The 42,919-nt window shown below is 52.9% G+C and carries 39 protein-coding genes; 19 read left to right on the forward strand and 20 right to left on the reverse strand.

The annotated features are described in order from the left end of the window. Positions 1-154 precede the first annotated feature (154 nt). Positions 155-661, reverse strand: coding sequence for a molybdopterin-guanine dinucleotide biosynthesis protein MobB (gene mobB, locus AC3Y5R_RS22305; protein ID WP_489923159.1), 507 nt, complete (start codon positions 659-661; stop codon positions 155-157). A 9-nt stretch (positions 662-670) separates the two neighbouring features. Then, entirely contained in the window at positions 671-1,255 is a 585-nt protein-coding gene (mobA, locus tag AC3Y5R_RS22310) for a molybdenum cofactor guanylyltransferase MobA (protein WP_489923160.1), read from the reverse strand. A 76-nt stretch (positions 1,256-1,331) separates the two neighbouring features. Here mobA and AC3Y5R_RS22315 point away from each other — a divergent pair, with 76 nt between their 5' ends. From AC3Y5R_RS22315 to spfP, 5 genes are all read left to right on the forward strand, one after another. Beyond that, positions 1,332-1,601, forward strand: coding sequence for a YihD family protein (locus AC3Y5R_RS22315; protein WP_158782322.1), 270 nt, complete (start codon positions 1,332-1,334; stop codon positions 1,599-1,601). 82 nt (positions 1,602-1,683) lie between these two features. Next, entirely contained in the window at positions 1,684-2,676 is a 993-nt protein-coding gene (locus AC3Y5R_RS22320) for a serine/threonine protein kinase (protein ID WP_489923161.1), read from the forward strand. A gap of 47 nt (positions 2,677-2,723) precedes the next feature. After that, positions 2,724-3,353, forward strand: a complete 630-nt coding sequence (gene dsbA, locus AC3Y5R_RS22325) for a thiol:disulfide interchange protein DsbA (protein ID WP_158782320.1) — start codon at positions 2,724-2,726, stop codon at positions 3,351-3,353. Between the two features lie 418 nt (positions 3,354-3,771). Continuing rightward, positions 3,772-6,558 carry a DNA polymerase I gene (polA, locus tag AC3Y5R_RS22330; RefSeq protein ID WP_489923162.1) on the forward strand — a complete coding sequence of 929 codons (2,787 nt, stop codon included), beginning with the start codon at positions 3,772-3,774 and terminating at the stop codon, positions 6,556-6,558. Positions 6,559-6,853: 295 nt separating this feature from the next. Further along, a complete protein-coding gene (gene spfP, locus AC3Y5R_RS22335) occupies positions 6,854-6,901 on the forward strand; it encodes a small protein SpfP (protein WP_071892919.1) in 48 nt (15 codons plus the stop codon). Positions 6,902-6,973: 72 nt separating this feature from the next. Here the strand turns inward: spfP and yihA are convergent, their stop codons facing one another. After that, positions 6,974-7,609 carry a ribosome biogenesis GTP-binding protein YihA/YsxC gene (gene yihA, locus AC3Y5R_RS22340; RefSeq protein WP_158782318.1) on the reverse strand — a complete coding sequence of 212 codons (636 nt, stop codon included), beginning with the start codon at positions 7,607-7,609 and terminating at the stop codon, positions 6,974-6,976. 556 nt (positions 7,610-8,165) lie between these two features. Here yihA and yihI point away from each other — a divergent pair. Beyond that, positions 8,166-8,690 carry a Der GTPase-activating protein YihI gene (yihI, locus tag AC3Y5R_RS22345; RefSeq protein ID WP_489923163.1) on the forward strand — a complete coding sequence of 175 codons (525 nt, stop codon included), beginning with the start codon at positions 8,166-8,168 and terminating at the stop codon, positions 8,688-8,690. Between the two features lie 270 nt (positions 8,691-8,960). Continuing rightward, on the forward strand, positions 8,961-10,319 hold the full coding sequence (gene hemN, locus AC3Y5R_RS22350) for an oxygen-independent coproporphyrinogen III oxidase (protein ID WP_489923184.1): 1,359 nt from the start codon (positions 8,961-8,963) through the stop codon (positions 10,317-10,319). A 76-nt stretch (positions 10,320-10,395) separates the two neighbouring features. Here hemN and glnG read toward each other — a convergent pair whose 3' ends face one another. The 3 genes from glnG to glnA form a co-directional block, all read right to left on the reverse strand. Continuing rightward, positions 10,396-11,805 carry a nitrogen regulation protein NR(I) gene (gene glnG / locus AC3Y5R_RS22355; RefSeq protein WP_489923164.1) on the reverse strand — a complete coding sequence of 470 codons (1,410 nt, stop codon included), beginning with the start codon at positions 11,803-11,805 and terminating at the stop codon, positions 10,396-10,398. A 7-nt stretch (positions 11,806-11,812) separates the two neighbouring features. Beyond that, the gene (gene glnL, locus AC3Y5R_RS22360) at positions 11,813-12,862 is read right to left on the reverse strand and encodes a nitrogen regulation protein NR(II) (protein ID WP_158782315.1); all 1,050 of its coding nucleotides are present in this window, start codon (positions 12,860-12,862) and stop codon (positions 11,813-11,815) included. A 138-nt stretch (positions 12,863-13,000) separates the two neighbouring features. Continuing rightward, complete coding sequence (glnA, locus tag AC3Y5R_RS22365; protein ID WP_489923165.1) at positions 13,001-14,410, reverse strand: glutamate--ammonia ligase; 1,410 nt, start codon at positions 14,408-14,410, stop codon at positions 13,001-13,003. Positions 14,411-14,848: 438 nt separating this feature from the next. On the opposite strand from glnA, the gene typA reads away from it, so the two are divergent. From typA to fabY, 5 genes are all read left to right on the forward strand, one after another. After that, positions 14,849-16,672, forward strand: a complete 1,824-nt coding sequence (typA, locus tag AC3Y5R_RS22370) for a ribosome-dependent GTPase TypA (RefSeq protein ID WP_158782313.1) — start codon at positions 14,849-14,851, stop codon at positions 16,670-16,672. Positions 16,673-16,826: 154 nt separating this feature from the next. Continuing rightward, a complete protein-coding gene (gene yihX, locus AC3Y5R_RS22375; protein WP_489923166.1) occupies positions 16,827-17,423 on the forward strand; it encodes a glucose-1-phosphatase in 597 nt (198 codons plus the stop codon). Positions 17,424-17,425: 2 nt separating this feature from the next. Next, the gene (locus AC3Y5R_RS22380; protein WP_489923167.1) at positions 17,426-18,298 is read left to right on the forward strand and encodes a virulence factor BrkB family protein; all 873 of its coding nucleotides are present in this window, start codon (positions 17,426-17,428) and stop codon (positions 18,296-18,298) included. Next, positions 18,295-18,732, forward strand: a complete 438-nt coding sequence (gene dtd / locus AC3Y5R_RS22385) for a D-aminoacyl-tRNA deacylase (protein WP_158782310.1) — start codon at positions 18,295-18,297, stop codon at positions 18,730-18,732. The genes AC3Y5R_RS22380 and dtd overlap by 4 nt, the downstream gene beginning before the upstream one ends. 53 nt (positions 18,733-18,785) lie before the next feature. Next, positions 18,786-19,724: a fatty acid biosynthesis protein FabY gene (fabY, locus tag AC3Y5R_RS22390; protein WP_158782309.1), complete on the forward strand. Its 939-nt coding sequence runs from the start codon at positions 18,786-18,788 to the stop codon at positions 19,722-19,724. Positions 19,725-19,753: 29 nt separating this feature from the next. Here the strand turns inward: fabY and rluF are convergent, their stop codons facing one another. From rluF to AC3Y5R_RS22405, 3 genes are all read right to left on the reverse strand, one after another. Then, a complete protein-coding gene (rluF, locus tag AC3Y5R_RS22395) occupies positions 19,754-20,623 on the reverse strand; it encodes a 23S rRNA pseudouridine(2604) synthase RluF (protein ID WP_489923168.1) in 870 nt (289 codons plus the stop codon). 38 nt (positions 20,624-20,661) lie between these two features. After that, the gene (locus tag AC3Y5R_RS22400; RefSeq protein WP_489923169.1) at positions 20,662-22,344 is read right to left on the reverse strand and encodes an AsmA family protein; all 1,683 of its coding nucleotides are present in this window, start codon (positions 22,342-22,344) and stop codon (positions 20,662-20,664) included. Between the two features lie 119 nt (positions 22,345-22,463). After that, positions 22,464-23,852 carry a nucleobase:cation symporter-2 family protein gene (locus tag AC3Y5R_RS22405; RefSeq protein WP_489923170.1) on the reverse strand — a complete coding sequence of 463 codons (1,389 nt, stop codon included), beginning with the start codon at positions 23,850-23,852 and terminating at the stop codon, positions 22,464-22,466. 162 nt (positions 23,853-24,014) lie between these two features. Here AC3Y5R_RS22405 and AC3Y5R_RS22410 point away from each other — a divergent pair, with 162 nt between their 5' ends. Beyond that, positions 24,015-24,683 (forward strand): SDR family oxidoreductase, encoded by a 669-nt coding sequence (locus tag AC3Y5R_RS22410; protein ID WP_489923171.1) that lies wholly within the window; start codon positions 24,015-24,017, stop codon positions 24,681-24,683. 105 nt (positions 24,684-24,788) lie between these two features. Here the strand turns inward: AC3Y5R_RS22410 and recG are convergent, their stop codons facing one another. Genes recG through gmk form a run of 5 tightly spaced genes read right to left on the reverse strand, consistent with a single transcriptional unit; the run spans position 24,789 to position 30,664 of the window. Then, positions 24,789-26,867: an ATP-dependent DNA helicase RecG gene (gene recG / locus AC3Y5R_RS22415; protein ID WP_489923185.1), complete on the reverse strand. Its 2,079-nt coding sequence runs from the start codon at positions 26,865-26,867 to the stop codon at positions 24,789-24,791. Beyond that, a complete protein-coding gene (gene trmH / locus AC3Y5R_RS22420) occupies positions 26,864-27,562 on the reverse strand; it encodes a tRNA (guanosine(18)-2'-O)-methyltransferase TrmH (protein WP_489923172.1) in 699 nt (232 codons plus the stop codon). Before trmH ends, recG begins: the two co-directional genes overlap by 4 nt. Positions 27,563-27,565: 3 nt before the next feature. After that, on the reverse strand, positions 27,566-29,689 hold the full coding sequence (gene spoT, locus AC3Y5R_RS22425) for a bifunctional GTP diphosphokinase/guanosine-3',5'-bis pyrophosphate 3'-pyrophosphohydrolase (protein WP_489923173.1): 2,124 nt from the start codon (positions 29,687-29,689) through the stop codon (positions 27,566-27,568). A 22-nt stretch (positions 29,690-29,711) separates the two neighbouring features. Further along, positions 29,712-29,987, reverse strand: coding sequence for a DNA-directed RNA polymerase subunit omega (gene rpoZ, locus AC3Y5R_RS22430; protein ID WP_016191359.1), 276 nt, complete (start codon positions 29,985-29,987; stop codon positions 29,712-29,714). A gap of 53 nt (positions 29,988-30,040) precedes the next feature. After that, entirely contained in the window at positions 30,041-30,664 is a 624-nt protein-coding gene (gene gmk / locus AC3Y5R_RS22435; RefSeq protein WP_158782302.1) for a guanylate kinase, read from the reverse strand. 250 nt (positions 30,665-30,914) lie between these two features. Between gmk and ligB the strand changes: the two genes are divergently transcribed. After that, positions 30,915-32,606, forward strand: a complete 1,692-nt coding sequence (ligB, locus tag AC3Y5R_RS22440) for an NAD-dependent DNA ligase LigB (protein WP_489923174.1) — start codon at positions 30,915-30,917, stop codon at positions 32,604-32,606. On the opposite strand, the gene AC3Y5R_RS22445 is transcribed toward ligB, so the two are convergent. After that, positions 32,581-33,198 carry a trimeric intracellular cation channel family protein gene (locus tag AC3Y5R_RS22445; protein WP_158782300.1) on the reverse strand — a complete coding sequence of 206 codons (618 nt, stop codon included), beginning with the start codon at positions 33,196-33,198 and terminating at the stop codon, positions 32,581-32,583. The genes ligB and AC3Y5R_RS22445 overlap by 26 nt on opposite strands. Before the next feature lie 184 nt (positions 33,199-33,382). On the opposite strand from AC3Y5R_RS22445, the gene AC3Y5R_RS22450 reads away from it, so the two are divergent. Then, positions 33,383-33,757: a hypothetical protein gene (locus tag AC3Y5R_RS22450; protein ID WP_489923175.1), complete on the forward strand. Its 375-nt coding sequence runs from the start codon at positions 33,383-33,385 to the stop codon at positions 33,755-33,757. Positions 33,758-33,816: 59 nt separating this feature from the next. On the opposite strand, the gene AC3Y5R_RS22455 is transcribed toward AC3Y5R_RS22450, so the two are convergent. Further along, positions 33,817-34,965 (reverse strand): MFS transporter, encoded by a 1,149-nt coding sequence (locus AC3Y5R_RS22455; RefSeq protein WP_489923176.1) that lies wholly within the window; start codon positions 34,963-34,965, stop codon positions 33,817-33,819. Between the two features lie 66 nt (positions 34,966-35,031). After that, entirely contained in the window at positions 35,032-35,370 is a 339-nt protein-coding gene (locus AC3Y5R_RS22460) for a zinc ribbon domain-containing protein YjdM (RefSeq protein ID WP_489923177.1), read from the reverse strand. A gap of 199 nt (positions 35,371-35,569) precedes the next feature. Between AC3Y5R_RS22460 and AC3Y5R_RS22465 the strand changes: the two genes are divergently transcribed. Genes AC3Y5R_RS22465 through AC3Y5R_RS22480 form a run of 4 tightly spaced genes read left to right on the forward strand, consistent with a single transcriptional unit; the run spans position 35,570 to position 38,849 of the window. Next, complete coding sequence (locus AC3Y5R_RS22465) at positions 35,570-37,546, forward strand: helix-turn-helix domain-containing protein (RefSeq protein ID WP_489923178.1); 1,977 nt, start codon at positions 35,570-35,572, stop codon at positions 37,544-37,546. A gap of 5 nt (positions 37,547-37,551) precedes the next feature. Then, entirely contained in the window at positions 37,552-38,247 is a 696-nt protein-coding gene (locus AC3Y5R_RS22470; RefSeq protein WP_489923179.1) for an AzlC family ABC transporter permease, read from the forward strand. Beyond that, complete coding sequence (locus AC3Y5R_RS22475; protein ID WP_489923180.1) at positions 38,231-38,584, forward strand: AzlD domain-containing protein; 354 nt, start codon at positions 38,231-38,233, stop codon at positions 38,582-38,584. Before AC3Y5R_RS22470 ends, AC3Y5R_RS22475 begins: the two co-directional genes overlap by 17 nt. 52 nt (positions 38,585-38,636) lie before the next feature. Continuing rightward, positions 38,637-38,849, forward strand: a complete 213-nt coding sequence (locus AC3Y5R_RS22480) for a hypothetical protein (RefSeq protein ID WP_158782294.1) — start codon at positions 38,637-38,639, stop codon at positions 38,847-38,849. Between the two features lie 326 nt (positions 38,850-39,175). On the opposite strand, the gene drt3b is transcribed toward AC3Y5R_RS22480, so the two are convergent. The 3 genes from drt3b to AC3Y5R_RS22495 all read right to left on the reverse strand — a co-directional run. Then, entirely contained in the window at positions 39,176-41,128 is a 1,953-nt protein-coding gene (gene drt3b / locus AC3Y5R_RS22485) for an antiviral reverse transcriptase Drt3b (RefSeq protein ID WP_489923181.1), read from the reverse strand. Between the two features lie 2 nt (positions 41,129-41,130). Next, positions 41,131-42,399: an antiviral reverse transcriptase Drt3a gene (drt3a, locus tag AC3Y5R_RS22490; protein WP_489923182.1), complete on the reverse strand. Its 1,269-nt coding sequence runs from the start codon at positions 42,397-42,399 to the stop codon at positions 41,131-41,133. 260 nt (positions 42,400-42,659) lie between these two features. Then, positions 42,660-42,919: hypothetical protein (locus AC3Y5R_RS22495; protein WP_489923183.1), on the reverse strand; the 260-nt coding region annotated here is incomplete at its 5' end.

Here is a 42,919-nt window from a genome sequence, read left to right on the forward strand (position 1 = left end):
TTTTGCTTTCAGACAGGAACCCCGGCCTGACGGCCGGGGTTTTTTGCGTTTACGATCCGGAAATCTTTTCCAGCAGCCCGCCTCTTAAATAGCCTTTTAGTCAGGTTTACCTGTACCGACAACTTAAAAAGGTCTCCGTTGCGCGGTACCCGTTTTAGCGCTGATCCAGCAACCAGGCAGCAATAAAATCAGCAATCTGCTGTGGGTTATTCAGATCCAGCAGCGGAAGTTTCATGGGAATAACACGATCGCTGGCTACCGCAATAACGTATTTATCCAGTAACTGGGCCAAAGCTTGCTCCTCTCCTCCTCGCCACAGTGCGATCTTCGGAACCGGCTCATGCTTAAATCCTTCCAGCAGAATGATATCCAGCGAAGAGGGATCCATCCGACCGATCAGAAACTGCAAATCCGGTTCGGGCTGTTGCGGCGTTTCAGTGATTAACGCCCAGCGCTGCTGGTTAAAGACCATGACCTGGTCAGCTCCGGCTTTACGCAGCTCAAAGCTGTCTTTGCCTGGCGTATCAATATCCATATTGTGATGGGTATGTTTGATCAAACCGGGACGGATACCCCGGGCTTTCATAATGGTAATTAGCTGTTTTAAAAGCGTTGTTTTACCCGTGCCGCTGAAAGCGGTAATTGCTAAAAGAGGGAGCATCAGAGTTCCTCAGAACAAAAGATCTTCAGGGCGGTTAATATTGGCGAAGGCGCCGGGGCAGTCATCAAAAGGGACGCTGTGGCCACCAGCCTGATCAAGAAATAGCATCACCTTCCTCTCACCTTTTGCCAGATAAGCCGCCAGCGGTTCAGCCAGGCTGACATGCAGCAGAGCCAGCGTCGGGTGATCCCGACCGGCTGAGCGAGCCCAGACAGCCGGAGCTGCCTGCTTTGCCTGCCACAGACGTGACACAATATCTGCCGGCAGAGCTGGCGTATCACAGGATGAAAAGATCGCCCATTCAGTGTCGATATAGCCCAGTGCGGTAAGCATTCCTGCTAACGGGCCAGGAAAGTCTGGCAGAGAATCCCCAATTACCGGCAGGCCGCTCTGCTGATAAACAGCCATATTCCGGTTAGCGCTGATGCACATTTTGCCTGTCTGAGGGCGTAGCCGCTCCAGAACGTGCTGATAAAGCGGTTTCCCGTGATAATCAATCAGCCCCTTATCTTCACCGCCCATGCGGCTGCCGCGCCCACCGGCAAGGATTACTCCCGTCACGGCGGCAGGTAGGAACTGGTAGTTGATGATCATCACTTTTACACCCTCTTTTAATGTGGGTTTAACCCTGCTACCGTAGCAGCATCGGGAATGGAACAGGAAGCAACCCATGAAATGTCATCGCCTCAATGAACTGCTGTCGCTGCTACAGCCAGCCTGGCAGCAGGAACCAGATCTGAATTTAATGCAATTTATACAGAAACTCGCCGCTGAAGCCGGTTTTACTCAGCCCATCGATGAGTTAACGGATGATGTTTTGATCTACCATCTTAAAATGCGTGGCACCGATAAGCATGAAGAGATCCCGGGCCTGAAAAAAGATTATGAAGAGGATTTTAAAACCGCTCTTCTTCGTGCTCGCGGCGTAATCAAAGATTAAATCCCCTCCCTTCATCCGTCGTACCCGCGTTTAATGATATTCTTGATCGTTCAATGATTGCGATTATCTGCGAGTATGCCGGATGAAAGAACCTGCCTTTAACTTTCAAAATTTAAACCCTGACACCATTCTGGATGCGCTCTGGGATACCGGGATCCGCGTGGAGTCCGGGCTGACCGCGCTGAACAGCTTTGAGAATCGGGTCTATCAGTTTGCCGACGAAGATAAAAAGCGCTATGTGGTGAAGTTCTATCGTCCCCAGCGCTGGTCACAGCAGCAGATTGAAGAAGAGCACCAGTTTACCGCCGAACTGCTGGCCGACGAGGTTCCTGTGGCCGCTCCTCTGGCCCTGCAGGGCAAAACTTTGCACCAGCATCAGGGTTACCTGTTCACGGTGTTCCCAAGCCTTGGGGGCCGCCAGTATGAGACGGATAATTACGATCATCTGGAGTGGGTCGGGCGCTATCTTGGTCGGATGCATCAGACCGGACGGAAGAAAATGTTTGCTGCCCGTCCTGCTATTGGTCTGCAGGAATATATCACCGAACCTCTGCAGGTACTTGAGGCCAGTAGCCTAATCCCCGGTAAGCTGAAGGACAGATTATTAACCAGCGTGCGGCTGATCGGCACAACTTTACAAAATTACTGGCATACTCAATGGCAGCCGCTGCGCCTGCATGGAGACTGCCATCCCGGCAACATTCTCTGGCGCGACGGTCCTTTATTTGTTGACCTGGATGATGCCCGCACCGGCCCGGCCGTGCAGGATCTGTGGATGCTGATTAACGGCGACAGCCAGGAACAGCGAATTCAGTGGGACATTTTGCTGGAAGCTTACAGTGAATTCAGTGAGTTCGACGCACATGAATTGTCACTGATTGAGCCTTTACGCGCCATGAGGATGGTTTATTATCTGGCGTGGGTTGTTCGCCGCTGGCAGGATCCGGCGTTTCCGGCAAATTTCCCGTGGATGACGGATGAGGATTTCTGGCTCCGGCAGATCTCCACTTTTAACGAGCAGGCCAGACTGTTGCAGGAGCCACCGTTGCAGCTGATGCCCGCATTTCAGGGCTGATCGCCTTTTCCGATCCGCCCCCTTTGTTGTCAGGAGAGAGTTTTTAAATGAAAAAGATTTTATTTGCGCTGGTTGGAATGGTTCTGGCTTTCAGCGCCTCGGCAGCCCAGTTTACCGATGGTCAGCAGTACGTCACCCTGCAGAAGCCCGTTTCTGGTGAACCTCATGTCATGGAGTTCTTCTCTTTCTACTGCCCGCACTGCTATGAGTTTGAGCGCGTCTGGCACGTCAGCGATACCGTGAAGAAAAACTTACCGGCTGACACCAAAATCACCAAATACCACGTTGAATTCCTCGGCGGTGACATGGGGAAAACCGTGACTCAGGCCTGGGCTGTGGCCATGGCGCTGGGCGTGGAAGATAAAGTGACTGCGCCAATCTTTGATGGCATCCAGAAAACCCAGACCATCACCGATCCGGCCAGCCTGAAAGAAGTCTTCGTTAAGGCTGCTGCTATTACCCCGGAACAATATGACGCAGCATGGAACAGCTTCGTGGTGAAATCACTGGTCGCTCAGCAGGAAAAAGCGGCAGAAGACGTTGATTTGCGCGGCGTTCCTGCGATGTTTGTTAACGGAAAATATATGGTTAACAACGGCGGTCTGGATACCAGCTCAATGGATAACTATGTTCAGCAATATGCTAACGTGGTGAAATTCCTGCTGACTCAGAAGTAAACTTGGTTTTATCCGACGCCGGCTGCTGACCGGCGTTATTGTTTCCCTTCTTTTTGTTGTCAGTTCCCGGAATAAACTGCCAGTCCCAGGCGGTTTTTTCAGTAAGAGATCCTGTTCGTTCACGCCGCTTAATAATTAATATCCACACAGAATCAATTCCGCAAAACCTGAAGTTTATCCTGGAGAAAAACATTAACTACATGATTTTAAATATGTTTTGTTGATGTTGTTCGCTCATTCCCTGCATATAACAATACGTTAGCAAATTTACGCACAAAGTTATCCACAACTTATTATTGCGCGCCGAGCCACAAATGCCGCTTGACGTACAAGTTAATACGCGGAGTTATTTCATTTTTGGGGCTTAGCTGTGGCATCCTAACCTCATTGATAAAACCAACGAAGAACGTGACGACTAATGGCACAAATTGCAGAAAACCCGCTTATTCTGGTAGATGGCTCTTCCTATCTTTACCGCGCTTATCATGCGTTTCCTCCGCTGACTAACAGCTCAGGAGAACCAACCGGTGCCATGTACGGCGTGTTGAATATGCTGCGCAGCCTGCTGTTGCAATATAAGCCCAGCCACGTCGCGGTGGTTTTTGATGCCAAAGGCAAAACGTTCCGTGATGAACTTTTTGAACATTACAAATCTCACCGTCCACCGATGCCGGACGATCTGCGGGCGCAGATTGAACCGTTGCACAATATGGTCAGAGCTATGGGGCTGCCTTTGCTGGCGGTTTCCGGCGTGGAGGCGGATGACGTCATTGGAACGCTGGCACTCGAAGCAGGCAAGCTCGGCAGGCCAGTGCTGATCAGCACCGGTGATAAAGATATGGCGCAACTGGTGACGCCGGGTATCACGCTGATTAACACCATGAATAACGCCATTCTCGGCCCGGATGAAGTGGTGGAGAAATACGGTATCCCTCCGGCATTGATTATCGACTTCCTCGCCCTGATGGGTGACTCCTCGGATAATATCCCGGGCGTGCCAGGCGTGGGTGAGAAAACCGCTCAGGCGCTGCTGCAGGGCCTGGGCGGCATTAAAGATATCTATGAGAATCTGGACAAAGTCGCTGACCTCTCTTTCCGCGGAGCGAAGACGATGGCAGCCAAACTGGAGCAGAACAGGGAACTCGCTTTCCTCTCCTACCAGCTGGCGACCATTAAAACCGACGTTGAACTTGAGCTTACCTGCGATCAGCTGACGGTCAGCGAACCGGCAGTGGAAGAGCTGCTCGGTCAGTTCCGCCATTACGAATTTAAGCGCTGGATCACCGACCTGGAAGAAGGTAAATGGCTGCAGGGGAAAAAGAGCAACCCTCAGGCACAGAAAGCGCTGGCTGAAAAAGTGGAAGAGCAGTCTGAGGCAACCAGTGTTCTTTCTGCGGATGGTTACGTTACCATCCTCGATGAAGAGACTTTTGCCGGTTGGCTGAAAAAGCTCAAGGCCAGCAAGCTGTTCGCCGTCGATCTGGAAACAGACTCCCTGGATACTCTCACCGCTACTATTGTCGGTCTCTCCTTTGCTGTTGCGCCAGGAGAAGCGGCTTATCTGCCGGTGGCTCATGATTATCTCGATGCGCCAGCCCAGTTGGAGCGCGACAGCGTGCTGGAACGTCTCAAGCCGCTGCTGGAAGACAGCAAGCTGTTGAAGGTCGGTCAGAACCTGAAGTATGACCGTGGCGTGCTAAAGAATTACGGCATCGAGCTGCAGGGTATCAAATTCGACACCATGCTGGAGTCCTACGCGCTGAACAGCGTCTCAGGACGCCATGATATGGATACTCTTGCCTCGCGCTGGCTGCACCACAAGACGGTAAGCTTTGAAGATATTGCGGGTAAAGGCAAAAAACAGCTGACCTTTAACCAGATAGCACTGGAACAGGCGGCACACTATGCAGCCGAAGACGCCGATGTCACGCTGCAGCTGCACCTTAAAATGTGGCCAGAGCTGGAAAAGGAGCAGGGGCCAAAGCTGGTCTTCGAAACGATTGAGATGCCGCTGGTTACCGTTATATCGCGTATCGAACGTAATGGCGTGCTGATCGATCAGGGTATCCTGGCTCAGCATTCTCAGGAGCTGACCACGCGGTTGGGAGAACTGGAGCTGAAAGCGCATGAGCTGGCTGGCGAGCCGTTCAACCTCTCTTCTCCCAGGCAGCTGCAAACCATCCTGTTTGAAAAACAGGGGATCAAGCCAACTAAAAAAACCCCGGGTGGCGCACCTTCCACCAGTGAAGAAGTGCTGGCCGAGCTGGCGCTGGATTACCCGCTACCCAAAGTGATTCTGGAGCACCGTGGCCTGTCCAAGCTGAAGTCGACCTATACCGACAAGCTACCGCAGATGATCAATCCGCTGACCGGACGGGTCCACACCTCTTATCATCAGGCGGTGACGGCAACGGGCAGGCTCTCCTCCACCGATCCTAACCTGCAAAACATCCCGGTGCGCAATGATGAAGGACGGCGGATTCGGCAGGCCTTTATTGCTTCGAAGGGGCATCAGATCCTCGCGGCCGATTATTCACAAATCGAACTGCGGATCATGGCCCATCTCTCCCAGGATAAGGGGCTGCTGACGGCTTTCTCGGAAGGACAGGATATTCACCGTGCCACTGCCGCTGAGGTGTTTGGTATGGCGCTGGAAAAAGTCACCGGCGAGCAGCGCCGCAGCGCCAAGGCCATTAACTTTGGTCTGATCTACGGCATGAGCGCGTTTGGCCTGTCCCGCCAGTTGAATATCGGCGCTGGTGAAGCGAAGAAATACATGGATCTCTACTTCGAGCGCTATCCTGGCGTGTTGGAGTATATGGAAAGCACTCGTGAACAGGCTGCGCAGAAGGGCTATGTCTCCACGCTTGATGGTCGTCGCCTCTACCTGCCAGATATTAAGGCCAGCAATGTGATGCGTCGTAAAGCCGCCGAGCGTGCGGCCATCAACGCCCCAATGCAGGGCACGGCAGCCGACATTATCAAGAAAGCGATGATTGCCGTTGATGGCTGGCTGACGCCACAGGCCAACCCTGACGTGAAGATGATTATGCAGGTACACGATGAACTGGTGTTTGAAGTGAAAACCTCAGAGGTGGAAGCGGCAACGGCGAAAATCCGCGACCTGATGGAGAACAGCATGAAGCTTGATGTGCCGCTGCAGGTTGATGTCGGGGTAGGCGATAACTGGGATCAGGCGCACTGATAACTCGCTGGTACTGACAAACGAGGCTGATTTCTTAATGAATTCAGCTTTTTTTTTCGCCATAAGAAATCGCTTTGGTTAATCGGTTCAGCTTTGACTGGTTTTTAATCGCGCTTAGCTCTTCACCTAAGCGGTTATGGTGAAAGCATTTTTTTTGTAATTTAGCTACAGGCAACGCTTTTTTCTGTGAGCTGAGTTGGATAACGCAGGGTGTTTTATGAAAATTAACTACAAAAAACCCTTTTGAGGGCCGAAAAAATCATGTAGAGTTTAAGGCGTAGGGTACAGAGGTAAGATGTTCTATCTTTCAGACCTTTTACTTCACGTAATCGGATTTGGCTGAATATTTAGCCGCCCCAGTTGTTATGACTGGGGCGTTTTTTATTGGGCGCTATTCAGGCCCGCAGGCCTGATTTTACTCTTCTGCGAACTCTTCTTCAGTTGCCGGCGGCAGCTCGCTGTACCAGCTGTCCAGTTTGGCGCTCAGCTTATCGATGCCGATTTTCTTCAGTGAAGAAAACATCTCAACCTGAACATCACCGACAAAGCTCTTCGCCGCTTCACGCACCATGTTCAGCTGCGCTTTACGCGCGCCGGAAGCCAGCTTATCGGCTTTGGTCAACAGCACCAGCACTTCAATACCGCTCTGCACCGCCCAGTTGATCATTTGCTGATCCAGATCTTTCAGTGGATGACGGATGTCCATCAGCACCACCAGGCCTTTCAGGCACTGGCGCTCACGCAGATATTCCGCCAGCGCGCGTTGCCACTTCAGCTTCATCTCTTCCGGGACTTCGGCATAGCCATAGCCCGGTAAATCCACCAGACGATAGCCTTCAGCGACCTGGAACAGATTGATAAGCTGCGTGCGTCCCGGAGTTTTACTGGTCCGCGCCAGGCTTTTCTGATTGGTCAGCGTGTTCAGCGCGCTGGATTTGCCCGCATTGGAACGGCCGGCAAACGCCACTTCAATACCGGTATCGGCCGGCAGGTGACGGATGTCAGGAGCGCTGGTAACAAAATGGGTAACGTGATAATTCCAGCCAGACAAAATAGAAACTCCAGATATAAGGTCAGTTGCGCAGAGTATACCCTGTATGGATTGAAAGCGCTCAGTCGGCCGCGAGTCGCCCGAAGATTTGTAAGAGATCGGCCATTGTTTCTGCCAGCCCTTGCCCCTAATTTTTTGTTGTCATAAATGCAATATCATTAAAAAACAATTTATTACATTTAACCCACTATAAGTGTGCGTGAAATTTTTATTAAGCTGCCTTGTGAGTTTGACCATTTAGTCTAAAGTATTTACCAGAACCCGGATGGTTCACTTCAGGATGAAGAGCTCAGGGGGCGTCAGGATGACGCAGAGCAGGGATGGAACGTGTTGAGGATGCAACACACTCAGGGAAAGGATAGCGTCCAGGATGGACGATACGGCAAGGGAAAACCGGGAAGTTGTGTGCTAAAAAGGATGCTGACTAAAGTCAGTCCTTCTGCGGAAGGTGCGAAAAAAGGCGACAGGGTGACCTGGCGCCTTTTTTCTTTGTCTGCTTTCTGCTAGATTCCGCCGCAATTCTATACTGAAGATAAATCGTCTGAGAGCAGAAATCATGAAGCAACCTGCACGCGCGCCCCAGAACAAGAAACCTGCAGCAAAAAATAAACGTAAATCGCGCGATGAAATAAATACCGAAGCGCGCGATCGCAAGCGTGACAAGAAACATCGCGGTAATGCTTCCGGCAGCCGTGCGAATCCTGTGATGCCTGGTAAAAAGGGTGGTAACGCTGGTCAGGAAAAAGACCCACGCATTGGCAGCAAAAAGCCGATTGCGCTGGGCAGTGATGTTCAGCCGGTGAAAAAGGCGGCTAAACCAGTAAAACCCGCGCCAGAGAAAAAGCCGCTTCTGACGCCGGAAGAAGAGCTGGCGAAGCTGGAAAATGATGAACGTCTGGATGCGCTGCTGGATCGGCTGGAAAGTGGTGAAACGCTGAAAGCAGAAGATCAGGCATGGCTGGATCAGACTCTTGACCGCATCGATGTGCTGATGGAACAGCTGGGCATTGCTCTGGATGATGACGCCGATGACGAAGAAGCAGAAGAGGATATGTACCGTCTGCTCAAGGGTGGCAACTGATCCCACGGCAGGTATTTCTGACTGGAAATTAAGATGGCGCAAAAAGAGCGCCATCTCTGCAAAAGGTTTCTCTGCTGATGAATTGGCCTGGATCAATTTACCTGCTGATTCTGCTCTGTGGCCTGCTGTGGATGTTGGTTAAACTACGACGTCTGTCCAGTCGTCGATCCCGGCTACGCAGAACGATCGACCGTCCGCCGCTCAGGCAACCTCCTCTCACCCGACGGTCGGCATCCAGACGCCAACGAAGGAGTGAATACCGTGACGCAGATGATTGAATGGGATCAGGCCCTGATTCAGAAGTACAACATCTCGGGTCCCCGCTACACTTCCTATCCCACCGCGCTGGAATTTCACCAGGATTACGACGAGGCGGCTTTTCTGCAGGCCAGCCAGCGTTATCCCGATCGCCCCCTGTCGTTGTATGTCCATATCCCGTTCTGCCACCGGCTGTGTTATTTCTGTGGCTGCAACAAGATAGTGACCCGCCAGCAGCATAAAGCCGATGAGTATCTTCAGGCGCTGGCCATTGAAATTGCCGCACGCGCCAGACTGTTCAGTAACCGCACCGTCACCCAAATGCACTGGGGCGGTGGGACGCCGACCTATCTGAATAAAACTCAGATCAGCCGCCTGATGGATCTGCTGCGTGAGCATTTTAACTTCAGCGCAGAAGCCGAGTTGTCGATTGAGGTCGACCCCCGTGAGATTGAGCTGGACGTGCTGGATCACCTGCGGGCCGAGGGCTTTAATCGTCTGAGCATGGGCGTGCAGGATTTCAATAAAGAGGTGCAGGAGAAGGTCAACCGCATTCAGGACGAAGCGATGATCGTTGCCCTGATGGAGCGTGCCCGGAAGCTGGGCTTCACTTCCACCAATCTAGATCTGATCTACGGCCTGCCAAAGCAAACGCCAGAAAGCTTTACTTTCACCCTTAAGAAAGTGGCCGCCCTCAACCCGGATCGGCTTAGCGTGTTCAACTATGGACACATGCCGAACTTGTTCGCAGCCCAGCGCAAAATCAAAGATGCCGATCTGCCGGATACCCAGCAAAAGCTCGCCATTCTGCAGCAGTCCATTGCCACTCTGACGGCAGAAGGCTATCAGTTTATCGGTATGGACCACTTTGCCCGTCCCGATGACGAACTGGCCGTTGCCCAGCGTCAGGGGCGCCTGCACCGTAATTTCCAGGGTTACACCACTCAGGGCGACAGCGATCTGTTGGGGATGGGCGTGTCGGCCATTAGCATGATGGGTGACAGCTATGCGCAGAACCAGAAAGAGTTGAAGAGCTGGTATGCCGCGGTGGACCAGCAGCAGACCGCATTGTGGCGTGGACTGAGCCTGACAGCGGATGACTGCCTGCGTCGCGATGTGATCAAAACGCTGATGTGTAACTTCTCACTGAATTATGCCGATTTTGAAACCGCTACGCGGCGTTTTACTGACTACTTTGCTGAAGATCTGATATTGCTGGCTCCCTTTATTGCTGACGGGCTGGTGGAGTGCGACGAGAAGCGCCTTCAGGTCACCGCTAAGGGGCGAATGCTGGTCAGGAATATCTGCATGTGCTTTGACGTTTACCTGCGCCAGAAAGCGCGTATGCAGCAATTCTCGCGGGTGATCTGAATCGGTAGTCTGCCTGCTGACAGATTGAAACAAAAAAGGCCGGACATTCGCCCGGCCTTCTCTTAACAAAACAAACTTATTCCATTCCCAGCTCTTTGAGTTTGCGGGTCAGGGTATTTCGTCCCCAGCCCAGCAACCGTGCAGCTTCCTGCTTATGCCCCTGCGTATGACGCAGAGCGGTGGTCAGCAGCGTACGCTCCATCTCAGGCTGAGCTTCTGACAGCAGGTTTTGATGACCGGAACGCAGGGCACGATCGGCCCACTGTGCCAACAGTGTTGCCCAACTATCTGGCAGTGACTGCACCGGGTTCTCCGGCGTGGAGGTCTCAAACAACTCTGAAGGCAGATCCTGAATCAGTACTTCCTGGCCTGCGGCCATTACGGTCAGCCAGCGGCAGGTGTTCTCCAGCTGGCGCACGTTGCCCGACCAGTGCAGGCGGGTCAGCGCGGTTTCCGTTTCCGGATGCAGGATCTTCGCTTCCACACCCAGCTCACGAGCGGCAACCTGCAGGAAGTAGCGCGCCAGACGAGGAATATCTTCCCGGCGCTCGCGCAGCGGCGGCAGATGCACGCGGATCACATTGAGACGGTGGAAAAGGTCTTCACGGAATTTGCCTTCCTGCACACGCAGCTCAAGGTTCTGGTGAGTTGCCGCGATAATACGGACATCCACCTTCACCGGCGCATAGCCTCCCACGCGGTAGAACTGGCCATCAGCCAGCACGCGCAGCAAACGGGTCTGCACATCCAGCGGCATATCGCCAATTTCATCGAGGAACAGCGTGCCGCCGTCGGCCTGCTCGAAGCGGCCCTGACGGATCTGGTTCGCCCCGGTAAAAGCCCCTTTCTCATGCCCGAACAGCTCGGATTCGATCAGATCCTTCGGGATAGCAGCCATGTTCAGTGCGATAAAGGGCGCTTTGGCTCGCGGGCTGTGGCGATGCAGAGCGTGGGCAACCAACTCTTTACCCGTACCCGATTCGCCATTGATCAACACGCTGATTGACGAACGTGAGAGACGGCCAATAATGCGGAACACATCCTGCATCGCCGGTGCTTCACCGATGATATCGGTGGTCGGGCCGCTGACCGGTTGATTGCGCGGCTGCTGCTGTTCCTGATAATGACTGATCGCGCGTTCAACCAGCGCCACGGCTTCGTCAATATCGAAAGGCTTCGGCAGGTAATCAAACGCTCCTTGCTGGTAAGCGCTGACCGCGGCATCCAGATCGGAATGGGCAGTCATTATGATGACCGGAAGCATAGGGTGACGCTGTTTTATCTGTTTGAGTAGTGCCAGTCCGTCCATGCCGGGCATACGAATATCTGAAAGTAAAACGTCTGGGGTTTTGCTGGCAAGGGCGTCCAGCACCTCGTTAGCGCTGTCAAAGGTGGCACAGCTTAAACCGGCTCCAGTGAGCGCGCGTTCAAGCACCCAGCGGATGGAGCTATCGTCATCGACGATCCAAACTATCCCTCGTTGCATAGAAACCTCACTGGCGAATAGGCAGATAAACCGAAAATTCAGTGTGACCCGGCCAACTGCTAAATTCTATTTTCCCCGAATGCTGGTCAATCAGGCTGCGCGCGATAGACAGACCTAAGCCGGTCCCACCTTCGCGGCCGCTCACCATCGGATAAAACAGCGTATCCTGCAGTTGTGCCGGAATACCCGGGCCATCATCCTCGACATCGATGCGTGCCACCAGGCGATAACGTACTCCGTGCAGCGTTAACTGGAATGCCGTGCGGGTACGAAGTGTAATAGTGCCGCCTTCTTCACCCAACGCCTGTAAGGCGTTGCGTACAACGTTCAGCAGAACCTGTTCGATCTGATCCGGATCGTGGGGCAACTCCGGCAGGCTGGGATCGTAATCCCGAACCAGCGTCACGTTATCGGGCAGTTCCATCGACACCAGATTGACCACACGTTCAGCCACCTGATGGATACTTTGCGTAACGTGCATGCCTGGCTGCTGCGGGCCAAGCAGGCGATCAACGAGATTACGCAGGCGGTCTGCCTGTTCGATGATCACCTTGGTATATTCGGTTAAAGACGGATCCGGAAGCGCTTTTGCCAGAAGCTGTGCTGCGCCTCGTAATCCTCCCAGCGGGTTTTTAATTTCATGAGCCAGACCCCGGACCAAATCCCGGGCAGCTACCTGCTGAGCATGTTGAATCTGTTCCTGACTGAGACGGCGCTGATTATCCATCGGGGCCATTTCAAGCAGAATTAAACCATCGGGCAGACGCTGCGCTGTTAAAGACATTATGTGCGCGCGGCTATCTACCACCAGAGTCACTTCACTGTCGGTAAAGCCCTGACCTGCGTTCAGACTCTCGCGCATGACGTCGATATTTAAGGAAAAATATCCCATCAGTTCCGGCAGCGGTGTACCAAACAGCTTGCGGGAGCTTTGCGCTAACAGCTGCTGAGCGGCGGGGTTGGCGTAATGCACCACCAGATCGCTATCGACCAGCAAAATACTGTTAATCAGAGAATTGAGAATCTGCCCAGCATCGGGCAGCGTGCCTGTTGCCATACAGCGTTCTCCTGCACCTTTTTAGTGCATTATAGTCATGGAACCCGAAAATCGTCTTCCTGAACGATGAATTCGCGGAGAAAAAAGCCCATCAGGAGATGGGCTAAAGTTTCCACGGCAACAAAAACGTCAAACCAGTTAAACGCTGTAGTACAGCTCGAACTCGACCGGATGTGGCGTCATGCGAACGCGGTCCATTTCGGATTTACGTAGTTCGATGTAGGCATCGATGGTGTCGTCAGTGAACACGCCGCCACGAGTCAGGAACTCGCGGTCTTCGCTCAGTGCGTTCAGAGCTTCTTCCAGAGAACCGGCCACTTTTGGAATCTCAGCTTCTTCTTCCGGCGGCAGGTCGTACAGGTTTTTGTCCATCGCGTCGCCAGGATGGATTTTGTTGATGATACCGTCCAGGCCAGCCATCAGCAGTGCAGAGAAGCACAGGTATGGGTTAGCTGCTGGATCAGGGAAGCGAGCTTCGATACGACGTGCTTTCGGGCTGGCAACCACTGGAATACGGATAGAAGCAGAACGGTTACGGGCAGAGTAAGCCAGCATAACTGGAGCTTCGTAACCCGGGACCAGGCGCTTGTAAGAGTTGGTGGTCGGGTTAGACAGGGCGTTGATCGCTTTAGCGTGCTTGATCACACCGCCGATGTAGAACAGGGCAGTTTCAGACAGGCCGCCGTATTTGTCGCCAGCGAACAGGTTGGTGCCGCCTTTGGACAGTGACATGTGGCAGTGCATACCGGAACCGTTATCACCAAAGATTGGTTTTGGCATGAAGGTCGCAGTTTTGCCATAAGCGTGAGCTACGTTGTGCACAACATATTTGTAGATCTGAATTTCGTCAGCTTTTTTGGTCATGGTGTTGAAGCGGGTTGCCACTTCGTTCTGACCAGCTGTTGCCACTTCGTGGTGGTGAGCTTCAACAACCAGGCCCATCTGCTCCATGGTCAGACACATAGCAGAACGGATGTCCTGTGAAGAGTCGACTGGTGGAACCGGGAAGTAACCGCCTTTCAGACCTGGACGGTGTCCTTTGTTGCCGCCTTCGTATTCTTTACCAGTGTTCCAGGCTGCTTCGATATCGTCGATAGCAACGTGTGAACCGGAAGTAGTCGCGCCAAAGCGCACGTCATCAAACAGGAAGAACTCTGGCTCTGGTCCAAACAGAACGGTGTCTGCGATGCCGGAAGAGCGCAGGAAGTCTTCAGCGCGCTTTGCGATGGAGCGTGGATCACGATCGTAGCCCTGCATGGTGCCTGGCTCGAGGATGTCACAACGGATGATCAGCGTAGGGTCTTCGAAGAACGGATCCAGAACAGCGGTAGTCGCATCAGGCATCAGAACCATGTCTGATTCGTTAATCCCTTTCCAGCCACCGATAGAGGAGCCGTCAAACATTTTGCCTTCTTCGAAGAAGTCAGCGTTAACCTGATGAGCAGGAATAGTGACGTGCTGTTCTTTACCTTTGGTATCGGTAAAACGCAGATCAACAAATTTGACTTCGTGCTCGTTCATCATCGACAGAACGTGTTCAGCGGACATACTTAACTCTCCTGGATTTTGTCATTGTCGTCGTGGTTAGAGATCTTTCCGGTGTACCACTTTGCTTATCTGGCACAGTGAACCGATAATAAAGATCTCTGACAAGCTATCAACCGTTGTGGAAACTGGCATTCTTCTCTTGAGTGTAATAAAGCGAAATCTATGCCAACTTTCTTAACTGACTGAAAAAGCGCTATGATGCACCCTCTCGTGAGACGGGAGCTGCACCATGATGGAAGTCGCGCACCATTATGGTGCTACAGAGTGCAATGAGGGCACCAAATTGGTGCATTTTTTCGATGGAGTGCAATTCCTGCACTGTAAATGGCTGTAAAAGCAATCCTGACAGTTATCTTTAATTGATATTTGTGATCCTGTTCAGTCCTTCGATTAATCCGTGTACAATAGCGCGCTATTTCTAATGCCTGAGGCAAAGCTGTGATCGAAAATTTGCGTAACATCGCCATTATTGCCCACGTTGACCATGGTAAAACTACCCTGGTTGATAAGTTGCTGCAGCAGTCCGGTACCTTTGATGCCCGTACTGAAGCAACCGAACGCGTAATGGACTCCAACGATTTGGAGAAAGAGCGTGGGATTACCATCCTCGCAAAAAACACCGCCATTAAATGGAACGACTACCGCATCAACATCGTGGATACCCCAGGACACGCCGACTTCGGCGGTGAGGTAGAGCGTGTGATGTCAATGGTTGACTCGGTGCTGCTGGTTGTGGATGCAATGGATGGCCCTATGCCGCAAACCCGCTTCGTGACCAAAAAAGCGTTTGCTAATGGTCTGAAGCCGATCGTGGTGATCAACAAAGTTGACCGTCCTGGCGCACGTCCTGACTGGGTTGTTGACCAAGTTTTTGACCTGTTCGTTAACCTGGACGCGACCGACGAGCAGCTCGACTTCCCGGTTATCTATGCTTCTGCCCTGAACGGTATCGCTGGTCTTGACCACTCCGACATGGCTGAAGATATGACTCCGCTGTACGAAGCCATCGTGAAACACGTTTCTCCTCCGCAGGTTGAGATGGAAGCACCGTTCCAGATGCAGATTTCTCAGCTGGACTACAACAACTATGTTGGTGTTATCGGCATCGGCCGCATTAAGCGCGGTAAAGTGAAGCCAAACCAGCAGGTCACCATCGTTGATAGCGAAGGCAAAACCCGTAACGGTAAAGTCGGTAAAGTGCTGACTCACCTGGGTCTGGAGCGTATCGACGCAGCAGAAGCTGAAGCAGGCGACATCATCGCCATCACCGGTCTGGGCGAACTGAACATCTCCGATACCATCTGTGATCCACAGAATGTTCAGGCACTGCCAGCCCTGAGCGTTGATGAACCAACCGTAACCATGTTCTTCAACGTCAACACCTCACCGTTCTGCGGTAAAGAAGGTAAGTATGTGACTTCACGTCAGATCCTTGACCGTCTGAACAAAGAGCTGGTGCACAACGTGGCACTGCGCGTTGAAGAAACTGCGGATGCTGATGCGTTCCGCGTTTCCGGTCGTGGTGAACTTCACCTGTCCGTTCTGATTGAAAACATGCGTCGTGAAGGTTTCGAGCTGGCGGTATCCCGTCCGAAAGTTATCTTCCGCGAGTTCGAAGGCCGTAAACAAGAGCCATTCGAAAACGTGACCCTGGATATCGAAGAACAGCACCAGGGTTCTGTGATGCAGGCGATGGGTGAACGTAAAGCGGACATGAAAAACATGGATCCGGATGGTAAAGGTCGCGTACGTCTTGACTACGTTATCCCAAGCCGTGGCCTGATTGGCTTCCGTAACGAATTCATGACCATGACTTCCGGTACCGGTCTGCTGTACTCCACCTTCAGTCACTATGACGATATCCGTCAGGGCGAAGTGGGCCAGCGTCAGAACGGCGTACTGATCTCTAACGGTCAGGGTAAAGCGGTGGCCTTCGCCCTGTTCAGCCTGCAGGACCGCGGTAAGCTGTTCCTGGGTCACGGTGCAGAAGTTTATGAAGGCCAGATTATCGGTATTCACAGTCGCTCTAACGACCTGACTGTTAACTGCCTGACCGGTAAAAAACTGACCAACATGCGTGCTTCCGGTACTGACGAAGCCACTACCCTGGTTCCGGCCATCAAGATGACTCTTGAGCAGGCGATCGAGTTTATCGATGATGACGAACTGGTGGAAGTGACTCCGCTGTCCGTCCGTATTCGTAAACGTCACCTGACTGAAAACGATCGTAAACGCGCTTCGCGCGGCAGCAAAGACGTTTAATCTGACGTTTTAGCTGTTATTTCAGGGCCGGTTTCTTCCGGCCCTGTTTTTTTCTCCCTCTTTGACTCTCCAGCATTTTTCGAAATTCCCGACCTGTTCAGGCTTCCGTTTTACCGCTAGAGTGAATAACTCACCGGAACAAAAGGAGATGGCCATGCTGTATATCTTTGATTTAGGTAACGTCATTGTTGATATTGATTTCAACCGGGTTCTGGGCGTCTGGAGCGATCTGGGACGGGTGCCGCTAGCCACGCTGCAAAACCACTTCACGCTGGGTGAGAACTTTCATCGCCATGAGCGCGGTGAAGTGAGCGATGAAGCCTTTGCTGAACAGATCTGCGACGAACTGGGGCTGGCGCTGAGCTTTGAACAGTTTACCGCTGGCTGGCAGGCCGTTTTTGTCGGCGTGCGTCCGGAAGTGCTGCAGATAATGAAGACGCTGCGCGATCGTGGCGAGCGGGTGGTTATCCTTTCCAACACTAATTCTCTGCACTGCACCTTCTGGCCGTCCCAGTATCCTGAAGTACACAGTGCCGCAGATAAACTCTATCTTTCGCAGGATATGGGGATGCGTAAGCCTGAAGCCCGCATTTATCAGCAGGTCCTGAACGAAGAAGGCTATACCGCCGATCGGGCTATTTTCTTTGATGACAACCTGGAGAACATCGAGGGTGCACGTGCGCTGGGGATCCAGAGCGTTCATGTGACCGATGCCAGCATCATTCCGGCCTTATTTGCCGAAAGGCGTTAACGATGAGCCGTATTAACCACTACCGGCATCGCCTGCGGGCGATCGGGGCATGGGTAAAATTGCTCTGGCGGCGCATTGACGAAGATGCGATGACCACGCTGGCCGGGAATCTCGCCTATGTCTCACTGTTGTCACTGGTGCCGTTGGTGGCCGTGGTGTTTGCCCTGTTCGCCGCTTTTCCGGCGTTTTCTGCGGTCAGTGCCCAGCTGAAAAGCTTCATCTTTAGCAACTTTGTTCCGGCATCGGGTGTGGCGATCCAGGGCTATCTCGAGCATTTCGTGGCGAATGTGAACAAGATGACTGCGGTGGGGGCCTGTGGTCTGGTAGTGACCTCGCTGCTGCTGATGTACTCCATTGATACCGCGTTGAACACCATCTGGCGCAGCCAGCGAAAACGTCCGCTGGTCTACTCCTTTGCGGTTTACTGGATGATCCTGACGCTGGGTCCGATGCTGGCCGGCGCCAGCCTGGCGATCAGCTCATACCTGCTCTCGCTGCGCTGGGCCTCGGTGAGCGGCGTCAGCGGGCTGATTGATTATGGTCTGCGCATCTTCCCGCTGCTGCTCTCGTGGCTCTCTTTCTGGCTGTTGTATAGCATCGTGCCCACACGCCAGGTTTCGGCCAGGGATGCGCTGGTGGGCGCGCTGGTCGCCGGGCTGTTATTTGAGCTGGGAAAAAAAGCCTTTGCTCTGTATGTTACGATGTTTCCCTCATACCAGTTAATTTATGGTGTGCTGGCTGTTATTCCCATCCTGTTTTTGTGGGTATATTGGACGTGGTGTATTGTTTTGCTGGGAGCGGAAATCACTGCTTCCCTGGGCGACTACCGCCTGTTGAAACAACAAGAACAAGAAAAAGAAGACGAGGAATCATGATTGCCTTAATTCAACGAGCGCTGAGTGCCAGCGTTACGGTGGCCGGAGAGACCATCGGTGAAATCGGGCCAGGATTGCTGATCTTACTGGGCGTGGAAAAAGGGGATGACCAGCAAAAAGCGCAGCGGTTGTGCGAGCGCGTACTGGGCTACCGTATTTTCAGCGACGACCAGGGAAAAATGAATCTCAACGTTCAGCAGGCGGGAGGCAGTCTGCTGGTGGTGTCGCAGTTCACGCTGGCGGCGGACACGCAAAAGGGCATGCGTCCTGGCTTTTCAGGTGGCGCTGAGCCTGCAGAAGCTGAACGGCTGTATGACTATTTTGTTGGCTGCTGCCGTGAGAAGGGCATCAAAACTGACACCGGGCGTTTTGCCGCCGATATGCAAGTGGCCCTGGTCAATGATGGCCCCGCCACCTTCTGGCTGCAGGTTTGAAGCGGCTGGAAGGGCTCGGAAGCGGATTGGGCTCAGAGAGAGAGAACCATTTTATGTATCACCTTCGAGTGCCTGAAACGGCGGAAGAGCTGGATACCTACTATCAGTTCCGCTGGGAAATGTTGCGTAAGCCCCTTCATCAGCCAATGGGCTCTGAACGGGATGCCTGGGATGCACTGGCGCATCACCAGATGGTGGTGGATGAGCGTGGCGAGCCGGTGGCCGTGGGCCGTCTGTATATTAATGGCGACAATGAGGCGGCAATCCGTTTTCTGGCCGTGCATCCTTCCGTACAGGGCAAAGGGCTGGGAACGCTGGTGGCGATGACCCTGGAGTCCGTTGCGCGGCAAGAAGGGGCCAAACGTGTGGTTTGTAGCGCCCGCGAAGATGCCGTTGAGTTCTTTGCCAAGCTCGGTTACGTCAATGAGGGCGAGATTACCGCCCCGCAAACCACGCCAGTGCGCCATTTCCTGATGATCAAGCCAGTGATCACGCTGGATGACATTCTGCACCGCGCGGACTGGTGCGGTCAGCTGCAGCAGGCCTGGTACGACCATATTCCTTTAAGCGAGAAAATGGGTGTCCGCATTCTGCAGTACACCGGGCAGAAATTTATCACCACCATGCCGGAAACCGGCAACCAGAACCCGCACCATACGCTGTTTGCCGGCAGCCTGTTTTCACTGGCGACGCTGACCGGCTGGGGGTTGATCTGGCTGCTGCTACGTGAGCGGCATCTTGGCGGTACCATTATTCTTGCCGATGCGCATATCCGTTACAGCCATCCGATCACCGGTAAGCCGGGGGCGGTGGCTGACCTGGGCTCGTTGAGCGGCGATCTGGATCGCTTGGCGCGGGGCCGTAAAGCTCGCGTGCAGCTGGAAGTGGAGCTGTTTGGCAATGAGGAGTGCGGTGCGGTCTTTGAGGGCGTGTACATCGTGCTGCCAGCCGATCCGGACGGTCCGTTAGAGCAGGGCGGGTCCGGAGGCTGACGAAAAAGTTTTGCAGGCAGGGCGCTTGATCAGCGCCCTTTCTTTTTGCGGCCCGGCTGGGCAAAACGCTTGCGGGAAGCGGTATTGCCCGCGGTTTTCTCACCGGCTTTTGGCCCGCTGCTGGCCGGTTTCTTCGCGGCTGAAGTTTTAGGTTTGGCTTTTTTCCCTGCAGGTTCATCAGAAGATGAATTTTCCAGCAGTTTAAACAGCTCAATCAGCTCATCGTCGGTCAGGTCACGCCACTCGCCGAGCGGCAGCCCTTTAAGATTCACGTTCATAATCCGCGTGCGTTCAAGTTTGGTCACTTCATAGCCGAAGTGCTTACACATGCGGCGGATCTGGCGGTTAAGCCCCTGCACCAGCGTGATGCGGAATACAAACGGTGCTTCTTTCTTCACCTTACACTTTTTGGTGACCGTACCCAGCATCGGCACGCCAGCGCTCATTCCGGTGATAAACTCATCGGTAATCAGCTTGTTGACCGTAACCACATACTCTTTTTCATGGTTATTCCCGGCCCGCAGGATTTTGTTGACCAAATCGCCGTGGTTAGTCAGGAAAATCAGCCCCTGAGAATCTTTATCCAGTCGGCCTATAGGGAACACGCGCTTGCTGTGGTTAACAAAATCACTGATGTTGTCCCGCTCACCCTCTTCCATGGTGGTGATGATGCCAACCGGCTTGTTCAGCGCAATCAGCACCAGATCTTCTTCGTCACGCGGCTCGATCAGCTGACCGTTCACTTTCACCACGTCTCCGGCATGCACCTGATCGCCGACCGAAGCCCGCTTGCCGTTGATAAAAACGTTACCCTGCTCGATGTAACGATCGGCATCGCGGCGGGAGCAGATCCCGCTTTCGCTGATGTATTTATTGAGACGTGTTGAGTTGGTCAGCATGGTTATTCCGCAAATAGGCGGATTTTACCTTTAAATGATCACTGTGCGCCAGCCACCTGACCACCGGTCATGGTCCGCTGCAGCGTTTTATCACCAGCCGTCACCGACAGCGTGCCGTTCATCCCTGCTTTCAGTGGTTTGTCAGCGGCAAGGCTACCCTGAACTTTCAGCTGCAGAGTGCCATTACCTTCCAGCGGCACCGTTGGCCAGCCCCAGTCGTGCAGCAGGTCAACCGGTACTTCGCGGCCAGTCATCGTTAACGACAGCGCTCGCTGAGGCTGCTGAGAAAGGGTTGCCACGCTCTCCACCATTCCGCTTTTGGTGAAGGCGCTCATTTCGGTCACGTTGATGTTGTTATCGTCAGCATTGAGGGTTATTGAGGGGTGACGCAGATCCACGCGATTAAACGTTGCTTCCGCCGCGTTCAGGCTGACATTTCCTGACCAGATGCCCCACTGGTGATTGCGAGCCATCAGCAGATTGCTGCCGTTGCCCTCCAGCGAGGTCAGCTGGAGCGGAAAGTCAGGGTTAATGTCGATAATCAGGTTCCGGTTAGCGGCAAATTTGGTCACTTCCACGCTGTCCAGCCAGTCAGGCAGAGGAGCCATCCAGCGGTCGCGCCAGTTCTGCGGCAGCGTGTATTCAAGCCCGGCCACGGCCAGTTCATCCAGCGTCAGTTTCTTGTCGCTGCGCGTCCAGTGGCCAGAAGTGCGGATCAGCCCGTTAACCCAGCGCGAGCTGAACTGCGTCAGCGCGACGCCGTCAGGAGAAAACGCCAGATTGACAATGGGATCGTTCAACTCCAGGCTGCCATTCACAAAGGTGCTGGCATTCATCGACAGCGAGCCGTCATTGCTTTCCCAGTCGCCGTTGCGCAGCGTGATGTTTTTCAGCGCCATATCGAGATCGGTGACCGCCCAGTCCGCGCCTTCCAGCCGGGTATCGGTTACGTCGATTCGGTCAAAATGCACCGAAGGCAGAGTGAGGATCGGATCGAGGAAGTTGCTCAGTGACTGGTCGCTCTGTAAACGGATACTGTTAAGGCGAAGGTTAGTCACCTGCCAGTTGCCCTGAGCATCGCGCTGTGCGCTGCCCGTCACCGAGCCCAGCGCCACATCGGCACCGAGATTACTCACTACAAGCTGATTAGAGTTGATGCTGCCCTGCAGCAGCACGTTGGTGGCCGGAACACCGTTTAACTCCAGAGAGCCCGCGCTCATCTGGAAGCTGGCATCGCTACCGATGAAATCCCCTGCCTGAGGTTTCCACGGCACAATACCGCCGTCCACTCTTCTGGCTGCAACAGGTAATTTACTGCCCGGACTGTCGATGGCCATCTGATTCAACTGCAGCCGGTCAGCGGAGAAGGCCAGTGGCTTACCGCTATCGGTAACGTTAAGAGTGCCATTTTCCAGCCAGATGCTGGAGAAGTGCAGCGGATCTGTGAACTGTCCGCTGCTGAGACCCAGATCGATTTTCTTTGCCACCACGGTGGCTGGCTGAGTTTTCAGGCCGAAGGAGGCATTATCCAGGATCAGATGAGAAGGGTCGGAAAAGTTGTGTTCCAGCTTGGTGAAGGCGATCTGGTAATCGCTGTGCTGGCTGAGGGTGCGGCTGATCCAACTGGCGCCCCACTGAGTCTGCGCCAGCACATAGACCGCCACCACTGCCAGCAGCAATAGCAGCAGGATTGTCAGCAAAATTTTTCCGATGACCTTCATTGCATCCGTCCCTTTGAGTGTTCGGTAAAGGATTGTTATGCCTGATTTATCATCGAAGCTCAACCGCCAGATAGTGACGGCGGCTCGCAGATCGGCCGCCGTCACTGTTCAGAAAGAGATTATTTCTCCTGAGGGAAAAGCAGATTCAGAACGATCGCAGTGATACCGCCCGCGGCAATACCGGAAGAGAGCAGCGTTTTCAGCCAGTCAGGGGCGAACTGCAGTATCAGAGGCTGCTGAGAAATACCCAGACCCACGGCCAGCGACAGCGCGATAATCATAATCGCACGGCGGTTTAATGGTTCGCGCGAAACAATGCGTACGCCGGAAGCGGCAATGGTGCCGAACATCACGAGCGTGGCACCGCCGAGAACCGGCTCAGGGATATGCTGGACAAATCCGCTGACCGCCGGGAACAGGCCCAGCACAATCAGCATCAACGCCACCACGAAGCCGACATAGCGGCTGGCCACGCCAGTCAGTTGGATCACGCCGTTGTTCTGGCCGAAGCAGGAGTTAGGGAAGGTGTTGAACAGGGCTGAAACACAGGAGTTAAGCCCGTTAGCTAGCACGCCGCCTTTCAGGCGCTTCATGTACAGCGGGCCGCTGACCGGTTGTTCAGAAACGTCAGAAGTGGCGGTAATATCCCCGATGGTTTCCAGTGAGGTGACCATAAAGACCAGCATCAGCGGGATCAGCAGATTCCAGTCAATGCCCAGACCGTAGTAGAACGGCATCGGCACCGTAATCAGTGCTTGATTAGATGGCGTGGTGTTTTCCGGCAGCATGCCCAGAACCCAGGCGAGCAGATAGCCCACAGCCATTGCAATCACCAGCGAGGCAACGCGCAGATAAGGGTTGCGCTGCCGGTTGAGCAGGATAATTACCAGCAGCACCGCGCCTGCCAGCATCAGATTTTTGGGTGCGCCAAAGGTGTGATCGCTCATCGCCGCAAAACCGCCGCCAATCGAGGTCAGCCCGACCTGAATCAGTGACAGACCGATAATCATCACCACAATCCCGGAAACCAGCGGCGTGATAATGCGCCGGGCCAGATGCAACACGCGGGAAAGCAGCATTTCAGTGCAGGAGGCCAGCATCAGCGTGCCGAATAAGGCAGCCATCATGGTCGGCACATCGGCACCGCCGTTTTTCAGCGCCATGCCGCCCATGATCAGCGGAGACACAAAGTTGAAGCTGGTGCCCTGAATCGACAGCAGGCCTGAGCCAATCGGTCCCCAGGTTTTAATCTGCAGAATGGAAGCCACTCCGGAGGCAAACAGCGACATGCTGATAATGTGCTGGGTATCCTGAGCAGGAAGCCCAAGCGCCTGGCAAATCAGCAGTGCGGGGGTAATAACCGCCACAAACATCGCCAGTAAGTGCTGGCAGGCGGCAAACAGGGTTTGCGGTAAAGGCGGGCGATCTTCCAGTCGGTAAATCAGCTCACTTTTGGCTGCAGGAACAGCGCTGCGGAGGGCATCGGCTTCAGGGGTATTCACGGACATTCTCAGGGTTCCCGGACGAACAAAGTGGCGATTTTAATCTTATGTCGGGCAAAAGCAAACGATTGCTGTGTGGGACAAATCACCCCCGGACACACAGCCCGGTAGGAAAAGGGCTAAGCTGAAGTTTTGGTTTAACAGGCAGAGAATATAGAGAGGGCGCAGATGCGGGTATTTTTGATTGGTGCAACGGGTGGGGTGGGACGTCGGCTTCGCAAGCGCCTGGTGAGTGCAGGCCACCAGGTCACCGGCCTGCATCGCCGGGACAGCCAGAAAGAAGAGCTGGAAGCCGACGGCGTGGATCCGCTGAATATCGACCTGATGAACACCAGTAGCGAAAGGCTGGCAGAGGCGATGAAGGGCTGCGATGTGGTGGTTTTCTCTGCCGGAGCGGCGGGAGCTGGCGTTGATTTTACCGACGGCATTGATGGCCGGGGCGCAAGATTCGCTGCGGAAGGAGCAAGACTGGCCGGGGTCAACCGTTTTCTGCTGGTCTCCGCTTTCCCGGATGCCGGAAGAGGCAAGGAGCCGTCGCCGGGCTTTGAACATTATATGCAGGTGAAGAAGCAGGCAGATGTGATGCTGGCTGCGACAGAGCTGGACTGGGTCATCCTGCGTCCCGGCACGCTGGCGAATGAGGCGGGAAGCGGCAAAGTTCGCGTTGGGCTGGCAATACCTTATGGCACCGTACCGCGTGAGGATGTAGCTGCAGTGCTGCACAGCCTGATTGAGCGGCCGGAAGTGAAAAGGGTGATTATCGAACTGACCACGGGGGAGCAAGCGGTGGAAGAGGCTGTCGCCGGTATGGCGGCTTTCAGCGGCAGGTTAGAATGAGCTGGTCAGTTCAGTAGCTTAGTGAAGGGAAGCCGCCATCTGCAGCTTATTGAACAGTGAAACGGCCATCTGCCGCTGGTCAGCTACGGCAACAGCAGGAGTCCGTCAGGCGTTGGTGTAGCGTTCTGTTTCAGGGAGCCAACGTTCAATCAGTGCCTGCGCCTGATCCGGATAGTGCTGGTGGATATGCCGGGCGATGCGCTGCACATCCGGGATCATCGCACCGTCGCGCAGCAGATCGGCCACTTTGAATTCAGCGTTCCCCGTCTGGCGAGTGCCCAGCAGCTCGCCAGGACCGCGGATTTCAAGATCGCACTGGGCAATCACAAAGCCATCGTTACTGTCGCGCAGTACCTGCAGACGCTTCTGCGCGGTCTTGCTCAGCGGCGCTTTATACAGCAGCACGCAGTGAGAGGCGACAGAGCCACGACCTACGCGGCCACGCAGCTGATGGAGCTGAGCCAGGCCCAGCCGCTCCGGGTTTTCAATAATCATCAGGCTGGCATTTGGCACGTCCACTCCAACTTCAATAACGGTAGTGGCAATCAGCAGATGAATGTCGCCCTGCTTGAAGGCCTGCATCACCCCCTGCTTCTCTGCTGGTTTCATCCGGCCGTGCACCAGCCCGACCTGAAGCTCCGGTAGTGCCAGCTTAAGCTCTTCCCACGTGGCTTCCGCCGCCTGCGCTTCCAGCTGCTCAGACTCTTCAATCAGGGTGCAGACCCAGTAAGCCTGGCGTCCTTCGCTGCAGGCACTGCGCACGCGGGTAATGATATCCGCTCTGCGGGTATCCGGAATGGCGACGGTGGTGACTGGTGTCCTGCCCGGCGGCAGTTCATCAATGGTTGAGGTATCAAGATCGGCATAGGCAGTCATAGCCAGCGTACGTGGAATAGGGGTTGCGGTCATGATCAGCTGGTGGGGATGGAAGCCCTGCTCCTCGCCTTTTTCCCATAATGCCAGACGCTGATGGACGCCAAAGCGATGCTGCTCATCAATGATTACCAGCGCCAGGCCGTTGAACTGTACCTGCTCCTGGAAGATGGCATGGGTGCCAACGATCATGGAAACCTGCCCGCTGGCTATCGCTTCCTGCTGGGCCAGACGCGCTTTACCTTTTTGCTTACCGGCCAGCCAGCCCACTTCAATTCCCAGCGGCGCAAACCACTGGCGGAAGTTACTGGCATGTTGTTCTGCCAGCAGCTCGGTTGGAGCCATCAGCGCGACCTGCTTGCCCCAGGCGATGACGTTGAGGGCGGTCAGGGCGGCAACCAGCGTTTTGCCGGAACCCACATCACCCTGCACCAGACGCATCATCGGGTAGTCATGGGCCAGGTCCTGTTCAATCTCGCGAACGACCCGCTGCTGGGCACCCGTTGGGCTGAAAGGCAGGGCCGCCAGCAGTTTATCGTAAAGCTCGTGACGGGCAGGCATTGGCAGAGCATGGTAACGCTGAGCCCCGGCACGAACGGCCAGCATACTCAGGTTATGGGCCAGCAGCTCTTCCATAATCAGGCGACGTTGCGCCGGATGCGTGCCGCTGTCCAGATCGGCCAGCGCCATATCCGGCGGCGGGCGATGCAGCGTATGAATGGCTTCAGGCAGGCTGATCATCCCCTGACTCAGCTCAGGAGGCAGCAGCTCGGCAATCGCACCGGTTTCCAGCAGTTCAAGGGCCTGATCGGTGAGATTGCGCAGCGTTGCCTGGCGGATACCTTCGGTGGTTGAGTAAACCGGGGTCAGCGTTTCCTGCAGTTCCACCACGCTGTTGTCACCCTGCACGCGGTATTCCGGATGGATAATCTCCGCGCCACGCTGGCCGCGTTTGATTTCGCCGTAGGCGGTCACGCGGCGGCCGGGTGCCAGGCTGTTTTTCATGCCCGCATTGAAATTGAAAAAGCGCAGGGTGAGGATGCCGGTACCATCGCTGATCTGACAGGTCAGCATCCGGCGGCGGCCAAAGGTGATATCACTTTGCAGCACTTCACCTTCTACCGTGGCATAAATGTTGGGTAACAGGTCATTGATTGCGTAGAGCTGGGTGCGGTCTTCGTAACGCAGCGGCAGGTGCAGCAGTAGATCCTGCACGGTTGCCAGCCCCAGCTTCGCCAGTTTGCCTGCCTGGCTTGCGCCAACGCCGGAAAGTGCACTCAGCGGCACGGCATCCAGCAGGCGGCCTTTCATTTTCTGCGTACCGAAGCTTGCATTGTTGCCCACCACTGCGGGTCGGCGACAACCTGGCCCTCGTTATCGATGACCGGGTAGGGCAGGCCTTTATGTTTGGCAACGCGGGCCAGCACGGGATAACCGCCTTCAAACAGCAGACGCTGCTGCTCGCTGTACTCCAGCGTGCTCTCCTGACGCTGATACATTCCGGCATTCTGCCGCTGACGCTGAGCTTCATACAGGATCAGAGCAGAGGCCACGGACACATTCAGCGACTGCACCATGCCAATCATCGGAATGATGATGTCCTGGTCGGCAAGATCCAACGCCTGCTGAGTGATGCCGGTTTTTTCCTGGCCCATCAGAATACAGGTCGGGCGGGTGTAATCGATTTCACGGAAATCCACCGCTTTATCAGACAGGTGCGTGGCAAGGATCTGCATCCCCTGACCTTTAAGATGGCCAACGGCATCAGCAATAGTGCGGTGTGTTTTAACCTGGACCCAGCTGTTGCTGCCTGCGGCGGAGGAGACCATAGTGCGCATCCGGCTACCTGGCCACACCGCGTGGACTTCGTGCACACCAACCGCATCCGCCGTGCGGATCACGGCGAAAACGTTGTGGGGTTTATGCACCTGTTCCATGCAGACGGTCAGATCGTGCTGACGGGCGGCCAGCATTTCAAGGATGCGGGCATAGCGTTGAGCATTCATGCGCTAATTTCTGTTACGGTGAACTTTAATCACGTCCGGCATCACGCGGATTTTACGCATAATATTCGCCAGATGGACGCGGTCACGGGCCGTCAGACGGATAAAGGCGCTGTAAACGCGACCATCTTTTTCTTCCGTATTAAGGCTCTGGATGTTGGATCCGGCAGTGTTAATGGCCGCAGTCAGGTTCGCCAGCGCGCCCTGGTGGTTAAACATGTCCACTTTGATCTCCGCCACGAACTCCTGCTCGGTGACCTTATCCCACTCCACGGCCATAAATTTCTCAGGCTCTTTCTGGTAGCCACGGATATTCCGGCATGACTCATGGTGGACCACCAGGCCTTTGCCCGGACTGACATGAGCGACAATCGGGTCACCGGGGATCGGGCGGCAGCATTTGGCAAAGGTGATCAGCACGCCATCGGCACCCTTAATCGGCAGCTTGCTGCGCGAAGAGCTGCCCGAAGGCGGCTGTGCAACCTGTGCGGTCTGCTCACTCTGCTGCAGATTTTTCGCCACCACCACACTCATTGCGTTGCCCAGGCCAATCTCAGCCAGCAGATCGTCCAGCGTGGCCAGCTTCATGCGTTCCAGCTCGTGCTGAAGATTTTCCGCCGGGATTTCAGCCAGCTTGCGGCTGCCGCCCAGCGCATGATTGAGCAGACGACGGCCAAGGCTGATGGAGTCGTCGCGCTTGAGGTTTTTCAGCAACTGGCGGATTTTGGCCCGTGCTTTCGAGCTGACTACAAAGTTGAGCCAGGCAGCATTTGGCCGTGCGCCAGGCGCAGTAATGATTTCGACCGTTTGCCCGCTGGTCAGCGATTGTGACAGTGGGTAAGGCTGGCGGTCGACCCGCGCACCCACACAGGCATGACCGATATCGGTATGCACGGCATAGGCAAAGTCGACGGGCGTCGCACCGGCAGGCAGCTCGACAATGCGACCTTCCGGGGTGAAAACGTAAATCTCATCCGGGAACAGATCGGATTTCACGCTTTCAATGAATTCGAAAGAGCTACCGGCACTCTGCTGCAGCTCCAGCAGGCTCTGCAGCCAGCGTTGGGCGCGGATTTGCGCTGTGGTACTGCTTTCGCCCTGCTCTTTGTAGGCCCAGTGGGCGGCCACCCCCATCTCTGCCATCTGATCCATATCTTCCGTGCGGATCTGCACCTCGACCGGCACGCCGTGGGGGCCAATCATCGAAGTGTGGAGGGATTGATAGCCGTTGGCCTTGGGGATTGCGATATAATCTTTTACCCTGCCCGGGCGTGGCTTGTAGAGGCTGTGCATCTGCCCCAGCACCCGGTAGCAAGTATCGACATCACTGACAATGACCCGAAAAGCATAGATATCCATAATCGAATGGAAGCGCTGCTCTTTCAGGTGCATTTTGCAGTAAATCGAATAGAGGTGTTTTTCCCTTCCGCTGACGCGGCAGGGGATCCCCGCTTCCTGCAGGCGACCATCAATTTCCGAGAGGATTTTCTGGATCATCTCTTTACGGTTGCCGCGAGCCGCCTTAACCACTTCTTTAATCACGCGGTAGCGGTTGGGGTACAGTGCCTCAAAGCCCAGCTCTTCCAGCTCGGTTTTCAGGTGATGGATACCCAGTCGGTGGGCCAGCGGGCTGTAGATTTCCAGCGTTTCAAGCGCAATGCGACGCTTCTTGTCCGGACGTAAGGCGCCCAGGGTTCGCATGTTGTGCGTGCGGTCAGCCAGCTTGATCAGAATGACGCGGATATCCTGCACCATCGCCATGATCATTTTGCGGAAGTTTTCGGCCTGCGCCTCTTTCTTGTCGCGGAATTTCAGCTTATCGAGTTTGGAAACCCCTTCAACCAGCTCGGCGACGGTCTGGCCAAACAGCTGTTCCATATCCTGATAGGTGGCGGGGGTGTCTTCGATAACGTCGTGCAAAAGCGCGGCCATGAGGGTTTCATGGTCGAGCTTCATTTCAGCCAGGATGCAGGTGACAGCAACCGGATGGGTAATGTAAGGCTCACCGCTGGAGCGCGTCTGTCCCTCGTGAGCATCACGTGCGACAAGGTATGCTTGCTTGAGGCGCTTAATCTGGTCCTCAGGCAAGTATTTTTCAATCAGTTGATTGAGGCTTTCAAACAGATACAAGGGCGAGCCTTCCGGCTGATGATTAACGACGACCTTCAGCGATAGCGGTAACGGCCTGTAACTCAGCGGCTTCCTGCTCTTGCTGTTCCTGACGATCACGCACATCCAGAATCTGGTTGGTGATCAGACCTTCTTCGATTTCGCGCAGCGCGATCACGGTTGATTTGTCGTTTTCTTCCGGAACCAGCGGATCTTTACCGCCAACCTGCATCTGACGGGCGCGACGAGCGGCGACCAGAACCAGGTCAAAACGGTTACCAATTTTTTCTACTGCGTCCTGTACGGTTACGCGTGCCATAAGTGTGATACTCCACGGGTGACGAAATGACTGGGCATCATACTGAGTTGTCCTCAGTCTGCCAACAGTTTGCTGATTAAAGCATCATGACGGGACTTTTGACGGCCCATTCGCAGACGCTCGGCGCGAATGATGGTTTTCAGATCGGACAGGGCCAGATCGAAATCATCGTTCACAATAAGGTAGTCATATTCTGCATAGTGACTCATCTCGGCGACGGCCTGGGCCATGCGCTTCGCAATCACCTCTTCGCTGTCCTGACCGCGGCCGCGCAGGCGGCGATCCAGCTCATCTTTCGACGGCGGCAGAACGAAAATACTGCGTGCCTGGGGCATTTTCTGGCGAATTTGCTGCGCGCCCTGCCAGTCGATATCTAAAAAGACATCCACACCGGTGGAGAGCACCTGCTCAATCGCAGTACGGGACGTGCCGTAGTAATTGCCAAACACTTCGGCGTGCTCAAGGAAGGCATCTTCCGAGATCATTCCGCGGAATTCGTCATGGGAAACAAAATAGTAGTGTTCGCCGTGATTTTCGCCCGGACGCATTCCCCTGGTGGTATGGGAAATGGAAACCTGGGTGTCGTACAGCGGCTGAGTTTTCAGCAGCGCATGAATCAGGCTGGATTTACCTGCCCCACTGGGCGCTGAAACAATAAAAAGTGTGCCTTGAGCCATGATTATTCTTGATATGCCAGTCGAAGTCTGATTCCTGCACAGTATACACGGCTGAACCGCATCATGCAGCGTTTCAGGCGCCTCGCGGCATTATTTCTCTGGAAATGGAAAGTGTCTCGCAGTACTGATGAGACGTTTCATGTTATGCAAAAATTCTTTTCGCCCCCTCTCTGAAACTCCTCCGTTATCCTTCGCGACTCCTGGTCCTTTGCGCTGTAATCCTGCCAGCAGGAAAACAGGGAGCAGGAAGATGCGCAACATAATAATTATTTTGATCCTCTGGTGTGCCGTGGCCCAGGGGCAGTGTCCGGTCTGGACGCCGGCCCGTGCAGAGCGGGAAATGACCATTCTGGCGAAACAACTGAGTGACTGGGATCGCGCGTATTACCAACAGGGCATCAGTGAGGTTGAAGATGACCGTTATGACGCGCTGGAGAAAAAATACCAGGCCTGGCAGCGCTGCTTCCGGCCACAAAGCGGTATGCGCCAGCCGGAATGGAGCACCAGCGGCAAAGAGCCTCATCCGGTGGCGCATGTTGGCGTCAAAAAAGTGGCGGATAAGCAGGCCCTCGCCCGTTGGATGGCGGGGAAAACCTCTCTTTGGGTTCAGCCGAAAGTGGATGGTGTTGCCATTACGCTGCATTACCGGCAGGGCAAACTGCTCAGGGCGATCAGCCGGGGAGATGGGCTGCGGGGCGAGGACTGGACGGAGAAGGTCAGGCACATCCCGGCGATCCCACAGCAGATCCCCCTCAACTCTGGCCCAGTGGTTTTGCAGGGCGAACTGTTTCTGATGATGAACGATCATCAGCAGGCGGTGGCGGGTGGAGTCAATGCCCGGGCGATAGTGGCCGGGACTATGAGGCGCAGGGAAGCGACGGAGATGCTGCAGAGGCTGGGCATTTTTGTCTGGGCCTGGCCTGGAGGCCCGGAACAGATGACTCAGCGTCTGGCGCAGTTGAAGAATGCCGGTTTCAGCCTGACGGCGGACTGGAGCCGGCAGGTGGCCAGTGCTGATGAAGTTGCCGACTGGCGTGAGCGCTGGTTTCACCAGCCGCTACCTTTCGTAACGGATGGGGTGGTAATCCACAGCCCGACATCGGCAGGTGTTTACTGGCAGCCCGGAGACAATGCCTGGTCCGTTGCCTGGAAATATTCCCCACCAACCGTCAGCACAGAGGTGCGATCCATCGACTTCCCAACGGGACGAACGGGGAAAATCAGTGCCGTGCTGAATCTTGTCCCCGTGCAGCTGGATGACAAGAGAGTCAGCCGGGTCAGTCTCGGCTCCTTAAGGCGCTGGCAGGCCGCGGATATCGTGCCCGGCGATCAGGTCAGCATCAGCTTGGCCGGTCAGGGGATCCCACGGATGGATGAAGTGGTGTGGCGGGTAGCCGATCGCCAACTTCCCCTGATACCCGACGCGACAGAATTCAACACGCTGAGCTGCCTGACATATACGGCTGCCTGCCGTGAACAGTTCCTCTCCCGGCTGGTCTGGCTGAGCAGTAAGGCGGTACTGAGCATGTCCGGCATCAGCCGCGCACGCTGGCAACAGCTGATGCAGAGCGGACAATTGAGCCACCTCTTCTCCTGGTTGTCCCTGACACGTGAACAGATCGGGGGAATTAAAGGGATGACTGAGGTACGGGCGGAACAGCTTTATCACCAGTTTTCCCTCAGCCAGCAGCAGCCATTCAAACGCTGGGTGAAAGCCACCGGCGTGCCCGTTCCTGAGAGTGCGCTAAACGCCATGACCGATGATAACTGGCAGACGCTGCTGGCCCGAGATGAGGCAGCCTGGCAGAAGTTGCCCGGCATTGGTCAGAAGCTGGCCGGGCAGATTATGGCTTTTCTGCATCACCCTCAGGTTCAGGCGTTGATTGCCTGGTCAGAACACTATCAGGAGAACAAACTCAATGATCGGCATGCGGGTAATTAAAGACGGGCAGGCCCAGCTTGAAGCGCAGCGCCAGCAGCCGGGCAATAAAGCCGAACAGCAGGGTAATGATGATCACAAGCTCGTGGGAGAGGGGGGTTTTCAACAGCAGGATGTAAAGCCAGCCGGAGGCGAAGGCAATGCCCGCGTACAGCTCTTTCTGGAAGACCAGAGGGATGCGATTGCAGAACATATCGCGCAGCACGCCACCAAACACGCCGGTGATCACTGCGCAAATGGCTGCAATGATCGGGGCGTGCCCCATATCCAGCGCCACTTCGGCCCCGATAATCGAGAAGACCACCAGGCCCAGTGCATCCAGTACCAGGAAAACCTTGCGCAGATGGGGCATCAGAGGGGCCAGTTGGGTGGTCAGCACAGCGGCGACGGCGACGATGATGATGTAAACCGGGTGCTGCACCCAGCCGAGCGGATAGTGGCCCAGCAGCATATCCCGTACCGATCCACCGCCGATGGCGGTGACGGAGGCAATAATGATCACGCCAAACATATCCATTTTGCGGCGACCTGCAGCCAGTGCGCCGGTCATGGCCTCTGCCGTAATACCGATGATGTAGAGAACAGTTAGTAACATAGCCCGCTCCAGGGGAAACCGGCCGCAAGCCTGAAGGATCGGCAGCAGGTTGACGACTGAGAATTTCTAACAGGTGGCGATGGGATTAAATTTTCTAATCCGGTAATGCCTGTAGATTACGCGAGTTGCAGCCAGACAGCGACAAAAGGACGAGAATATGAGGACAGATGAGCTATTCCGATTAATGGCACGTGGGATCCATCCTGAATCAGGAGAGCTGCTGCCGGAGGGGTCGGTGGTGCATTCTCCGGATGCGATAAGGCTGTTGTTCTTGCTGGCCGAAGAGTTTAAGGATGAAAGTTTCATCCCGGTGAAGCGACGGGAGAAAGTTAAGTTGACCCCCGAAGAGCGTCGCATGAAGAACCGCTTTGAGGGACGGCCAGCTAACGCCTACCTGCCCTGGAGGGAGGAAGAGCAGCAGCAGTTGGTGGCGGAATTTACCCGGGGCGGCAGCATTCCCGAACTGGCAGAGGCCTGTGAGTGCACCACCAGTTCTATCGCCCTGAAACTGGAAAAACTGGGGCTTATCATCGCAGAAGAGGCTGCGGATTATGCCTGATGACTGGATGACGGGTAATTAACCGGGCCGACGTTATGTTCCGGCCCGGAAAGAGAAGTTTATTCGGTGGCTTTAGCCAGCTGACGCTGACGCAGGATGCCGGGTAGCAGATAGCTGGCAAGCGCCAGGATACCCAGTGCAATGCCCAGCCAGAGCAGGCCGCCCGCACCGCTGGATGCCAGCATAATGCCACCCGTCAGCGCACCGCCGCCAATACCGATGTTAAAGGTGGAGACATACAGCGCCGAGGCGGCTTCCGGCTGCTCCGGTGCCAGCTGAATCACCCAGCTTTGCAGCCCGACTATCAGCATGGAAACGGACATGCCCCACAGCACCATCTCCACCCATCCCAGTACCGGCTGGGCGACACCAGGCAGCATCAGGATCTGCGCCATAACAATCCCGGCACTGGCAATCACTGCCAGGAGCATTGGCCGGTGGCCAAACCAGCCAGCCAGTACCGTACCGACGGCTCCGGCCAGCCCGAAGGCCAGCAGCATCATCGGATGACCGGCGTCCGGAATATGCACCTTATTGCTCAGCAGGCTGGTGATATATGTGTAGCCATTGAAGTGCGCGGTGATGATCAGCAGGGTGGTAAGAGCGGCTGCATACAGCGGCGCATTATTTTTTGGCAGACCGGTTTTACCTTCACCGCGTTCAGTTTTTATGGAAGGCAGCCAGAAGTAGCCACCAATAAAGGTCAGCAGGCCCAGTAAACCGAACAGGCCAAAGCCTTTCTGCCAGCCAAATGCCAGCCCGACCGCGCTGGAAAGCGGGACACCGGCAACAATAGCCACCGAAATCCCGGAGAAGACCCAGGCTGTCGCCCTACCCGGTGACATCTGTGGCAGGATACGAACCGCATAGGCGGCCAGTATCGACCAGAATACCCCGTGCCCCAGTGCGGCGATCAGGCGGATCGCCACCAGCATCCAGTAATTATGAGTCACCAGTGCCAGGCTGTTGGATAAGGTGATGGTGCCCAGCAGCGCCAGAAAAAGCGTGCGGCGGTCAATGTGCCGGGTCATCAGCGTAAAGGGAATTGCGGTCAGCGTGATGATCCAGGCATAGCCGGTCACCAGCCAGCCGGTCGCCCCCAGAGAAACATGGAGGTCGCCGGCAATCTGCGGTAGCAGTCCGATGGGCAGGTATTCCGTGGTTTGCGACACAAAAGCGCCCAACATCAAAATGAGCAGTGCTTGCATACGGTTATCCTGTTCTTTTCAGTCAGCGATAAAGCGTAGACAATTTTGGCAAATGCTCAAACGGGGCTAGTTTTTCTTAACAAACTCAGACTTCAACTTCATCGGCCCAAAGCCGTCGATTTTGCAGTCAATATTGTGATCGCCTTCCACCAGACGAATGCTTTTTACCCGGGTGCCGATCTTCAGCGGTGTTGAGCTGCCTTTCACCTTCAGATCTTTAATCACCGTCACGCTGTCGCCATCGGCCAACAGGTTGCCGTTGGCGTCTTTCACCACCAGAACGTCCTCCGCTGAAGTTTCAGCACCTTCAGACCAGACGTGCCCACACTCGGGGCAGTTAAAGAGTACGCCATCTTGCCAGGTATATTCAGACTGACATTTCGGGCATGGAGGAAGAGTTTGCATAAAAGGCCTCGAATTAATCCATAAATAAACAGGGGGCATTTTAGCCTGGTGACGCCCGTAAGCCTAACGTTAAGCGGCCTGAGTTATCGGAGAGGGATGAATTTTCTGTGAAACAATTGACAGCAACTGACATCGTTCATTATAAGGAACAAAGCCGGGCGTTATAAAGAACGCCGGGTTCACCTCAGGAGAAAACGTTGTGGAAAATCCGATGTTGCTGTCGAGTGAAATACGCCAGTCAGTGTCACTGAGCCTTGCAAGGGTTCGTAAATCACGGGGGCTTTCGCTGTCAGGGCTGGCGGAAACCAGCGGCATTGGTAAAGCAACCCTTTCCGGCATTGAGGCGGGGCGCGGCAATCCCACCATTGAAACAGTCTGGCGGCTGGCGCATGCTCTCGGCGTTCCGTTTGGCGAACTGATCTCTCAGGAGCAGGATCAGTCAGTAGAATCCAGCTCCACCGGCGTCAGCGTCCGGTTAATCAATAAACAGTCTTCTCCTTTTGTCATTGAAACCTACGTGATGGATATGGCCCCTCATACCAAACGGATCGCTGAAGCTCACATGCCAGGAGTGGAGGAGAACGTGGTGGTGTTAAAGGGTCGGGCTCTGACCGGACCCCAGTCGGAACCCGTCTTCCTGACTGCAGGCAAAAGCTGCAGCTTTGCTGGTGACACTCCTCATCTTTATCAGAGCCTGGATGAACAGACCTCGATGATGGTCAGCGTGATCTACCCGACGCTGGCAGAGGCGGCCCCTGGGGAACACGATATCTATCGCGAATGGCCTGAAAGCGAAGATGACTGGTCTGGCTTACAGCAGCAGTTCAGGCGTCTGGCGCTGGAAAGCCGCCAGGGAGTCAATGCCGTGCGGCTCAGCTTCACGGACTGCGAGGATACCCAGAGTGCAGAGGAACAGCTTCAGCAGAGGCTGCTGCCGGAAGCACCAGGGATGCAGACCTTTTATGTTTACGATCAGGGACCCAGGCTGATTTGTCTCTCACGCGAAGGAAGCCATGAGCGGCTGGATGAAACGCCCGTGGAAAATCCGCGGTTACAGCAGGCTCTGGAGCTGAGTAATCTGGCGATTTCACCCTGGCGTCAGCTGGATGAAGCCAGCCATTCCCGGCTGCACATGCTGGCGCAATCTGACAGCATCTGCCTGTCGAGTCTGGCGGCAGAGATCCTGACCCGCAATGGATCACCTTGTGTACCGTTGCGTGCCGCTCCACGATATGAAGTGACGCCGGTAGTCCAGCGAGAAAGCGATAACGTACTGTTTGAGGACCGGATCGATGTGGATGGTTATGCAGCCTGGGAGCTGGTCCATCCGGCCTATGCGAAGCAGTCAGTGGCGATTGCGCAGCAGTTAATTCAACACCTTTCACCCGCAGCCACACGAATTATTGATATTGGCACCGGACCCGGACTGCCGCTGAAAATGCTGCTGGAGCTGCTGCCGGAACTGCAGGTCACCACCGTGGATCCCAGCGAGACGGCCTTTAACCACCTGACAAAACTGTTCAGGCATTCGCCGAACGTTCATCCCTGCAAGGCCAGTATTACCGACCTGACTGCGCCTGAAAAGCCGTTCGATGCCGCTATCTCAGTTGGCGCTTCCCATCATCTGGATACGCTGGCGTTTTTAAGTTCTACCCGTGAGCAGCTGACAAGTGGCGGCATTTTTGTTGTTTCCGATGAAATGATCGGTCCGTTCTCCACCATCAGGCAGCGCAAAATCGGTCTGATGCAGCATCATCTGCAATACATAGCAGATACCCTGGTGCCGATGTCACTGACCGGCCTCTCGCTGGATGAACATCGCCTGGTACATATGCTGCGACAGGACGTGCCGCAGGCGTTGTTTGAAGCACGAGTGGGCGATGAAGGCCGTGCCGAGTACCGCTGCCGTCGGTTACTGGAGAGCCTGCACGCGCTGACATTGCCAGAGCAGCCAGCCGATCCGCTGCAGGTCTTCTATCGTTTCCATATTCTGGAACTGGAGGCGCTGGTGGCCGGGCTGGATTATGAGGTTGAGCAGAAAACTTCGCCGGACTGCTTCAGCGATCTGGCGCGCGCGGCGGGGTTCTCCGTTCAGCATCATCGTCGTTTATATGCCACCTGTGGACGAACTGACAGGGATGCGGGAACGCATTTGTTTGTATTACAAGCGTTGTGAGTGAGATGGAAAAAACGGTTAAACAGGCGCTGCTTGCCTCGTTACCCATTGTGACCGGATACCTGCCTATCGCGTTTGCGTTTGGTATGGCTGGGGTGGTGAACGGGCTGCCGGGGTCTCTGGTAGTGGCTATGTCAGTGTTGATTTTCGCCGGAGGCAGCCAGTTCGTGCTGCTGGCCGCGATGCATGCCGGGACGGCCTGGTATCTGGTTCTGGGGCTGTGCGCACTGATGGATGTTCGCCATCTTCTCTATGGTGCGGTGATGGTAAGGCAACTGCCAGCGGGATTACGCAAACAGCTGATGGCGGCTTTCACATTGACGGATGAAGTGTTCGCCACAGCGCTGATCAGAATGCCGGAGGTGATGATGGCCTCCCGCAGTAGCTGGCTCAGCTGGCTGGGCATATTCAGCTATCTCTCATGGGTATTCGGCACCATTTTGGGGGCGATTGCCGGGGTTCAGCTCAGCAAAGCCATTCCGCTGCTGGCAGAGGCGATGCCGTTTGCTCTGCCCGCGCTGTTTGTGGTGCTGGTGCAGGAGAGCTTCAGTCCACGACACCGGATGCCGGTGATTGTGTCGATAGTCGTGGCAGGCGTGCTGTATCTGCAGGGACTGACGGCGCTGGCATTGATGGCGGGAGCGCTCTGTGGATGTTGCGCGGTGTTTGTAAGGGGGAAGCTGAATGACTATGCCTTATGACCAGGCGTGGCTGACCGTGGTCGCAATGGGAGTCGTCACCTGGCTGTTACGCTCACTGCCTTTTATGCTTAATAAACAAGGCAGAACTGATGACAAGGCGGAGCAGGGATCTCCGGTGTTCTCTGCGCTGGGCCCATCGTTGCTGTCTGCCATTATGATCGTCACCCTGATCCCTGGCATTCAGCAGGCAATGGCCGCCGGTTACGGCAGGGCGCTGTGTTACGGAGCAGGGATTTTAATGACGCTGGGCGCGCTCCGCGTGACGCGAAATCCTGGTGTGGCAGTGATAGTCGGTGTGGCGATTTATGCCGCAGGCCTGTGGTTCCTTACCACCTAGCTGCGGCCGGAGCAGTTTGCTGAAAAACGTAAAAACCTGGGGAGCAGAGAGAATGAATCAAAGCCAACAGATGTCCCGTATCGAGCCTGGCGCTACCTGTTTCAGTGAGGCCAGTAATATGTTGTGTCAGGGAGACTATGACCGCATCCGACTTGACTGGGAAGTCACCACCGATGAGTTCTTTCATCTGGTCTGGAACTGTGGGGATGTTCAGACAAAGGTTGTCCGGGAAAAAGACCGCTTTTACGTTGTAACTGGCCAGTGAGCTGACGAATAAAAGCCCGCGCAATGCGGGCTTTTAAAGGATGCTCATTTCAGTGTTCCGTACTAAATCTCTTATTCGATATTCTGAATCTGTGTTTTATAAACCCATTAACTTGATGATATTATTTGGTTTTATTTTTTTATATTAAGTTTGGTACGGATCTTGGTACGTAGAAGGAGACGCAACTGAACGGTGTAGTGTGTGCAAGATAAATCCTGCCAATGCAAAGAGAAACAAACAACAGTCTCCCTAGCAATGAAGCTGTTACGCCGCCAGCCCGAGGGCTGTAAATCCATCCAGTTGCGCTCCTTTTTTATACTACATATTCAATAAACACTAAGCAACTCTTTCTTCTCAAGAAAGAGACGTAAATTTAAGTTGTCCCATTGTACAAACCAGTAGTTCTGGGTAAGTTGTTCCCATCCATCTTGTAATTGTTGTTTGTTGGGCTCTTTACCAAAATGCAACTTTAATAATTCTTTAACTAATTTCTTTCTCTTAGCTTCAACCACGAACGGACAATTAATGTAGTCAAGAAAAAGATAACATTTAAGTGAGTTTGATTTTATATCTGTAATGTTATTGAGTGTTTTTGTTACGGCACTTATTATTTTATCCCTGATGCTGTTATAATGTGTGTCATTCCCCATGTAGTACAAAAGTGTAATTATCTCAAAGTAACTATAGTCGCCTTTGTTTTCTGTCGAGAATATTCCAGATATTACGGTTCTGCTCAATCTATACTCTTCACCAAGTTGTTTTATACTGATTAGTAAGTTAAGGCTCTCAAGGCTTATTCTTTTTATCTTTTTGTCTTTCTCTAAGTCAATATATCTTTCGAAATAACTATGGGATAAATTATAAATCAACCCTTTAATAAGTTCTCCGTCACCGGTATTATCTTCTTTGTATATGCTACATATTATATCAGTTAGTATGCATATTTTTACCGATGAAGTATGCCCGGGAGATATAAAAAATAAATGTAATATAATCTCAACGGCTACAGTGAAAAAATCGTTAATTGAGTTTCTATTTTTATTGTAGTAATCATCAATGTTTTTAATCTTCCTATCTATGTTAATAGCAATATTAGTTAAAGCTGAAATAGTATAGCCTGCGGCTAAGTTGTAATTATCTTTATCATCCACAAATATTGATTTTATTTTACTTAAGTACGAGATGATGGTTTTATCTCTGCTGTAAATGCGTTTTAATTGGTTAGGTTGATTCGCATCTATAAATTTGCTGGTCAAGGAATTTAATATTTCATTTAACTCATTTATTGTGTTTGTTTTAGCTGTGGCAAATGGTCTTGAAGAGATGGAAACCTTTTGCGTATTTATAGATAGCTTGTATTCTTTTATAATCTCATCAATGGTGGACTTTATATCTTGGTTTATAGATTCACTTAATGAGAATATAAATATGTCATCAACATAGCGTCTAATAGTATAGTGTATATCATTTTCATACCCTAAAGATGAAAGAGTGTTCTCGATTTCCCTGTCTATTTCTTGAAATATAACCTCGGCGAATACTCTACTAACTTCTGGTCCAATTATTATGCCTGCAGTTTCATTATAATTTATTGATTGCATTAAACGATCAAATAAAGTACCAAAAGAATTTTTCACTTTCCGGTTGTTTTTAGAATATTCTTTATTTTTCACTGCCCAGGTAATGCTGTGTGTGTATATGCTATCAAAGCATTTTGCTATATCTATACTGCAAAATAGTTCATATCTTTTCTCAAGATGGAGAAACTCTTTTGAATTAAAGAATTTATGTAGCCGTGTGTATCTGTTGTAGGAGAAGTAAGATGCTAAATGTTTATATATTTTTTCGTCACTTTCACTTTGCACCTCTTTCTTAGTAAATTCCCTGTCAAGCATACTATTATTTCTGAGGAAATATTTTGATGAAACTTTAGATGGAGATCGAAGGCTAAAATTGCTTTTTTTACAAGACGAGACAATAATGTTAGAAAATTTTTCGTAAAATTCCACTATACTAACTTGGCTTCTTGGGTGAATAAGAGAAAGAGTCCGCGAAGAGTCAATATCTTTCTTAATCTTATAGCTTAATGGGATTGTATGGTCTTCATTAATATTTTTTGAAAATAGGAAGTGAAGAATGAATTTTTCTTCAGATTTATTATAATAATGCATATTGTTGTAGAAGCCAATATTAGAAAATATTGCAGGAACTTCATAAGGAGAAGTTTCAGTTAATAGTGCTCGTAAATAATCCTTTTTCTTTACCAGTTTTGATTTCATTTTCATTTCCAACACTCTTTTATTGTTTTTAGTCTGGAATAATTAAATGTATGATAGCGAATTGTATCAAATCCTCTTTTAAATGTAAGTCTTGCAATCTTTCTTTTTTGTTTTAGGCTCAGATGTTTAGTTATTCTTTTAGAAAAAATCTCATCTTTAGAGAATATTATACGCCTTAGAAAATTGTCAAGCTTGCTCAGGGCGCAATTTCCATCTACATTTTTATGTTGGTAATTATAGTAGATTCCGGTGTGTATTTTTAGTCCGGTGACTGGGTCTTTGATTGGATAGTTTCCTGTTAGGAGTTTTAATCGGTCATGCAATAAATCAAAATCTCTGATCGTATGCGTACTATGTAGGTAGGCAATAAAAGACTTAACTATCTTTTGCTTTAGGCGCTCTATTTTTTTATCAGAAAGGTCGATCTCAATTTTTCTATTTCTATTGTTAAATACAATGTCGCTCTCATGATATTTATTGCTGATTTTAAATTTGTAGCCTAAAAAACTAAACTCCTTCATTTCATTAGTGTTGCCGTCAACACTGGCTCGGCCTATTGATTCGTATGTCAACTTTTCTCCAGTGTGTAATTCTAAATTTTTTGGAAGTTTGCTTTTGAAATTTTCATAAATAAATTGTCTGGTTAGTTCTGGTCCATGATGGATTATGACAATATCATCAACAAATCTAGAGTAGAAAAAAACATCATTTCTTTTCTTATAAAAAGCATCAAGCTCTTGTAAACATAGTTCTGCTAGTGTTGAACTTAGACTAACCCCTCTTGGGAAACCATCAATACCAACGCTGTTTATTGCTTTTCTATACTCATAAAGAAGATTTAAATTAAACCTTGAAATCTTTCCATCACTAGATATTTTATTCAGTAAGTCATCTGTACTTATACTTTCAAAAAACTGTTTAATATCAAGTCTTATTATATTATACGGACTGCCGTCTTTTAAATGTACAATCAAGTCTCTAATGATTTGATGTCTGTTTAGTTTTTTTATTTTATAAGCTTTTATTATGTTTTTTTCTAAGACCTTAGCTATTAGTTTATCTTCAAAGGAGCTAAATTTAACCCCTCTTTTATTAGCTATGGAAATTTGTTGAATTCCATTGTTAAGAAATAATTTGTTTTTTACTTTTTTATAGGCATTTTCAGCTGCCATTAGCCTTGTCGAATAATCTAAAAGGGTCTTGTTATCAATAAGATCTTTGTATGAAACACAATCTAAGAGGTTTTGTGGAGTAAAAGAAAGTTGATTCATTTAATTCTCTTCCTTTTAAAATACTGATAAGAAACTAATTTAGCTCGTTGCCTTTGATACCATCCAGCATCGAATCTCAATGTAAGCATCTGTTATCTTGAAGGCAATGATTTATTAAGACTACCAAAAATGCAAATTTACTATGTGAGCTAACGTGCGCGCAATGCTATCCCCGCCACGCCTGCCCGCTTTATGCATCGCTTTTCATGCAACTGCATGTAGCCGCTCCGGCCTTACCAGTACTGGCTCTGATAGTGCTTTTAAGCTGCAGTTTTTGCATGCAAATCCATGCAGCTCTTGCATGCATCACTATTTATACCCGTCACCGTGCAGAAAATCTTTAGCTTTACGCAAAAAATCCCCGCCGGGTGGCAGGGATTCGCGAAATTTATGATCAATGTCGAAAAGAGGAACCGTATCGCCCCAGCGTCTGCCGTTCCCTCACTGTTAGTACCGATGTAAAAATGCCCCACATGCCAATGTAAAACTGACCCACCATGGGTAAAACTGGCAGTTTTAA

This window comes from Erwinia sp. 009765445 (assembly GCF_058137865.1).

Excerpts from the sequence above, each read along its gene's own strand:
- mobB (WP_489923159.1), bottom strand. The coding sequence starts at position 661 with ATGCTCCCTCTTTTAGCAATTACCGCTTTCAGCGGCACGGGTAAAACA.
- mobA (WP_489923160.1), bottom strand. The coding sequence starts at position 1,255 with ATGATCATCAACTACCAGTTCCTACCTGCCGCCGTGACGGGAGTAATC.
- AC3Y5R_RS22315 (WP_158782322.1), top strand. The coding sequence starts at position 1,332 with ATGAAATGTCATCGCCTCAATGAACTGCTGTCGCTGCTACAGCCAGCC.
- AC3Y5R_RS22320 (WP_489923161.1), top strand. The coding sequence starts at position 1,684 with ATGAAAGAACCTGCCTTTAACTTTCAAAATTTAAACCCTGACACCATT.
- dsbA (WP_158782320.1), top strand. The coding sequence starts at position 2,724 with ATGAAAAAGATTTTATTTGCGCTGGTTGGAATGGTTCTGGCTTTCAGC.
- polA (WP_489923162.1), top strand. The coding sequence starts at position 3,772 with ATGGCACAAATTGCAGAAAACCCGCTTATTCTGGTAGATGGCTCTTCC.
- yihI (WP_489923163.1), top strand. The coding sequence starts at position 8,166 with ATGAAGCAACCTGCACGCGCGCCCCAGAACAAGAAACCTGCAGCAAAA.
- hemN (WP_489923184.1), top strand. The coding sequence starts at position 8,961 with ATGATTGAATGGGATCAGGCCCTGATTCAGAAGTACAACATCTCGGGT.
- glnG (WP_489923164.1), bottom strand. The coding sequence starts at position 11,805 with ATGCAACGAGGGATAGTTTGGATCGTCGATGACGATAGCTCCATCCGC.
- glnL (WP_158782315.1), bottom strand. The coding sequence starts at position 12,862 with ATGGCAACAGGCACGCTGCCCGATGCTGGGCAGATTCTCAATTCTCTG.
- glnA (WP_489923165.1), bottom strand. The coding sequence starts at position 14,410 with ATGTCCGCTGAACACGTTCTGTCGATGATGAACGAGCACGAAGTCAAA.
- yihX (WP_489923166.1), top strand. The coding sequence starts at position 16,827 with ATGCTGTATATCTTTGATTTAGGTAACGTCATTGTTGATATTGATTTC.
- AC3Y5R_RS22380 (WP_489923167.1), top strand. The coding sequence starts at position 17,426 with ATGAGCCGTATTAACCACTACCGGCATCGCCTGCGGGCGATCGGGGCA.
- dtd (WP_158782310.1), top strand. The coding sequence starts at position 18,295 with ATGATTGCCTTAATTCAACGAGCGCTGAGTGCCAGCGTTACGGTGGCC.
- fabY (WP_158782309.1), top strand. The coding sequence starts at position 18,786 with ATGTATCACCTTCGAGTGCCTGAAACGGCGGAAGAGCTGGATACCTAC.
- rluF (WP_489923168.1), bottom strand. The coding sequence starts at position 20,623 with ATGCTGACCAACTCAACACGTCTCAATAAATACATCAGCGAAAGCGGG.
- AC3Y5R_RS22400 (WP_489923169.1), bottom strand. The coding sequence starts at position 22,344 with ATGAAGGTCATCGGAAAAATTTTGCTGACAATCCTGCTGCTATTGCTG.
- AC3Y5R_RS22405 (WP_489923170.1), bottom strand. The coding sequence starts at position 23,852 with ATGTCCGTGAATACCCCTGAAGCCGATGCCCTCCGCAGCGCTGTTCCT.
- AC3Y5R_RS22410 (WP_489923171.1), top strand. The coding sequence starts at position 24,015 with ATGCGGGTATTTTTGATTGGTGCAACGGGTGGGGTGGGACGTCGGCTT.
- recG (WP_489923185.1), bottom strand. The coding sequence starts at position 26,867 with ATGAAAGGCCGCCTGCTGGATGCCGTGCCGCTGAGTGCACTTTCCGGC.
- trmH (WP_489923172.1), bottom strand. The coding sequence starts at position 27,562 with ATGAATGCTCAACGCTATGCCCGCATCCTTGAAATGCTGGCCGCCCGT.
- rpoZ (WP_016191359.1), bottom strand. The coding sequence starts at position 29,987 with ATGGCACGCGTAACCGTACAGGACGCAGTAGAAAAAATTGGTAACCGT.
- gmk (WP_158782302.1), bottom strand. The coding sequence starts at position 30,664 with ATGGCTCAAGGCACACTTTTTATTGTTTCAGCGCCCAGTGGGGCAGGT.
- ligB (WP_489923174.1), top strand. The coding sequence starts at position 30,915 with ATGCGCAACATAATAATTATTTTGATCCTCTGGTGTGCCGTGGCCCAG.
- AC3Y5R_RS22445 (WP_158782300.1), bottom strand. The coding sequence starts at position 33,198 with ATGTTACTAACTGTTCTCTACATCATCGGTATTACGGCAGAGGCCATG.
- AC3Y5R_RS22450 (WP_489923175.1), top strand. The coding sequence starts at position 33,383 with ATGGCACGTGGGATCCATCCTGAATCAGGAGAGCTGCTGCCGGAGGGG.
- AC3Y5R_RS22455 (WP_489923176.1), bottom strand. The coding sequence starts at position 34,965 with ATGCAAGCACTGCTCATTTTGATGTTGGGCGCTTTTGTGTCGCAAACC.
- AC3Y5R_RS22460 (WP_489923177.1), bottom strand. The coding sequence starts at position 35,370 with ATGCAAACTCTTCCTCCATGCCCGAAATGTCAGTCTGAATATACCTGG.
- AC3Y5R_RS22470 (WP_489923179.1), top strand. The coding sequence starts at position 37,552 with ATGGAAAAAACGGTTAAACAGGCGCTGCTTGCCTCGTTACCCATTGTG.
- AC3Y5R_RS22475 (WP_489923180.1), top strand. The coding sequence starts at position 38,231 with ATGACTATGCCTTATGACCAGGCGTGGCTGACCGTGGTCGCAATGGGA.
- AC3Y5R_RS22480 (WP_158782294.1), top strand. The coding sequence starts at position 38,637 with ATGAATCAAAGCCAACAGATGTCCCGTATCGAGCCTGGCGCTACCTGT.
- drt3b (WP_489923181.1), bottom strand. The coding sequence starts at position 41,128 with ATGAAATCAAAACTGGTAAAGAAAAAGGATTATTTACGAGCACTATTA.
- drt3a (WP_489923182.1), bottom strand. The coding sequence starts at position 42,399 with ATGAATCAACTTTCTTTTACTCCACAAAACCTCTTAGATTGTGTTTCA.